53 protein-coding genes and 4 tRNA genes (2 of these 57 running past the window's edge) are annotated in these 57,527 nt (G+C 71.2%); 15 read left to right on the forward strand and 42 right to left on the reverse strand.

Annotated features, from left to right (window positions below; all coding sequences use genetic code 11):
- On the reverse strand, positions 1-377 hold the start of the coding sequence (locus EDF64_RS03725) for a multidrug effflux MFS transporter (protein WP_133518743.1). The gene continues 880 nt to the left of window position 1, outside the view; only the first 377 of its 1,257 coding nucleotides appear in the window; the start codon lies at positions 375-377; its stop codon lies beyond the left edge, outside the window.
- Between the two features lie 230 nt (positions 378-607).
- On the opposite strand from EDF64_RS03725, the gene EDF64_RS03730 reads away from it, so the two are divergent.
- Entirely contained in the window at positions 608-1,189 is a 582-nt protein-coding gene (locus EDF64_RS03730; protein WP_166645587.1) for a TetR/AcrR family transcriptional regulator, read from the forward strand.
- Positions 1,190-1,294: 105 nt separating this feature from the next.
- On the opposite strand, the gene EDF64_RS03735 is transcribed toward EDF64_RS03730, so the two are convergent.
- The 8 genes from EDF64_RS03735 to EDF64_RS03770 form a co-directional block, all read right to left on the reverse strand.
- Positions 1,295-3,307, reverse strand: coding sequence for a S53 family peptidase (locus tag EDF64_RS03735; RefSeq protein ID WP_243736234.1), 2,013 nt, complete (start codon positions 3,305-3,307; stop codon positions 1,295-1,297).
- 295 nt (positions 3,308-3,602) lie between these two features.
- Positions 3,603-4,172 carry a hypothetical protein gene (locus EDF64_RS03740; protein WP_133518746.1) on the reverse strand — a complete coding sequence of 190 codons (570 nt, stop codon included), beginning with the start codon at positions 4,170-4,172 and terminating at the stop codon, positions 3,603-3,605.
- Positions 4,173-4,206: 34 nt separating this feature from the next.
- Positions 4,207-5,604, reverse strand: a complete 1,398-nt coding sequence (locus EDF64_RS03745; protein WP_133518747.1) for an MFS transporter — start codon at positions 5,602-5,604, stop codon at positions 4,207-4,209.
- Positions 5,605-5,640: 36 nt separating this feature from the next.
- Positions 5,641-6,786: a cystathionine gamma-synthase gene (locus tag EDF64_RS03750; RefSeq protein WP_133518748.1), complete on the reverse strand. Its 1,146-nt coding sequence runs from the start codon at positions 6,784-6,786 to the stop codon at positions 5,641-5,643.
- 40 nt (positions 6,787-6,826) lie between these two features.
- Positions 6,827-8,191, reverse strand: coding sequence for a cystathionine beta-synthase (locus EDF64_RS03755; protein ID WP_133518749.1), 1,365 nt, complete (start codon positions 8,189-8,191; stop codon positions 6,827-6,829).
- 9 nt (positions 8,192-8,200) lie between these two features.
- On the reverse strand, positions 8,201-9,634 hold the full coding sequence (locus EDF64_RS03760; protein ID WP_133518750.1) for a mechanosensitive ion channel domain-containing protein: 1,434 nt from the start codon (positions 9,632-9,634) through the stop codon (positions 8,201-8,203).
- Positions 9,631-11,856 (reverse strand): adenylate/guanylate cyclase domain-containing protein, encoded by a 2,226-nt coding sequence (locus EDF64_RS03765; protein ID WP_133518751.1) that lies wholly within the window; start codon positions 11,854-11,856, stop codon positions 9,631-9,633. The genes EDF64_RS03760 and EDF64_RS03765 overlap by 4 nt, the downstream gene beginning before the upstream one ends.
- A 250-nt stretch (positions 11,857-12,106) precedes the next feature.
- Positions 12,107-13,999 carry an ABC transporter ATP-binding protein gene (locus EDF64_RS03770; protein WP_432207012.1) on the reverse strand — a complete coding sequence of 631 codons (1,893 nt, stop codon included), beginning with the start codon at positions 13,997-13,999 and terminating at the stop codon, positions 12,107-12,109.
- Between the two features lie 109 nt (positions 14,000-14,108).
- Here EDF64_RS03770 and EDF64_RS03775 point away from each other — a divergent pair, with 109 nt between their 5' ends.
- On the forward strand, positions 14,109-15,533 hold the full coding sequence (locus tag EDF64_RS03775; RefSeq protein WP_133518752.1) for an amino acid permease: 1,425 nt from the start codon (positions 14,109-14,111) through the stop codon (positions 15,531-15,533).
- 200 nt (positions 15,534-15,733) lie between these two features.
- Here the strand turns inward: EDF64_RS03775 and EDF64_RS03780 are convergent, their stop codons facing one another.
- From EDF64_RS03780 to EDF64_RS03800, 5 genes are all read right to left on the reverse strand, one after another.
- Positions 15,734-16,651 carry a hypothetical protein gene (locus tag EDF64_RS03780; protein WP_133518753.1) on the reverse strand — a complete coding sequence of 306 codons (918 nt, stop codon included), beginning with the start codon at positions 16,649-16,651 and terminating at the stop codon, positions 15,734-15,736.
- 272 nt (positions 16,652-16,923) lie between these two features.
- The gene (rplL, locus tag EDF64_RS03785) at positions 16,924-17,307 is read right to left on the reverse strand and encodes a 50S ribosomal protein L7/L12 (protein WP_133518754.1); all 384 of its coding nucleotides are present in this window, start codon (positions 17,305-17,307) and stop codon (positions 16,924-16,926) included.
- Between the two features lie 51 nt (positions 17,308-17,358).
- Positions 17,359-17,874 (reverse strand): 50S ribosomal protein L10, encoded by a 516-nt coding sequence (gene rplJ / locus EDF64_RS03790; RefSeq protein WP_070418388.1) that lies wholly within the window; start codon positions 17,872-17,874, stop codon positions 17,359-17,361.
- A 323-nt stretch (positions 17,875-18,197) separates the two neighbouring features.
- Entirely contained in the window at positions 18,198-19,625 is a 1,428-nt protein-coding gene (locus EDF64_RS03795) for a sensor histidine kinase (RefSeq protein WP_133518755.1), read from the reverse strand.
- Positions 19,622-20,362, reverse strand: a complete 741-nt coding sequence (locus EDF64_RS03800; protein ID WP_133518756.1) for a response regulator transcription factor — start codon at positions 20,360-20,362, stop codon at positions 19,622-19,624. Before EDF64_RS03800 ends, EDF64_RS03795 begins: the two co-directional genes overlap by 4 nt.
- 104 nt (positions 20,363-20,466) lie before the next feature.
- On the opposite strand from EDF64_RS03800, the gene EDF64_RS03805 reads away from it, so the two are divergent.
- The 5 genes from EDF64_RS03805 to EDF64_RS03825 all read left to right on the forward strand — a co-directional run bounded on the left by EDF64_RS03805 (position 20,467) and on the right by EDF64_RS03825 (position 26,160).
- On the forward strand, positions 20,467-21,513 hold the full coding sequence (locus tag EDF64_RS03805) for an acyl-CoA dehydrogenase (protein WP_133518757.1): 1,047 nt from the start codon (positions 20,467-20,469) through the stop codon (positions 21,511-21,513).
- Positions 21,507-22,883 (forward strand): bifunctional PIG-L family deacetylase/class I SAM-dependent methyltransferase, encoded by a 1,377-nt coding sequence (locus tag EDF64_RS03810; RefSeq protein WP_133518758.1) that lies wholly within the window; start codon positions 21,507-21,509, stop codon positions 22,881-22,883. The genes EDF64_RS03805 and EDF64_RS03810 overlap by 7 nt, the downstream gene beginning before the upstream one ends.
- Complete coding sequence (locus EDF64_RS03815; RefSeq protein WP_243736235.1) at positions 22,880-23,635, forward strand: glycosyltransferase; 756 nt, start codon at positions 22,880-22,882, stop codon at positions 23,633-23,635. Before EDF64_RS03810 ends, EDF64_RS03815 begins: the two co-directional genes overlap by 4 nt.
- A gap of 129 nt (positions 23,636-23,764) precedes the next feature.
- The gene (locus EDF64_RS03820) at positions 23,765-25,300 is read left to right on the forward strand and encodes an ABC transporter permease (protein WP_133518760.1); all 1,536 of its coding nucleotides are present in this window, start codon (positions 23,765-23,767) and stop codon (positions 25,298-25,300) included.
- Between the two features lie 185 nt (positions 25,301-25,485).
- The gene (locus EDF64_RS03825) at positions 25,486-26,160 is read left to right on the forward strand and encodes an ABC transporter ATP-binding protein (protein WP_133518935.1); all 675 of its coding nucleotides are present in this window, start codon (positions 25,486-25,488) and stop codon (positions 26,158-26,160) included.
- 90 nt (positions 26,161-26,250) lie between these two features.
- Here the strand turns inward: EDF64_RS03825 and EDF64_RS03830 are convergent, their stop codons facing one another.
- The 6 genes from EDF64_RS03830 to EDF64_RS03855 form a co-directional block, all read right to left on the reverse strand.
- Positions 26,251-27,192: a TolB family protein gene (locus EDF64_RS03830; RefSeq protein ID WP_133518761.1), complete on the reverse strand. Its 942-nt coding sequence runs from the start codon at positions 27,190-27,192 to the stop codon at positions 26,251-26,253.
- Between the two features lie 201 nt (positions 27,193-27,393).
- Positions 27,394-28,233: a carbohydrate ABC transporter permease gene (locus EDF64_RS03835; protein WP_133518762.1), complete on the reverse strand. Its 840-nt coding sequence runs from the start codon at positions 28,231-28,233 to the stop codon at positions 27,394-27,396.
- Positions 28,226-29,221 (reverse strand): carbohydrate ABC transporter permease, encoded by a 996-nt coding sequence (locus EDF64_RS03840; protein WP_133518763.1) that lies wholly within the window; start codon positions 29,219-29,221, stop codon positions 28,226-28,228. Before EDF64_RS03840 ends, EDF64_RS03835 begins: the two co-directional genes overlap by 8 nt.
- Positions 29,222-29,406: 185 nt before the next feature.
- A complete protein-coding gene (locus tag EDF64_RS03845; RefSeq protein ID WP_133518764.1) occupies positions 29,407-30,708 on the reverse strand; it encodes an extracellular solute-binding protein in 1,302 nt (433 codons plus the stop codon).
- 135 nt (positions 30,709-30,843) lie between these two features.
- A complete protein-coding gene (locus tag EDF64_RS03850; protein WP_133518765.1) occupies positions 30,844-31,995 on the reverse strand; it encodes a Gfo/Idh/MocA family protein in 1,152 nt (383 codons plus the stop codon).
- Positions 31,992-32,738 carry a sugar phosphate isomerase/epimerase family protein gene (locus tag EDF64_RS03855; RefSeq protein WP_133518766.1) on the reverse strand — a complete coding sequence of 249 codons (747 nt, stop codon included), beginning with the start codon at positions 32,736-32,738 and terminating at the stop codon, positions 31,992-31,994. Before EDF64_RS03855 ends, EDF64_RS03850 begins: the two co-directional genes overlap by 4 nt.
- A gap of 146 nt (positions 32,739-32,884) precedes the next feature.
- Here EDF64_RS03855 and EDF64_RS03860 point away from each other — a divergent pair, with 146 nt between their 5' ends.
- Both EDF64_RS03860 and EDF64_RS03865 read left to right on the forward strand, forming a co-directional pair.
- Positions 32,885-34,096 (forward strand): ROK family transcriptional regulator, encoded by a 1,212-nt coding sequence (locus EDF64_RS03860; RefSeq protein WP_208108821.1) that lies wholly within the window; start codon positions 32,885-32,887, stop codon positions 34,094-34,096.
- Between the two features lie 55 nt (positions 34,097-34,151).
- Positions 34,152-34,886 (forward strand): YqaJ viral recombinase family protein, encoded by a 735-nt coding sequence (locus EDF64_RS03865; RefSeq protein ID WP_133518767.1) that lies wholly within the window; start codon positions 34,152-34,154, stop codon positions 34,884-34,886.
- Positions 34,887-34,929: 43 nt separating this feature from the next.
- Here the strand turns inward: EDF64_RS03865 and EDF64_RS03870 are convergent, their stop codons facing one another.
- From EDF64_RS03870 to EDF64_RS03895, 6 genes are all read right to left on the reverse strand, one after another.
- Entirely contained in the window at positions 34,930-35,538 is a 609-nt protein-coding gene (locus tag EDF64_RS03870; RefSeq protein WP_133518768.1) for a Pr6Pr family membrane protein, read from the reverse strand.
- A gap of 86 nt (positions 35,539-35,624) precedes the next feature.
- Complete coding sequence (gene rplA / locus EDF64_RS03875) at positions 35,625-36,314, reverse strand: 50S ribosomal protein L1 (protein WP_133518769.1); 690 nt, start codon at positions 36,312-36,314, stop codon at positions 35,625-35,627.
- Between the two features lie 86 nt (positions 36,315-36,400).
- Positions 36,401-36,832: a 50S ribosomal protein L11 gene (gene rplK, locus EDF64_RS03880; protein ID WP_017888638.1), complete on the reverse strand. Its 432-nt coding sequence runs from the start codon at positions 36,830-36,832 to the stop codon at positions 36,401-36,403.
- 144 nt (positions 36,833-36,976) lie between these two features.
- Positions 36,977-38,038, reverse strand: coding sequence for a transcription termination/antitermination protein NusG (gene nusG / locus EDF64_RS03885; protein WP_133518770.1), 1,062 nt, complete (start codon positions 38,036-38,038; stop codon positions 36,977-36,979).
- 138 nt (positions 38,039-38,176) lie between these two features.
- Positions 38,177-38,440 (reverse strand): preprotein translocase subunit SecE, encoded by a 264-nt coding sequence (secE, locus tag EDF64_RS03890; RefSeq protein ID WP_402739123.1) that lies wholly within the window; start codon positions 38,438-38,440, stop codon positions 38,177-38,179.
- A 35-nt stretch (positions 38,441-38,475) separates the two neighbouring features.
- Positions 38,476-38,548 (reverse strand) — tRNA-Trp (locus tag EDF64_RS03895).
- A 196-nt stretch (positions 38,549-38,744) separates the two neighbouring features.
- Here EDF64_RS03895 and EDF64_RS03900 point away from each other — a divergent pair.
- Positions 38,745-39,926 carry a pyridoxal phosphate-dependent aminotransferase gene (locus EDF64_RS03900; RefSeq protein WP_133518937.1) on the forward strand — a complete coding sequence of 394 codons (1,182 nt, stop codon included), beginning with the start codon at positions 38,745-38,747 and terminating at the stop codon, positions 39,924-39,926.
- 78 nt (positions 39,927-40,004) lie between these two features.
- On the opposite strand, the gene EDF64_RS03905 is transcribed toward EDF64_RS03900, so the two are convergent.
- Genes EDF64_RS03905 through EDF64_RS03915 form a run of 3 tightly spaced genes read right to left on the reverse strand, consistent with a single transcriptional unit; the run spans position 40,005 to position 41,907 of the window.
- On the reverse strand, positions 40,005-41,021 hold the full coding sequence (locus tag EDF64_RS03905; RefSeq protein ID WP_243736236.1) for a UDP-N-acetylmuramate dehydrogenase: 1,017 nt from the start codon (positions 41,019-41,021) through the stop codon (positions 40,005-40,007).
- 14 nt (positions 41,022-41,035) lie between these two features.
- On the reverse strand, positions 41,036-41,461 hold the full coding sequence (locus tag EDF64_RS03910; protein WP_133518771.1) for a MaoC/PaaZ C-terminal domain-containing protein: 426 nt from the start codon (positions 41,459-41,461) through the stop codon (positions 41,036-41,038).
- Complete coding sequence (locus EDF64_RS03915) at positions 41,458-41,907, reverse strand: MaoC family dehydratase N-terminal domain-containing protein (protein WP_133518772.1); 450 nt, start codon at positions 41,905-41,907, stop codon at positions 41,458-41,460. The genes EDF64_RS03910 and EDF64_RS03915 overlap by 4 nt, the downstream gene beginning before the upstream one ends.
- Before the next feature lie 187 nt (positions 41,908-42,094).
- On the opposite strand from EDF64_RS03915, the gene EDF64_RS03920 reads away from it, so the two are divergent.
- On the forward strand, positions 42,095-42,484 hold the full coding sequence (locus EDF64_RS03920; RefSeq protein ID WP_133518773.1) for a hypothetical protein: 390 nt from the start codon (positions 42,095-42,097) through the stop codon (positions 42,482-42,484).
- Positions 42,485-42,685: 201 nt separating this feature from the next.
- Here EDF64_RS03920 and EDF64_RS03925 read toward each other — a convergent pair.
- The 5 genes from EDF64_RS03925 to EDF64_RS03945 all read right to left on the reverse strand — a co-directional run bounded on the left by EDF64_RS03925 (position 42,686) and on the right by EDF64_RS03945 (position 45,296).
- A tRNA-Met gene (locus EDF64_RS03925) sits at positions 42,686-42,759 on the reverse strand.
- Between the two features lie 33 nt (positions 42,760-42,792).
- A tRNA-Thr gene (locus tag EDF64_RS03930) sits at positions 42,793-42,864 on the reverse strand.
- Between the two features lie 89 nt (positions 42,865-42,953).
- Entirely contained in the window at positions 42,954-44,186 is a 1,233-nt protein-coding gene (locus tag EDF64_RS03935; protein WP_133518774.1) for a M23 family metallopeptidase, read from the reverse strand.
- A gap of 145 nt (positions 44,187-44,331) precedes the next feature.
- A complete protein-coding gene (locus EDF64_RS03940; protein ID WP_133518775.1) occupies positions 44,332-45,153 on the reverse strand; it encodes an inositol monophosphatase family protein in 822 nt (273 codons plus the stop codon).
- A gap of 61 nt (positions 45,154-45,214) precedes the next feature.
- Positions 45,215-45,296 (reverse strand) — tRNA-Tyr (locus EDF64_RS03945).
- A gap of 139 nt (positions 45,297-45,435) precedes the next feature.
- Here EDF64_RS03945 and EDF64_RS03950 point away from each other — a divergent pair.
- Positions 45,436-45,924, forward strand: a complete 489-nt coding sequence (locus EDF64_RS03950) for a YajQ family cyclic di-GMP-binding protein (protein WP_133518776.1) — start codon at positions 45,436-45,438, stop codon at positions 45,922-45,924.
- A 16-nt stretch (positions 45,925-45,940) separates the two neighbouring features.
- Positions 45,941-47,401, forward strand: a complete 1,461-nt coding sequence (cls, locus tag EDF64_RS03955; protein WP_133518777.1) for a cardiolipin synthase — start codon at positions 45,941-45,943, stop codon at positions 47,399-47,401.
- A gap of 104 nt (positions 47,402-47,505) precedes the next feature.
- On the opposite strand, the gene EDF64_RS03960 is transcribed toward cls, so the two are convergent.
- The 4 genes from EDF64_RS03960 to EDF64_RS03975 all read right to left on the reverse strand — a co-directional run bounded on the left by EDF64_RS03960 (position 47,506) and on the right by EDF64_RS03975 (position 52,158).
- Positions 47,506-48,645, reverse strand: coding sequence for a heparan-alpha-glucosaminide N-acetyltransferase domain-containing protein (locus tag EDF64_RS03960; protein WP_133518778.1), 1,140 nt, complete (start codon positions 48,643-48,645; stop codon positions 47,506-47,508).
- An 11-nt stretch (positions 48,646-48,656) separates the two neighbouring features.
- A complete protein-coding gene (locus EDF64_RS03965; RefSeq protein WP_243736237.1) occupies positions 48,657-50,093 on the reverse strand; it encodes an FAD-dependent oxidoreductase in 1,437 nt (478 codons plus the stop codon).
- An 88-nt stretch (positions 50,094-50,181) separates the two neighbouring features.
- Complete coding sequence (locus EDF64_RS03970) at positions 50,182-51,261, reverse strand: polyprenyl synthetase family protein (RefSeq protein WP_133518779.1); 1,080 nt, start codon at positions 51,259-51,261, stop codon at positions 50,182-50,184.
- A gap of 30 nt (positions 51,262-51,291) precedes the next feature.
- Positions 51,292-52,158, reverse strand: coding sequence for a demethylmenaquinone methyltransferase (locus EDF64_RS03975; protein WP_243736238.1), 867 nt, complete (start codon positions 52,156-52,158; stop codon positions 51,292-51,294).
- 74 nt (positions 52,159-52,232) lie between these two features.
- Here EDF64_RS03975 and EDF64_RS03980 point away from each other — a divergent pair, with 74 nt between their 5' ends.
- Complete coding sequence (locus EDF64_RS03980; protein ID WP_133518780.1) at positions 52,233-53,492, forward strand: isochorismate synthase; 1,260 nt, start codon at positions 52,233-52,235, stop codon at positions 53,490-53,492.
- Positions 53,493-53,612: 120 nt separating this feature from the next.
- On the opposite strand, the gene menD is transcribed toward EDF64_RS03980, so the two are convergent.
- Positions 53,613-55,361, reverse strand: coding sequence for a 2-succinyl-5-enolpyruvyl-6-hydroxy-3-cyclohexene-1-carboxylic-acid synthase (menD, locus tag EDF64_RS03985; protein WP_133518939.1), 1,749 nt, complete (start codon positions 55,359-55,361; stop codon positions 53,613-53,615).
- Complete coding sequence (locus EDF64_RS18585) at positions 55,354-55,755, reverse strand: PLD nuclease N-terminal domain-containing protein (protein WP_133518781.1); 402 nt, start codon at positions 55,753-55,755, stop codon at positions 55,354-55,356. Before EDF64_RS18585 ends, menD begins: the two co-directional genes overlap by 8 nt.
- 79 nt (positions 55,756-55,834) lie before the next feature.
- On the opposite strand from EDF64_RS18585, the gene EDF64_RS03995 reads away from it, so the two are divergent.
- Positions 55,835-56,158: a DUF4229 domain-containing protein gene (locus EDF64_RS03995; protein ID WP_133518782.1), complete on the forward strand. Its 324-nt coding sequence runs from the start codon at positions 55,835-55,837 to the stop codon at positions 56,156-56,158.
- A 7-nt stretch (positions 56,159-56,165) separates the two neighbouring features.
- On the opposite strand, the gene EDF64_RS04000 is transcribed toward EDF64_RS03995, so the two are convergent.
- Entirely contained in the window at positions 56,166-57,161 is a 996-nt protein-coding gene (locus tag EDF64_RS04000) for a 1,4-dihydroxy-2-naphthoate polyprenyltransferase (protein ID WP_133518783.1), read from the reverse strand.
- A 46-nt stretch (positions 57,162-57,207) separates the two neighbouring features.
- A protein-coding gene (locus EDF64_RS04005) for an AMP-binding protein (protein ID WP_133518784.1) crosses the window boundary here: on the reverse strand, positions 57,208-57,527 show its final stretch. Its footprint extends 814 nt past the window's final position; the window shows 320 of its 1,134 coding nt (coding positions 815-1,134); its start codon lies off the right edge, out of view; the stop codon is at positions 57,208-57,210.

Genomic DNA, 57,527 nt, shown 5'->3' on the forward strand with positions numbered 1-57,527 from the left:
CCCTGCAGGACGCGGAAGAGCGCGAGGACCTCGACGTTCGGCGCCAGGGCGGCACCGACCGAGGCGCCGACGTGCACGGACGTCGCGATGATGAGCGGCAGGCGACGGCCCACCTTGTCGCTCCACGGGCCGACGAGCAGCTGTCCGATCGCGAAGCCGAGCGTCGTCGCCGTCAGCGTGAGCTGGACCGCACCGTCGGTGATGCCGAACTGGTCCTTGATGGACGGGAACGCCGGCAGGTAGAGGTCGATGGTGAACGGCCCGAGCGCGGTGAGGGCGCCCAGGACGAAGACGTAGACGAGTCGCTGCCTGCGGGAGAGGGAGTCTCCGGGGTGCAGGACGACCCGGAGCGAACCGGTGGTGGCGGGCGCGGTCACGAGCAGGAGTCCTTCGGCGGTGAGGGGAACGGGAAGTGATCGCGGGGTCGATCGAATCGAATCGATTCGTCCGCGGAACCATCCTACGGGTCAGGTGAGCGCTCTCGATGACCGCGCTGTGCGATTCCAGCGTGTCCCCGCACTCGGGGGAGGGTCTCGGCGCGGGCCATGCGATAGCGTCGGGTTGCCCGGGAAGCCGGGCGGAACCGGATCAGAAGGGGGTGGGCGTCATGGTGGATGCCCGGATCCTGCACACGACCGCGGCGCTCCGCGAAGCGATCATGCGGCTCGCGGCGGACCGACCCGTGTCCCGGATCACCGTGGCCGACGTCACCCGCGCCGCCGGCATCAACCGCGCGACCTTCTACTCGCACGCGGTCTCCCCCGGATCGCTGCTCGCCGACGTCCTGACGCCCGAGCTCGACCGCATCCGCGAGGACGACGCCGAGGCCCGCCGCGCCGCAGCCGACCGCGGTGCCGGGGTCGATGAACTCGCCGCCATCACCCGGCGCGGGATCAACGCCGTCGTCGAGCACGTGGTGACCCACCGCGACATCTACGCGAAGGCCCTGCCCGACCCCGAGGACGCCTCGCTGCACCGGCTGCTCGTCGACCACTTCACGGTCTCGAGCGCGCAGCACATCCGCTCGCTCGACACCGTCGACCGTCCGGAGCTCCTCGACGACGTCGCCGCCGGGTTCGTGGCGCAGGGCTTCGTCGGCGCGATCGAGGCCTGGCTGGCCGGTCCGCGCCGGGCCCGCAAGGCGCTCGTCGACACGATCGTGCTGTCGTTCCCGTCCTGGTGGCGCTGAGCCGGTCGGACCGACCGGGCTGCGGCTCCGGACGCACCACGTGACGGACGGGAGGCACGGTGCCAGCTGGCACCGTGCCTCCCGTCCGTCCTGGGTCGCGTCCGCTTACCGGCGCGCGACCTGGGTCATGCCGGTGAAGGAGACCGCGCCGAGCCCCGTGACGTCGTCGTACCCCTTGGCGGTGGTGAGCGACGTGTCGTGGTCGAGCGTGACCAGGAAGTCCTTGCCGGACGTCGCGCTCGTGTAGGCCAGGGCGATCGGCGCCTTCGGCGGCCGCACGTCGGTGAACGCCGTCGGCGCGACGCGGTCCGTCGCGTACAGCGTCGGGTTCGCGAAGCCGAGCCGCGTGTGCGTCGACTGCTGGACGAGCGCGGACAGGGCCGCGGTCAGCGGCGACGCGAGCGAGGTGCCACCGTAGGTCTCGTTCACGAAGTCCCCGACGGCGAGCGTGGAGTCGTCCGTGATCGGACGGATCCCGATCGAGAACCCGGTGTACGGGTCCGCGAGGGCCGCGAGGTCCGGCGAGACGCGCTTGCCACCGGCGAGCGACGCCGGGACGATGCCCTTCTGGTAGGCCGGCTGGTCGAAGAGCGTGCTCCGGCCACCGCCGGCACCACCACCGGCCAGGCCACCGGGGAGCGGCGTCGAGTACACGTTGCCGCGGTCGCTGCTGACGATCTGGTCGAGCACGTCGCCCCACCCGGTCTCGAACGTCTTGCGGCCGTCCTTGCCGATGCCGAGGCTCGTGCCGCCGACCGAGGTCACCCACGGGCTGGACGCCGGGAAGTCCGGCTGGGCACTGCCGAGCGCTGCCGACTCGTCGCCGTTGTCACCGCTCGAGAAGTACAGGCCGATGCCCTCGCCGGCGGCCTGGATGTGCAGGTTCTCCTGACCACGGATGCTGGCCAGCGGGACGTTCTCCCCGACGTCGCCGTAGCTGTTGCTGACGAGGTTCGCGAGGCCCTGGTCGAGGACCTTCGACATCGCGACGTCGAGACCGCCACCGCAGTTCGTGCCGCCGACGTAGAGGATCTTCGCGGCCGGGGCGACGGCGTGCACGGACTGCACGTCGAGGGTCTCCTCGCCCTGCCACCCGCTCGGCTGCTGGCAGAGCACCTGGTCGGTGAACTGCGCCGGCGACGGGATGCGCTGGGCGAAGGTCGCGCTGGTCAGCGCCGGCTCGCCGTTCTGCGCCGAGTAGCTGTTCGTGTCGTGGATGATCGACGGCGAGGCGTACGCGTCGATGATCGCCACGGTCTGGCCCTGGCCCTGGATCCCCTTCGCGGCCAGTCCGTCGACGCCGTAGGCCGAGCGGATCTGCTTCGGGACGTAGCCGCACGCGAAGGTGTGCACGCTCGTCTTCCCGTAGGCCGCCGGGACCGTCGCGGTGTGCTCGCCGTCGTACTGGGAGCACTTCGCCTGGATGCCGGTCGGGGCCGTCGCCTGCTGGCGGAGCGAGCGGGTGGGGGTCGACGACGCGGGGGTCTCCCCCTGCTGGACGAGCTCGGGGTGGGTCAGGAGCCGGCCCTGGTCGACGCTGACGCCGCTGACGAGGCCGGCGACGGCAGCCGGGAGCGTCGGGGCGGTCGACGGTGCGACGAGGGTGCGACCGGCGTGCCGGTAGGAGTGCAGCGAGGTGCCGAGCACCGAGTTCACGACCGATGCCGGGCCGCGGAACACGACGAACTCGTGGCTCGCCGGCACCGCCGTGATGCTGAGCCCCTGCGCCCGGAGGAACCCGGTCACCTGGTCGGCGTCGGCCTTCGTCGGGGCGTACTGCTTGATCCACGCAGCCGGGCTGAGCGGCTTGCGGTACCGGGCGTTCCCCGGGGTCGACACGGCGGTCGCGAGGGCCTCGGCGCCGCGCTGGTTCTGCAGCGGCAGGTAGACCTCGCCCTCGACGTCGGTGGTGGCCGCGACGGTGCCGGCGTCGTTCGCGCTCGTGGCCCAGGCCGGGGTCGAGTCCGGCAGGACCTGGCGGGTCGCGGCGTCGGCCGGACCGGCGGCGAAGAGCACCGCACCGATCGTGCACGCGGCGGTGGTGAGGGCGATCGCGGTGGTGCGCGACCGGCTCGTGGAGGGGGTGGTCCGACCGGGGGTCGGTGGGCGTCGTTGCACTTCGGGTCCTCTCGACGGGAGCCCATCGTGGTCGCGGGTCGCTGACGCGGTCCGTTCCCAGCGCTTTCGTGGGCTGCGGTGAGGTGACTGTAATGAGTGGCGGGATCGCTCGGACAGTCGGTGGTTCCACCGACGAACCATGTCACCCGTCCGGGGGGCGAAGCTGTCGCTCCCCTCAGCCGTTCCGCCCCGTCGTTGCGGGGATCGGCCCCGGCGTGCTGGGTCCCTGCCCTGAACCGGCGGGTCGGTGTTGCGCGCGGCGGGTCGGTGTTGCGTATGGCGCTGCGGCCCGCGGTCAGTCCGTCGCGGGTTTCTGGCCCCGCTGCAGCGACTCGACGACGGCGACGGACTTGCCGACCAGCGCCGCGTCCGAGTCGGTGCCCTGCACCCGGTAGTCCGAGGCGACGCCGTCACCACCGGTCCCCGACGCGGGCAACGGGTCACCGAGCGCGACCACGACGGCGCCGGCGTCGTGCGCGACCTGGATCTCACCGCTCAGCGCGGACGGATCGGCGGCCTCGACCAGGACCACCTTCGCACCGGCTCGGACGAGTGCCCGGAGCGCGGCACGCTGGTCGCCGGCCGGGTCCGTCGCGCCGGCCACCCGGACGTCGGGCTGGAACCCGGCCGAGGTCAGGTCCCGCTCGAACCGGTCCGGCAGCGCGACGCCGCCGGAGGTGGGGCCCGGCGTGGCCGCGGCGGGCAGCAGCACGACACCGACGACGGCGTGCTGGTCGAACCCGCCGTCCGAACTCGTCAGGTCCGAGCTCTCGACCGGGGTGGGCGCGTCCGACGTCGTGCCCTGGCACCCGGCCAGCACGAGCATCGAGCACACCGCCACGACGGCGGCCACGGAGCGGAGCACGACGGATCCTCCAACGGTCGATCGGTGTGCCACGCTACCCGGTCCCGCCGGTCGCCGATGCGGACACCGGCGTCGGCACCGGCCCGAGCCGGCGGACCGCGGCGATCGCCAGGACGGCGATGACGACCATCCCCGCGAAGACGAGCGGGAACGACACCGTGCCCGCGGCGCCGCCGGTGCCGATGAACAGCAGGCCGGTGACGGCCAGGCCGATGACGCTGCCCGAGGCGTCGGCGATGGTCAGGGCCGAGCTCGCGAAGCCGTCGTCGCCCTCGCGGGAGAACCGCAGCGTGAGCATCGAGGTCCGCGGGTAGATCGCGCCCATGCCGGCACCGCCCACGAACCACCCGACGACGAGCAGCCACCACGGCAGGGCCAGGGAGGCCACGGCGAGCGCGGTGAGCAGGCTGACGAGGACGAGCGCCAGGCCGACGCCGAACGTCCGGGCGGCGGTGAGCCGGGTCTCCCCCAGCCGGCCGTGCACCCAGGACGCGCCCGCCCAGCTCAGCGCCGCGACGGTGAGCGCCAGCCCGGCGGCCGATGCCGAGAGACCGTCCTTCGCCTGCAGCAGGAACGGCACGTACGCCTCGCTGCCGAAGAACGCGGCCGCGACGAGCCCCCGGAGCAGGACCACCGACGGCAGGCCCGGAGCGGCGCGGAAGGTCCCGGTGGGCAGCAGCGGACGCAGGGCGAACCAGGTGCCCACGAGCCCGACCACGACGGCCGCCACCCGGGCCCAGGCGCCGAGGTCCGGTGCGATGTTGAGCAGCAGGATCGCGACCGCGGCGGCCACCGACCACCCGATGCGGGCGCGCTGCCACGGCGGTCGGAGCGACGCCGCCGGCGGGTGCAGGCGACCGAGGGTCGGGACGAGCAGGGTGAAGGCCCCGACCGCGATCACGAGCGCCCCGGCGAAGACCCAGTGCCAGTTCCAGACGTCGGTGACGATGCCCGCCAGGGCCGGACCGACGAGTGCCGGGACCACCCAGGCGGCGGCGAACCCGGCGAACACCGGGCCGTGCAGCTCGGCGGGGAAGATGCGGGCGACGAGCACGTAGAGGACGACGTCGATCGCGCCGGCGCCGAAGCCCTCCACCAGGCGTCCGGCGAGGAAGACCTCCATCGTCGGCGCGAGCATCACCACCGCGGTCCCGACGGCGAACAGGGCGGCGGACACCCAGGCCACGACCCGGCCACCGGCCCGGTCCGTCCAGTTGCCGGCGAGCACCATCCCGGGCACGCCGGCCGCCAGGGGCGCCGCGAACGCGAGCGCGTAGAGGGTCTCACCGTCGAGGTCGCGGCTGATCTCCGGCATGACGGTCGTCATCGCCAGGTTCTGGAACGCGGCGACGGCGACGATCGCGACCATGCCGACGGTGGCGAGGGCGTACGGTCCGCTGAACAGACTCGTCCTCGTCGCCGCGATGCTCACCCGATCATCGTAGGGCGAGCCCACGACGTCGGTGGGTCAGCGGGCGAGCGCCTGCTGCAGGTCTGCGACCAGGTCGCCGGCGTCCTCGATGCCGACCGACAGCCGGACGACGTTCTCCGGCACGGCCAGCTCGGTGCCCTTCACCGACGCGTGCGTCATCTCGGACGGGTACCCGATGAGCGACTCGACGCCGCCGAGCGACTCCGCGAGCGCGAACAGCTCGGTCGACTCGGCGAACCGCCGCGCCGCCGACGGCCCGCCGGACAGCGCAACCGAGAGCATCCCGCCGAAGCCCCGCATCTGCCGGGCCGCGATCTCGTGCCCCGGGTGGTCGGAGAGCCCCGGGTAGTAGACGCGCTCGACGCCCGGCGCGGCGACGAGTGCCTCGGCGACGGCCTGGGCGTTCTGCGAGTGCCGCTCCATCCGGACCGCGAGCGTCTTGATGCCGCGGGTGGTGAGGAACGCGTCGAACGGCGACGAGATCGCCCCGGCGCCGAACTGCAGGAACTGCACCTTCGCCGCGAGCTCCTCGTCGGCGAGCACCACGGCACCGCCCACGACGTCCGAGTGGCCACCGAGGTACTTCGTCGTCGAGTACACGACCACGTCGGCCCCGAGCGACAGCGGTTGCTGCAGGGCCGGCGAGGCGAAGGTGTTGTCGACGACGACGAGCGCGCCGGCCTCGTGCCCGAGGGTCGCGAGGGCGGCGATGTCGGCGATCTTCATGAGCGGGTTCGTCGGGGTCTCCACCCAGAGCACCGTCTGCGCCGGAGCACCCTCGAGCGCGGCGCGCACCTGGTCGAGCTCGCTCATGTCCACGACGAGGAGCTCGACGCCCCACGGCACGTGCAGCCGGCTGACCAGGCGGTGCGTGCCGCCGTAGACGTCGTTGCCCATCACGACGCGGGCTCCCGGGGCGAGCACGGCACGGAGCAGGGCGTCCTCCGCCGCGAGGCCGGACGCGAACGAGTACGCGGCGACGCCGCCGTCGAGGTCGGCCAGGAGCGTCTGCAGCGAGTCGCGCGTCGGGTTGCCCGCCCGCGAGTACTCGTAGCCGTTCCGCATGCCGCCGATGCCGTCCTGCACGTACGTCGACGTGAGGTGGATCGGCGGGATGACGGCTCCGGTGGGGCCGTCCGGCTCTTGGCCGGCGTGGATGGCGCGGGTGCTGAACTCGGTCATGCGGGGCGGGTTCCTTACTCGGGAGCGGTCGGGCGACCGGTCACTCGGACAGGTAGGTGAGGAGGTCGTGGCGGGTGAGGACCGTGACGGGCTTGCCGTCCGCGACGACGAGCAGCGCGTCGACGGACTCGAGCGCCCGGCGCGCGGCCGACACGGATTCGCCGACGCCGATGAGCGGCAGCGGTTCGCCGACGAAGCCGGACAGGGCGTCCGCCATCTTCGCGGCACCGGTGAAGACCTGCTCGAGCAGGGCCTTCTCCTCGACCGCGCCGGCGACCTCGCCGATGACGACCGGCGGCTCGGCGCTCAGCACGGGCATCTGCGAGACGCCGTACTTCGTCATGATGTCGACGACCTCGCGCACGGTGTCGGACGGGTGCGCGTGCACGAGGTCCGGCAGTCGGCCGTCCTTGCCCGCGATGAGCGAGCCGACGGTCCGTTCGTCGTCCGTCTCGGCGAAGCCGTACGAGCGCATCCACCGGTCGTTGAAGATCTTGCCGAGGTAGCCGCGTCCGCCGTCCGGCAGGAGCACCACGACCACGTCGTCCTCGGTGAGGTCGCGGGCGGCGCGGAGCGCGGCGACGACGGCCATGCCGCTCGAGCCGCCGACGAGCAGCCCTTCCTCACGCGCGAGCCGCCGGGTCATCGCGAACGAGTCGGCGTCCGACACGGCGATGATCTCGTCCGGCACGCCCGCGTCGTACGCGGCGGGCCAGAAGTCCTCACCGACGCCCTCGACCAGGTACGGGCGACCGGTCCCGCCGGAGTAGACGGACCCCTCGGGGTCGGCGCCGACGATCCGGACGCGGCCGTCGGACGCCTCCTTCAGGAAGCGACCCGTGCCGGAGATGGTCCCGCCCGTGCCGACGCCCGCCACGAAGTGCGTGATGCGCTCCTCGGTGTCGCGCCAGATCTCCGGACCGGTGGTCTCGTAGTGGCTGCGCGGGCCGTTCGGGTTCGCGTACTGGTTCGGCTTGTACGCCCCGGGGATCTCGCGGACGAGCCGGTCGGACACCGAGTAGTAGGACTCGGGGTGCTCCGGGGGCACCGCGGTGGGCGTCACGACGATCTCGGCACCGTACGCCGTGAGCACGTTCCGCTTGTCCTCGCCGACCTTGTCCGGCAGCACGAACACGCACCGATAGCCGCGCTGCTGGGCGACGAGCGCGAGCCCGACGCCGGTGTTGCCGGAGGTCGGCTCGACGATGGTGCCGCCGGGGCCGAGTTCACCGGAGGCCTCGGCCGCGTCGATGATCCGGGTGGCGATGCGGTCCTTCGAGGACCCACCGGGGTTGAGGTACTCGACCTTGACGAGCACGGTCGCGCGCACCCCCTCGGTCACCCGGTTGAGCTTGACGAGCGGAGTGTCGCCGACGAGGTCGATGACGGAGTTCGCGTAACGCACCCGTCGATCCTAGGCGGCGGACACCGTCCGCGGCTGGGATGCGACGTGTGCGGACACTGCGGCCGACACCTCCTGCCGCCGCCGGTCGATGACGTCGCCCATGTCCCGCGCCAGCGCCGGGGTCCCCCGGACGATCTGGTCGAGCGCCGTGGCGGGCACGACCAGCACCGCGACCTCGGTGAGGGCGTGCGCGGTCGTGAGCAGCGCCTCCCGGGTCAACGCCGTCTGCCCGACGTAGTCGCCGGCCTCGACGCGGGTCGTGGGCAGCTCGGCGTCCTCGAACGGAACCCGCAGGTCGACGCTCCCCGACAGCACGAAGCGGACCGCGTCCGGCACCGTGCCGGCGGTGAGGATCGTCTCCCCCGCCGCGTAGCGCTCCAGCCGGGTGACCGGCGCGAGGGCCGCCACGTCGTCGCCGGTCAGGTACAGGGTCGCGGCGATCGTCTCGATCGCGGCGTCGCGCCGTTCGTCGGTGACGAAGTCGTCGGTGGTGTCGCCGTCCAGCCCCAGGCCGGCGCGCCGCGCCGCGTACCAGAGCCACATCCGGAACTGGGCGAGCGCGTCGCCCTCCTGCGACGGACCCCGGACCTCGAACGCCAGCGAGTACCCGGCGCCGCCCGTCGGGACCGCCACCGGCTGCGTGCCCGGGTACCGCTGCGGCAGGCCGGACGCGACCCGCTGGAGCAGCGCGACCACGGCCGCCGGTGGGTCGTCCGTCGTGAACGTGACATCCGTCGTGACCGGGAACGTGCCTCCCGTCCGGCTGAGGTTCGTGAACGACGCCCCGGCCAGCGACGAGTTCGGCATGATCAGGATCCCGGCGCCCGTGTCGATGTGCACCGACCGCCAGTTCACCTCGACGACCCGGCCCCGCACCCCGCCGGTGTCCAGCCAGTCACCCAACCGGAACGGCTGCTCGAAGAGCAGGAACAGGCCGGCGATGACCGGGCCGACCGCGGACTGCAGCGCGAGGCCGATGACGAGCGACCCGACGCCGAGGGCGGTGAAGATCCCCCCGACGTCGGCACCCCACACGATCTTGAACACGAGCGCCAGCCCGAGCGCGATGAGCACGATGCGGGCGATGTCCACGAAGATCGACGGGATCTTCTCGCGCCAGCTGCCCTTCCGGGCGTTCGTGAACAGCACGATGTTGAGGCCGTTCAGCACGAACACGATGATGAGGAAGCCGAGCACCGTGCCGATGACCTGGTTCACCACCGGCTTGCCCGGGTCCACCGCGTCGGTCACCTGGACGGACAGGACGAGGATCGCGATGATCGGCACGACGGCGTTCCGGAGCAGCCCCACGACCTTGTGCATCGGGTTGCCGCGACGCTCCAGGTTCGACTGCAGCTCGGTCAGGACCAGCAGCACGAGCGGCAGCCCGACGATCACGCTGATCGCCGGCCAGAACCACGCCTGCTCCCAGAACGCGGTCACGACGCCGCCCCCGAGGTGCGCTCGAGCTTCCAGATCCGCTGCGGACCGGCCTGGGTCTGCACCTCGCCGGCGTCCTGCACGCCGGCCCGGTCACCGAGCTTGTCGACCACCCGCTGCGTCGCGTAGACGCCCGGCGCCGGCGCGATGCCCTGCACCCGGTACGCCAGGCTGACGGCGTCGCCCCACATGTCGTAGACGATGCTCGACCGGCCGACGAGCCCGCTCGTGACCTGCCCGGTGTCGATCCCGGCACGCAGACCGATCTTCGCGCCGTGCTGCGCGTTGAAGCGTTCGAGCACGCCCTGCGCCTCCTCCGCCCAGTCGACGACCCGGCGCACGTTGTCCACCCGCGGCACGCTCAGCCCGCAGCTGGCGAGGTAGCCGCTGCGGGTCGTGCGGACCCGTTCGATGCCGTGCCGGCCGGCGGCCTCGTCGAGGGAGCGCCAGACGTCGTTGACGAGCGACAGCGACTCCTCCGCCGTCAGGTCCGCCGCGAACTCGTCGAAGCCGGTGATGTCGGCGTACACGACCGCGACGTCCTGGTGGTCCGCGGCGATCGTCTCGTCGCCCTGCTTGTAGCGACGGGCGACCTCCTCCGGCATCAGGGTCAGCAGCAGCGTGTCGTTCTGCCGGCGCTGCTCGTCGAGGAGGTCCTGCTTCACCTGCAGACTCCGGCTCATGTCGTTGAACGCCAGGCCGAGGTCGCCGATCTCGTCGCCGGCCTTCGTCTGCACCTCGACCCCGAGGTCACCCGAGCTCACCCGGTTCACCGCGGTCTGCAGCCGCCGGATCGGTCGGACGAACACCTGCGCGAGCAGCAGGGACAGCAGGCTGACGAGGACGATGATGCCGACCAGCGCGAGACCGATGTTCCGGGCGAAGTCGTTCACCGGCGCGAACGCCTCCGACGAGTCCATCTGCGCGACCACCACCCAGCGCAGCCCGTCGACCTCGAGCGGGGCGTAGGCGGACAGCACCTCCTTGCCCCGGTAGTCGGTCGAGATCATCGTGCCGGTCTTGCCCTGCAGCGCCCGGCTGACCGGTGTGGTGTTCACCTCCTGCAGCAGGACCGAGCCCTTGACGGCCACCTCGCGCTTCGCCGTCGCGGGGGCCGTGCCGGCCGAGACGACGTCGCGCCGGTACTGCTCCGGGTGCTGGAGCAGCTGGCGCGGGTACGACCGCATCAGGCCGTCGTCGCCGACCAGGTAGGACTCCCCGGAGTCGCCGAGGCCGTCGTCCTTCCACTGCTCGTTGCCCGTCATCACCTGGTTGATGAGGTCGATCGGCACCTGGACCGCCATCACGCCGATGATCTTGCCGTCCTCGCCCACCGGGGACATCACCCAGAGCGTCGGCACGTTGAGGCTCGGCACGTACCGGGCGAAGTCCGTCACCACGAAGTCGTCGGCGCTCGTCAGCTGCAGCGCCTGCTCGTAGCCGGTCGCCAGGTTCGAGTCGCGGTACGGGCCGTCGTCGAGGTTCGTGCCGAGGTCGGCGCCCGAGTACGCCGAGTACACGACGTCGCCGTCGGTGTTCATCAGGAGCAGGTCCTCGTACCCGGCGGACTCGACGGCCTGCTGGAAGTACGACTGGTACTCGGCGTGCGCCTTCGACCACGCGCTGCCGTCCCCGGCGTCGTCCTGCTCGATCGCCTTGTCGTAGTCGGTGAACGGCGCCGTGTACCGCGCCTGCAGGTACGCCTGCGGGTCCTCGGTCGGGGCGAACTGGTCCGGGTTCGCCGACCCGCCGCTCCGCTCGTCGAGCTGCGGCACGAAGCTGTCCCGGTACCAGGCGTCCACCTTCGCGTGGTCGTCGTCCGACACCGGACGCGACTGCAGCTCGTCCCACCCGGACTCGAACGCCTTCGTCGCGCCGATCACGCTCGCGTTGCGGGTCTGCGCCACCACGGTCTGGGTGAACTGGCCGAACGAGCGCTTCAGCTCGGTCGTGCGGCTCTCGCGGAGGGACGTCACCTGGTTGAAGGCGGCGTTCTCGAGCGAGGCTCGGCCGTTGAGGTACCCGACCACGCCCACCACCAGGGCGGCGATGATGCTCACGGCCAGGAGCATCACGAGGAGCTTCGACTGGATGTCCAGGCTCCCGCTCGTGAGGAACGCACGGAACTTCCCCCTCCGCCGCGGCGCGTCGTCGACGACGCGAGGAGCGCCGGGGCTCGCCGGGCCCGTGGGAGGGATGGGGTCGGACGGTGGGACAGCTGTCACTTCGGACTCCGCTCAGGGCACGGGGTGCTCGCGATCGTGTTCGCGCTCTCTGGACAACTCGTACCACTCCGGCACCGCTCGCGTCATCGTCGGTGCCGTTTTCGTGCCGGTCTGGAGGCGCGTGGCGGCGCCGACCCGCGCCTCCAGGCCGGCACGTGGTGCGTCGGGACGTGAGCCGCTCGCGCGTCGTGCGCCGCTGGCGCTCGCGCGTCGGGACGCGCTCGTGCGTCGCGCCGCGCCGCGCGCTGCGTCAGCTGCCGAGTGCGTCCGCCGGGGCGTTCTGCTGGCGGTGCAGCATCGCGTAGATGCCGTCGCGGCCGAGCAGTTCCTCGTGACTGCCCTGCTCGACGATCTGGCCGTGGTCGAGGACGAAGATGACGTCCGCGTCGCGGATCGTCGACAGCCGGTGCGCGATCGAGATCGTCGTCCGCCCCGCCGCCGCGGTGTCGAGCGCCGTCTGCACCACGCGCTCCGAGATGGAGTCGAGCGCACTCGTGGCCTCGTCGAGGACGAGCACCGGCGGGTCCTTCAGCAGCACCCGCGCGATCGCGATGCGCTGCTTCTCGCCGCCGGACAGTCGGTACCCGCGCTCCCCCACGACGGTGTCGTAGCCGTCCGGGAACGACGCGATCGTCTCGTGGATGTTGGCCGCCCGTGCCGCCTGCTCGAGCTCCTCGTCGGTGGCGTCCGGCTTCGCGTAGCGCAGGTTGTCGCCGATCGTGGCGTGGAAGAGGTAGGTCTCCTGGGAGACGATGCCGACGTGGCGCATGAGGTCCTCGTGCACGATGTCCCGGACGTCCTGCCCCGCGAACCGGACCGACCCCGCCGTCGCCTCGTACAGCCGCGGCACCAGGTACGACACCGTGGTCTTGCCCGCGCCGGACGGGCCGACGAACGCCGCGAACTGGCCGGGCTGCAGCTCGAACGACACCCCGCGGAGGGTCGGCTTGTCCGCCTCGCCGTCGGGGTAGGTGAACGTGACGTCGTCGAACGCCACGTGTCCGACGCGGGACTCGTCCACCGGCTTCGCGGTCGGCGAGTCCGTGATCGCCGGCTGCAGGTCCATGTACTCGAAGATGCGGGCGAACAGCGCACCGGAGGTCTGCAGGTCGAGCACCACGCGGAGGAGCCCGACGGTCGGGAACAGCAGCCGCGACTGCACGGTCGTGAACGCCACGATCGTGCCCGCGGTGATCGGGACGTCGCCGATGATGAGGAACGCGGCGACGACGTAGATGATCGCCGGGATGATCGACAGGAAGATCTGCACGATCGCGAAGAACCACTGCCCGGACATCTGCTGGCGGACCTGCAGCCGGATCTGGTTCCGGTTCTCGGCGCCGTACCGCTGGGTCTCGCTGCGCTGCTGGTTGAAGCTCTTCGCGAGGAGGATGCCGGAGACGCTCAGCGCCTCTTGCGTGATCGCGGTCATGTCCGACAGCGACTCCTGCGTCTCGCCGGCGATGCGCGCGCGGACCTGTCCGACGCGGCGCTGCGCGATGACGAGGAGCGGCAGCAGGACGACCGCCACCAGGGTCATCTGCCAGCTCAGCAGCAGCATCGCGACCACGGCGGCGATCACCGTGACGGTGTTGCCGAGCACGGACGAGATGGTGTTGTTCAGGACGCTCGCGACCCCGCCGACGTCGTTCTGCAACCGCGACTGGATGACGCCGGTCTTCGTGCGGGTGAAGAACGCGAGCTCCATCCGCTGCAGGTGCCCGAACAGCCGCATGCGCATCGAGCCCATGACCTTGTTGCCGACCGTCGCGGTGAGGTATGTCTGCCACACGCCGACCCCGGCGCTCGCGATCCACAGCGCGACCATGGCGCCGACGAGCTCGTAGAGCACCGGCAGGTTCGGGCCGCCGGACTTCGGGAAGAGCCCGAGGTCGAAGGCCTTCTGCGTCAGGAGCGGCGGGATGACCGAGATCGCGGCGCCCACCAGGACGAGCACCACGGTCAGCATGATCGCCTTCCGGTGCGGCACGAACAGCCCGGAGATGCGCTTGACGAGGTTCGGGATCCGTGGCGCCTCGGCATTGGCGGCCTTCTGTGCCGCGAAGTCGCCGCTCGAGATGCGGCCGCCACCGCGGCCACCACCACCGCCGCCGCCGCGCATCCCGCCGCCGTGCATGCTCATGGAGCCAACCTAGCCCCGGGGTGGGACATCGGCGGTCCCGGCTCATTTGACCCTGTTCAGGGGGCATGCGACCATTTCCCGTCCCCATCCCCGCACCACTCGAGGTCCCATGACGTCCGCGTCCACCCGCCCCACGTCCCTCCGCACGCAGCTCGCCCGCCGCAAGCCGATCGAGCAGCTGCAGGCCGAGGCCTCGGCGGGGGTGGACGGCGAGCCGCTCCGGCGCTCGCTCGGGGTCTGGCACCTGACGATGATCAGCGTCGGGGCGACGCTCGGCACCGGGATCCTGGTCGTCCTCGGCACCGCCGTGCCGCTCGCCGGACCCGCCGTGTGGATCTCGTTCGTGGTCGCCGGGATCGCCGCCCTGCTGTCCGCACTCTCCTACGCCGAGATGGCCGGAGCGGTGCCGACGTCCGGGTCGAGCTACTCGTACACCTACGCCACGATGGGCGAGGGCATCGCCTGGGTGTGCGGCTGGTGCCTCGTGCTCGAGTACGCCGTGTCGGTCGCCGCCGTCGCGGTCGGCGCGAGCGAGTACGTCGACGAGACCCTCCGGGTGTTCGGGCTGCACCTGCCCGCCGCACTGTCGGCGCCTCCTGGTGACGGCGGCGTGGTGAACCTGCCGGCCGCGGTCCTGGTGCTCCTCGCGACCGCGATCCTGCTGCCCGGCGCGCGGGAGAGCGCCTGGGTGAACACCGTCATGGTGCTCGTGAAGATCGCCCTGCTCGTGTTCTTCGTCGTGGTCGCGTTCTCGGCGTTCCAGACGCAGAACTTCGAACCGCTCGCGCCGATGGGCGCCGCCGGGGTCACGGCCGCGGCGTCGCGCCTGTTCTTCTCGTACATCGGGTTCGACGCCGCGTCCACCGCGGGCGAAGAGGCGAAGAACCCCCGCCGCGACCTCCCCCGCGCCATCATCGGGTCGATCGCGCTGATCACCACGCTCTACATCCTGGTCGCGATCGCCGCGATCGGAGCTCGGCCGTGGACGGAGTTCTCGTCGTCCGAGGCCTCGCTCGTGCGCATCGTCGTCGACGTCACCGGCCAGCCCGTCGTGGCGCTCGTGTTCTCGATCGGCGCCGTCGTCGCGATCGCCAGCGTCGTCCTCACCGTGCTCTACGGGCAGACCCGCATCCTGCTGACCATGGCGCGGGACGGCCTCGTGCCGAGGGTCTTCGGCAAGGTGTCGCGCCGCACCGGCACGCCGATCTGGAACACCCTCATCATCGGGCTCGTGGTCACCGTGGTCGCCGCACTCGTACCGCTCGGCGAGCTCGCCGACGCGACGAGCATCGGCACCCTCGTGGCGTTCGCCCTCGTCAACGTCTCCGTCATCGTGCTCCGGCGCACCCAGCCCGGACTCGAGCGCTCCTACCGCGTGCCGCTGTTCCCCGTCGTGCCGATCGTCGGCGCGCTCTGCTGCGTGCTCCTCGCGGTGTTCCTCGGCATCGGGACCTGGATCGCCTTCGGCATCTGGATGGTCGCTGGCGCCGCGCTCTACCTGGCCTACGGCCGCCGCCACAGCACGCTGCGCTGACGCGCCCGCGCCCGCACGCCCGCGCCCGCCCCCGCGCCCGGCCCGCCCCGTCCCTCGCCGTCCGTCCCGGTTTCGCGAAAGCGACAGTTGGCCCCGGAACTCCCGCGCACAACTGTCGCTTTGCCGGGAGGAACGGGGCCGGTTCCGCGAGATCTGTCGCTGCAGCGAGTCGGCCGGGGAACGCGCGGGGCGCCCCCTCCTCACCGACACGGGACACCGTGCTGCCGGAGATGCTCACGAAGGCGCTCCGGATCGGCACAGTGTGCCCAGTGCACACGCACGAAACCGTTGACCTCCCGACGGCTCCGGATCCGGTCTTCGCGCTGCTTCTCGACCCACACGGCTTCGGCGCCGCTGCGGCCGTGCAGCATCGCCGGGTCCTCGTACTTCTGCCGACCGTCGAACTCGATCACGATGCCCTGCCGCGGGAGCCAGAAGTCGACCCGGTCGACGGCGCCGTCAACGCCGACGAACTCGTGCTGCGGTTCCATGTCCGGGCACCCGAGTTCCGCCGCCCGGGCTGCGAAGTAGGACTCGCCCACCGACTCGCGGCGAGCATCGCAGATCTCCAACGCGTGCTCCAGGCGGACCGCGCCCCATGGACCGGCAGCGATCGCCAGGCACTCGAGGTCCTCGTGCCGGACACCGCTGCGGAGCGCGTGGTCCAGCCAGACGACCGCCGCGGACAGTGATCCCCGTCGGGCGAGCTCGATCGTCGTCTGTGCGAGCGAGGTGAACTCGACACCGTGGAATCGCCGCTCCGAGACGACCGGCGACCCGGCGTGCATCGTCAGCCCGGCGCGTCGGAGATCGTGCTCCAACCCGGGCAGGATCGCGTGGACGCGCTCCGGCCACGGGTCGAGACGAGGAGCCCCGAGGATCGCAGCCGCCGAGTCGAGCGACCACACAGCGCCTCGGCGGAGCAACGGGAGCGCGGCCCGCATGCGGACGAGGTGTCGGCTCCGGCCGTCGAGCGCGTCCCATCCCGACCGTTCGACGTAGACACCGTGGCGTACGCGGACGAGTTCGCCGGCCAGCTTGCGGCGCTGCAGCTGTCGTGCGGCCGCGCGGTCGAGACGGTTCGTCCGGAACAGCGCGATGGAGTTGGCGGGATGCATGGCAGCACTCTGTCGCCCAGCGCAAACCAATGTCGGCGACGTTCGGCGATCTGTGGACAACCCCCGTGCCTCCAGGCCGTCGTGCGGCGCTGCCAAAGCGACGTATCTCCGGAAGTAGGCGCCTTCAGGGGCACCGAAGCGACAGAAGGCTGCCGTCGTTCCGGGGTTATCTGTCGCTTTCGCGAAAGCGACAGAAGGGCCGGCCGGCGCCCCGCACACGACGAAGGCCGCCACCCCCGGAGGGGCAGCGGCCTTCGCGCGAAAGGAGCTACTTACGCGAGCTCGATCGTGGCGCCGGCGGCCTCGAGGGCCTCCTTCGCCTTGTCGGCCGTCTCCTTGTTGACACCCTCGAGGATCTTGGCGTCAGCGGTCTCGACGAGCGCCTTGGCCTCACCGAGGCCGAGCGACGTCAGGCCACGGACCTCCTTGATGACCTGGATCTTCTTGTCACCAGCGGACTTGAGGACGACGTCGAACTCGGTCTTCTCCTCAGCGGCCTCGGCCGGGGCACCGGCAGCGGCCGGGGCGGCAGCGGCGACCGGGGCGGCCGCGGTGACCTCGAAGACCTCTTCGAACTTCTTCACGAAGTCCGAGAGCTCGATGAGCGTGAGCTCCTTGAAGGCCTCGATGAGCTCGTCCTGCGAAAGCTTCGCCATGATTTTCTCCTACTACTAGCTAGTACGTGTGGTTGTGGAACGCGTGCCCGATCAGGCCGCGGACTCCTGCTTCTCGCGAAGGGCGTCCACGGTGCGGACGGCCTGCGAGAGGGGTGCCTGGAACAGGTACGCAGCACCGAACAGCGAGGCCTTGAAGGCGCCGGCGAGCTTGCCGAGCAGAACTTCACGGGACTCGAGGTCGGCGAGCTTGTCCACCTCGGTCGCGGAGAGCGGGTTACCGTCGAAGTAACCACCCTTCACCACGAGCTCGGGGTTCGCCTTGGCGAATGCACGCAGCGACTTCGCGACGGCGACGGTGTCACCGTGGACGAAGGCGAGAGCGGACGGACCGGCGAGCTCGTCGTCGAACGACGAGATGCCGGCGTTGTTCGCCGCGATCTTGGTCAGCGTGTTCTTCACCACGGCGTACGTGGCGTGCTCACGGATCGAGTTGCGGAGCTCCTTGAGCTGCGCGACCGTGAGACCGCGGTACTCGGTGAGCAGAACGGCGTTCGAGCTCCGGAAGGACTCCGTGAGCTCGGCGACCGCAGCTTCCTTGTTCGCCATGGTTCTCCTTGGGGTTTCTTGCCGGTAGCCCCAGGTCCCCTGGACTGTGGTGAACACAGCCCCCAGGACTGTGGTGAACACAGCCCACACACGAAAAAAGCTCCGGCGCAGAGGCTCGGAGCTGCTTCCACCAGAAGGCGGGAGTGGTTCGGAACACCTGCGCGGGATGCCCCTCGTGAGAGAGGACCTTCGGTCCACATGCGAGCATGCGAACATCCGGCGGTCTTTGGCTTCGAGAACTGTACCAGATGCTCTGGACGTCACCAAACAGCGGACGGGAGGCGCGGTGCGGGCCCGCCCCGCGCCTCCCGTCCGACGGTCCGTCAGCCCAGTGCCGCCGGCTGCGCGACCGGCAGGTGCACCGTGAACACGGTGTCGCCCGGCTCGCTCCGCACGTCCACGGACCCGCCGTGCGCCTGCACGACCGCGTCCACGATCGCGAGCCCGAGGCCCGTCGACCCGGCGGTCCGCGATCGCGAGCTGTCCGCACGGGCGAACCGCTCGAACAGCTTCGGCAGGAACTCGGGGTCGATGCCCTGCCCCGTGTCCCGCACGGTCAGGTCGACGCCGCCCGCGACGGGCGTGATGCCGACGGTGATCCGGGTGCCGTCCGGGGTGTGCGTGCGGGCGTTCGTGACCAGGTTCACGATGACCTGGTGCAGCCGCGCGGCATCGCCGACGACGACCACGGGCGAATCGGGGACGTCGACCTCGATCGGGTGGTCGGGCGACGCGGCGTGGGCGTCGTTCACGGCGTCGAACACGAGCCCGGTCAGGTCCACGTCGTCGAACTGGACCTCGCGGCCCTCGTCGAGGCGGGCGAGGAGCAGCAGGTCCTCGACCATCGACGTCATCCGGATCGACTCCGACTCGATCCGGCTCATCGCGTAGACGACGTCCTGCGGCAGGTCCCCGCCCATCCGTCGGGTGAGTTCGGCGTAGCCGCGGACCGACGCGAGCGGGGTGCGGAGCTCGTGCGACGCGTCGGCGACGAACTGGCGCACCTTCTGCTCCGAGCGTTCGCGGGCCTGCATGGCTCCGGCGATGTGCCCGAGCATCCGGTTGAAGGCGCTGCCGACCCGACCGACCTCGGTGCGGGGGTCGGTGTCGGGGACGCGGACGTCCTGCAGCGCGTCGCTCCGCTCGAGCGGCATCCGTGCGACCGTCGACGCGGTCTCGGCGACGCGTTCGAGCGGGCGGAGGGAACGGCGGACGACCAGGGCGGCGACGATCGACGCAGCCAGCAAAGCGATGCAGAGGACGACGACCACAACCCAGAAGAGCGACCAGACGTTCGCGTCGACGGGCCTCATCGGCAATCCGACGACGAGCACAGCCGGCCCGACGGTGACGGCTGCCAGGCGGTACCGACCGATGCCGGAACCGAGGTCGACGGTCTGCGGCTCAGCACCGACTCGTACCTGTCCGAGGGCGTCGGCGCTCGACTGGGGGATCCCGCTGGGCCGTCCGTAGTCGTCGAGCAAACTCGCTACGATCACCTGGCCGTCTACGAAATACGCCGTGAGCGTGCCAGCCGCCTGGCCCGACGGACGAGACAGGTCTATTCCGGGCTGCCCCGACTGGTTCTGCTGCAAGTAGCGCTGCGCACGGTGGGTCGCGCTCGTGATCTGCTGGTCGATCGCCCCGGTCTGGATCGACGCGAGCGCGATGATGCTGCCCGCGCCGATGACCGCGCTGACCGCGACGACGAGGGCGACGATGCTCAGGACGAGCCGGCGCCGGAGGGTCACGAGGTGGGCTTGATGACGTACCCGACGCCGCGCACCGTGTGGATCATCGGGGTCTCACCGGCGTCGATCTTCTTGCGCAGGTAGGAGATGTAGATCTCGACGACGGACGACTTGCCGCCGAAGTCGTACGACCAGACGCGGTCGAGGATCTGCGCCTTCGACAGCACACGACGCGGGTTGCGCATGAGGAAGCGGAGCAGTTCGAACTCGGTGGCGGTCAGCTCGATGGACCGGCCGGCACGGGACACCTCGTAGGACTCCTCGTCGAGCACCAGGTCGCCCACGACGATGCGGGAGTCCCCGGCTTCGGAGACGGAGATCTGCGAACGGCGGATGAGCCCACGGAGGCGCGCCACGACCTCCTCCAGCGAGAACGGCTTCGTGACGTAGTCGTCGCCGCCGGCGGTGAGTCCGGTGACGCGGTCCTCGACGGAGTCCTTCGCGGTGAGGAACAGCACCGGGGTGTCGTCGTTGTTCTGGCGGAGCCGGCTGAGCACCTGCAGGCCGTCGAGGTCCGGCATCATCACGTCGAGCACCATCGCGTCCGGCTTCCACTCGCGCGCCGTCGTGAGTGCGTCCTGGCCGCCGTTCGCGCTCTTCACGTCCCAGCCCTCGTACCGGAGCGCCATGGAGAGGAGGTCGGTGAGGCTGGCTTCGTCGTCGACGACGAGGATGCGCAACGGGGTTCCGTCGGCACGCGTGAGGCGCGGGGCTGCTGCAGGCTGGGAAATGGTCACGTCTTCGAGTATCGAGAGATTCCTATGAGGCGTCTGTGGAGCGCCCCTCTGCCGTCTGTGGGTTGCCGAGGACGCGCACGGACACTCGTCCGTAGGTTCGAGGAATGCTGCGTTCCTCGGCCTGGCCGCCCTCTGCCCGTCACGTCGACAGCGCCCGGATCGAGGAGCAGGCCGGGAGGCACGGCTCGTCCCCGGCGGACCGTCTCGCCGTCGCGCAGACGGTCGCCACCACGGCGTCGGTCCTGTCCGCGGGGACCGCCGGCTCGTGCTTCGCGACGCTCGCGGCGATCGCCGCGGCCGACGTCACGACGGCGCGGACGGTCGAGCCGCACCTGGACGCGCTCGGCATCCTCGCGCAGGCCGGGGTGGCCGTGCCGGCGGGGTCGACGTGGGGCGTGTTCGCCGCCGAGGGGCCCGGTGTCCGGCTGACGGCCTCCGGCGGCACGTCCGATGGTGCGGTCGTGCTGGACGGGACGAAGCCCTGGTGCTCGCTGGCCTCGACGCTCTCCCACGCGCTCGTCACCGCACACGTGTCCGCGGACGGAGGGGCCGAGCGGCAGCTGTTCGCGGTCGATCTCCGTCAGCCCGGCGTGACCGTGCACGACGAGGCCTGGGTCGCCCGGGGCATGCCGGACGTGCCGAGCGGCCCCGTGGACTTCGCCGGCGTCCGTGCCGAACCGGTCGGCGGTCCAGGCTGGTACCTCCGGCGCCCGGGGTTCGCGTGGGGCGGGATCGGCGTCGCGGCGTGCTGGTGGGGCGGCGCGGTCGGCCTCGCCCGGGTGCTCCGTGCGCTGGCTGCCGACCACCCCGACTCCGAGTTGCTGCAGGCGGCGCTCGGGGCCACCGTCGCCGACCTCGCCGACGCCGAGGACGCCCTGGCCGACGCGGCGGCACGGATCGATGCACCCGACCCCGACGGCACCGACTGGTCCCTCCTCGCGCAGCTCGTCCGGTCGCGGGTCCGCCGCGCGGTCGACGCCGTGCGCTCCCGGGTGGTCGCGACGATCGGCCCCGGTCCGCTGACCACCGACCCGGCGGTCGCCGCGCGGGTGGCCGACCTCGAGCTCTACGTGCTGCAGGACCACGGCGACCGCGACCTGGCGCGCATCGGCCGGAAGGTCCTGGCCGGCGAGGGCGGTGTCGCGTGGTGAGCTTCGACCACCGCGAGCCGGGCACGGACCCCGCGGCCTGGACCCGGTCGACCGCCGGGGTGACGGCAGCGCCGGTGACCCTCGACGGCATCGGCTCCGTGGTCGTGGTCGCACCGCACCCGGACGACGAGACGCTCGGTGCCGGCGCGCTCGTCGCCACGGCGGCGGACGCCGGTGTCCCCGTGCACGTGCTGCTCGTCACGCGCGGCGAGGGGTCACACCCGGACTCGCCGACGACCACCCGCGACGACCTCCGGAGGATCCGCGAGGACGAGTTCCGGACCGCGCTCCGGGTCCTGCACCCCGCGGCGAGCGCCACCGTCCTCGACGTGCCCGACGGCGGGCTGCGCGAGCACCCCGACGTGCTCCGCGACGCCCTGGCCGCACGGCTCGCCGGGGCGTCGCGCCCGACGCTCGTGGTGGCACCCTGGCGCGGCGACGGTCACCGCGACCACCGCATCGCGGGCGAGGTCGCCGAGGCGGTCGTGGAACGGTCCGCGGGCGCCGAGCTGCTGACCTACCCGATCTGGGCCTGGCACTGGGACGACCCGGACGCGTCGGCGATGCCCTGGGACCGCGCGCGGGTGCTCGCGGTGCCGGCCGACGTCCTCGACCGGAAGCGGCGGGCCCTCGACGCGTACCGGTCGCAGACGCACCCGCTCTCGCCGGCTGCCGGTGACGAGGCGATCGTCGACGAGCGGCACGCCGCGCACCACCTCCGCTCCGTCGAGTGGTTCTTCGCCCCGGGCGGGGACTCCGCGTCGGCGACGGCGGCGTCCCGCTCCCGGGAGTCCTTCGACGCCCACTACGAGCGGAAGCCCGAGGGATGGGACTTCGAGGGCTCGTGGTACGAGCGGCGGAAGCGTGCCGTGACCCTGGCGGCGCTCCCCCGCGAGCGGTACCGCTCGGCGCTGGAGCTCGGCTGCGCGACCGGGGTGCTGACGGCGGCGCTCACCGAGCGGGCCGATGACGTGCTCGGCACCGACATCTCCGCCGCACCACTCGAACGCGCGCGCCACCGTGCGCCGGCGGCCCGATTCGTGCAGGCCGCGCTGCCGTCGGAGTGGCCGGCCGGTCGGTGGGACCTCGTCGTGATGTCCGAGGTCGGCTACTACCTGTCTTCCGCGGACCTCGACGCGACGATCGACCGCGTGCTCGCCTCGCTCGACGACGACGGTGTGCTGGTGGCGTGCCACTGGCGGCACCCGGACGACGAGGCGGTGTCGAGCGGCGACGTCGTGGACGGACGGCTCGCCGAACGGTGGCCGCGACCGGCGCTCGTCCGGCACGTCGAGGAGGACTTCGTGCTGAGCGTGTTCCCCGGCCCCGCCGTGGTGTCGGTGGCGACGGCCGAGAGGCTGACCCCGTGAGCCTCCCCGCCCGCATCGACGTCGTGGTCCCGGCGCACGACGAGGAGGACGGGATCGCCGGGTGCGTGCAGGCGCTCGCCGTCGCCGTCCGGGTGCTCGCACGCACCCACCCGGACGTCGCGGTCGCCGTCACGGTCGTCCTCGACGGGTGCACGGACGACACCGGTGCCGTCCTCCGGGCAGCGGCGGCGGGCGATCCGCTGTGGTCCGACGGCGCCGACCTCCAGGGCCGCACGGGTGTTCCCCTCGACGTCGTGGCGACCGAGCGGCTCGGCGTCGGCCGGGCTCGTGCCGTGGGCACCACCCGGGCCCTGGCGTCCGGTCCGGAACCGTCGGCCCGGTGGCTCGCGCACACGGACGCCGACTCCCGGGTCGACCCCGGGTGGCTCGTCCAGCAGGTCGAGGCCCACGACGCCGGTGCGCACGTGCTCGTCGGGGCGGTCGTGCCGGACCCGGACGACCTCGACCCCGTGGTGCTCGCCCGCTGGCTGCACGCCCACCCGCCGGGGTCGACGCTCGGCCACGTGCACGGTGCGAACCTCGGGCTGCGCGGGGACGTCTCCCTCGCGCTCGGCGGCTTCGACCCCGTGCCCGAGCACGAGGACGTGCGCCTGGTGGAGCGCGCCCGCGCCCTCGGGTTGGACGTCCGCGCCACCACCGACCTGCCCGTGGTGACGAGCGGGCGATTCGACGGTCGGACCCCGGGCGGGTACGCCGAGCACCTGCGGATCACCTACGGCGACGCGAGTTGATCGGCGCATAGCAACCCCATAGCCACGCGCAGTGCCGGTGATAACCGCGCTGCCTAGGTTCTCCTCCGTCGGCCCCGCCGTGCGCTCTGCACGGCCGGTGACCCCAGCCGGCCACCACCGAGGAGAACCATGTTCCTGACCTACCTCAGGCGAGAACTCACGAACCGCAAGAAGCAGACCGTCATCATCGCGATCGGCATGGCGCTCGCCATCGCACTCGTGGTCATCGTGTCCTCGATCGCGGGCGGCGTGCAGGCCGCACAGGCGAGCGTGCTGCAGTCCGTGTACGGCGTCGGCACCGACATCACCGTGACGAAGACCGAGACCCCGAGCGCGTCGAGCACCGGTCGGCCGAGCTTCGACTTCGGCAGCCAGAGCGGCTCCGGCAGTGGCAGCGGCTCGACCGACCTGTCGCAGTCCCGCCTCGCCGTCACCCGCGGCACGAGCACCCTCAGCGCGTCCGACGTCACGACCGTCACGGGCACGAGCGGCGTGAAGGCCGCGACCGGCGTGCTCACCCTCGAGAACAGCACGTTCTCCGGGCAGGTGCAGCAGCAGTCCGACAGCGGATCGAGCAGCGGCTCGAGCAGCAGCACCACCGAGCGGGCACCGTCGACCGGCGGCACCGAGGGCGGCCGCGGCTTCGGTGGCGGGTCCTTCAGCGTCGACTCCTTCACGGTCACGGGCATCCCCGTCACGGGCGACACGGTCGGGCCGCTGACGAGCACCGAGCTCACGAAGGGCCGTACCTTCACGTCCGCCGACGCCGGCAAGGACGTCGTCGTGCTCGACGCCACCTACGCGAAGAGCGAGTCGAAGGCCGTCGGTGACACCCTGTCGATCGGCGGGAAGGACTTCGAGGTGATCGGACTCGTCTCCTCGACCGGTTCGTCGTCGACCACCGGCTCGAACACCTACGTCCCGCTCGACACCGCGCAGGCCCTGGCCGACCTCGACGGCAAGGTGACCTCGATCTACGTGTCCGCGGAGTCCTCCGCCGACGTCGACACGATCAAGTCCGCCCTGCAGAAGCAGCTGACCAGCGCGACCGTCTCCACCGAGTCCGACCTGGCGTCGAGCGTCTCCGGATCGCTGAGCACGGCCTCCACCCTGGTCTCGAACCTCGGCAGGTGGCTGTCGATCGTCGTCCTCGCCGCGGCGTTCCTCATCGCGATCCTCTTCACGATCTCCGGCGTCACCCGGCGCACGCGTGAGTTCGGCACCCTGAAGGCGATCGGCTGGTCGAACGGGCGCATCACCCGCCAGGTGGCCGGCGAATCCCTCGTGCAGGGGATCATCGGTGGGGTCATCGGTGCCGCCGTGGGGCTCCTCGGCATCCTCGTGGTGAACGTCATCGCCCCGACGATCTCGGCGAGCGCGTCGACCACCACGAACCGCGGGCCCGGTGCTGGCGGCGGGGTGCCCGGCGGTGCCGCGACCGCAGCGGCCGGCAGCGGCACCACGGGCGGTGCCCCGGCCGGTGGGTTCGGCGGCGGGGGGAGCACGGCGAGCACGACCGACGTCGTGCTGCACGCCCCGGTCACGGTCGAGGTGATCCTGCTCGCGATCGGGCTGGCGATCCTCGGTGGCCTCATCGCCGGCGCCCTCGGCGGCTGGCGCGCGAGCCGGCTCCGTCCGGCCGAGGCCCTGCGGAGCGTGGCCTGATGTCCGATCCCTCATCGACCCGCGCACCCGAACCGACGACAGGAGCCACCGTGACCCGAGCCGACCTGACCCGAACCGACCTGACCAGCGCCGACGCTGCCGAGACCAACGCGACCAAGGCGACCAACGCGACCAGTGCCGCGACCGCAGCGTCCACGGCGGAGGCGAGCCGCGCCTCCAGTCCGATCTACCGACTGCAGAACGTGAGCAAGACGTACAAGCAGAAGAACCGGACCGTCACCGCGCTGACCAACGTCGACGTGGTGATCCCGCAGGGGCAGCTCGTCGCGATCCAGGGTCCGACGGGCGGCGGCAAGTCGACCCTGCTGCAGATGCTCGGGGCGCTCGACCGGCCGAGTGCCGGCTCGATCCATCTCGGCGAGCAGGACGTCGCGAAACTCGGTGACCGCGCACTGACCGACCTGCGGGCGACCGAGATCGGCTTCGTGTTCCAGAGCTTCAACCTCATCCCGACGCTGACGGCGCTCGAGAACGTGGAGACCGCGTTCGCCGGGTCGCTGGCGAACCGCTCCCGGGCCGAGGTCCGGTCACGGTCGACGGCGGCGCTGCAGGAGGTCGGGCTCGGTGAACGACTCGACCACCTGCCCGCGGAGCTCTCCGGCGGGCAGCAGCAGCGCGTCGCGATCGCCCGGGCCCTCGTGAAGAACCCGAGCGTGCTGCTCGCCGACGAACCGACCGGCGCGCTCGACGAGGCCACCCGCGACGAGATCATGGGCCTCATCGAGAAGCAGTGGAAGGAGCGCGGGCTGACCGTGGTCATCGTCACGCACGACTCGTGGGTCGCGAAGCGCGCCGAGCGCCGGCTGCACATCAAGCAGGGGCAGGTCCGCGAGGTCTAGTCCGGCGGCCGGTCTCCCCCTCGCGCGCAGCGACGGTCCACGCCCTCCGGGGCCAGTGGACCGTCGCTGCGCGCGTGCGTTCGCGGGTGGCTACCGCGCGACCGGGTAGTCGCAGTAGGCGAACCACGTCGAGTCCGGCGCCCACGGCGGCACGTTGACCGTTCCCTGGCCGCCCTCGAGTGCGACGAGGATCTCCGGCAGCACCGCGATCCGAGCACCGCGGACCAGGCTGCCGGGTAGCAGCCGCAGTTCGACCGGGTGGTCCGCCGGGTGCCCCTGCACCCCGGGCTCGTAGGACAGGTACAGCAGGTGCGCGGCGTCCGGGGACAGGTGCGGGAACCAGTTCACCCGGTCGTCGTTCGTGAGCCGGACGGGGTCGTCGGCACCCGGCCGGAGGGTCGCGAGCTGCGCCGTCCCCGGGGTGAAGCGCTCGGTGTTCCAGAGCAGCGTGCCGTCCGCCGCGATCGTGCAGCCGTCGTCCGGGTGCTCGTCGCGCGTGACGAAGGCGGTCTCGCCCGTCGTCGCGTCGACCATCGCCACCTCGGTCGTCCAGACGCCGTCCTCGGACAGCTCCCCCACGATCGCCGCGAGGGACGATCCGTCCGGTGCGATGCCGTGCAGGTAGTACTTCCGCTTCACCGGCAGCGCCGCCGCCGCGTCGGTGACCTGCGACGTGGCACCACCCGCCGGCAGCGGCACGCGGTACAGCTCGCCGTTGCGGGCGCTCACCACGATCGACGCGCCCGACGGGTCGAGCACGTGGTCGTTGTTGATCTCGTCGACGCCGTCCATCGGCACCGGGACCAGCGCGGACTCGTCGAGCACGGTGTCGCCGTCCGCCGCCGGCAGCCGGAGCAGCCAGAGGTCGCCGTTCCCGTTGAGCACGAGGGTGTCGGCGTCGAGGACGTTCGGCGCCTCGACGAGCACCGTGCGGGACTCGAACACGAGGCGGCTCGAGCGGGCCTCGACGTCGTACACGTGCACGCGGCTGGTCTGGCCGGGCAGCAGTTGCCGCCCTCGGGTCTCGGTCATGCGTCCATCCTGTCGGTTCGGGCGGGGCGGTCGGGCGGCGGGCGGCCCGGGCGGCGGGCCGGGCGGGCGGGTGAGGAACACGAAAGCGACAGATCCCCGCCGAATCCTGGCGGGCATCTGTCGCTTTCGCGAGCGGAACGGGTCGAACGGATGGAACGGGTGGAACGAGCGGAACGGGTGGAGCCGGTGGAACGAGCCCGCCTACTTCACCGCGCCGGCCGTCAGCCCGGCCACGAACTGCCGCTGCACGATGAGGAACGCGGCCACGACCGGGATCGACACGACGAGCGACGCCGCCATCACCTGGTTCCAGTACACGTTCGTCTGCGTCGAGTACTGCTGCAGACCGACCGCCAGGGTGGAGCCGAGCCCGTTCGTCATGACCGAGGCGAAGAGGACCTCACCCCAGGCCGTCATGAACGAGTAGATCCCGACCGCCACCAGACCCGGACGGGCCGACGGCAGGATGACCCGGAAGAGGGCACCCATCGGACCGGAGCCGTCGACCATCGCGGCCTCGTCGAGCTCACGCGGGATGGTCTCGAAGTAGCCCGCGAGCATCCAGATCGAGAACGGCAGCGTGAACGTCAGGTACGTGATGATCAGGCCGAGCCACGATCCCACGAGCTGGATGCCGAGCGCGTTGCCGAGGTTCGTGAAGATGAGGAACAGCGGCAGCAGGAACAGCACGCCCGGGAACATCTGGGTGGAGAGCACCGCGGTGGTGAAGGTGCTCTTGCCCTTGAAGTTCCAGCGCGAGACACCGTAGGCGGCGAACGTGGCGATGATCAGCGAGAACACCGTCGCGACCGTGCAGACCACGAGCGAGTTGATGAAGTACCGGCCGAGCGGCACCGTCGACCACATGTCGATGAACGGCTGGAAGGTGATGTTCGTCGGGATCCACGTGAAGTTGTTCTGCACGTCGCCGAGCGGCTTGATCGCCGTGGTGATCATCACGTAGAGCGGCACGACCGTGAAGAGGGTCAGGACGATCAGGGTGATGACCTTGAAGGACTTGGCACCAGTTGTCTCACGCACGGACGGACCTCCGGTTGGTCACGGCGAGGTAGATGCCGGTGACGACGAGCAGGAAGAGGAGGAGCAGGACGCTCATCGCGGCACCGGAGCCGAAGTTCCAGGTGATGAAGGAGGCGTTGTAGATGTGGAAGCTCAGCAGGTCCGCGGCGGGTGGCTGCGCGGTCGAGCCGAACAACACGAACGGTGTGTTGAAGTCGTTGAACGTCCACAGGAACATCACGAGCACGAGCGTCACGTTGACCGGGCGGACCATCGGCAGCGTGATCGAGCGCCACTGGCGGAACGGCTTGGCACCGTCGACCGAGGCGGCCTCGTACACGTCGTTCGGGACGGACTGCAGACCGGCCATGAGCATCAGGAACGCGAAGGGCCAGGTCTTCCAGATCGCGACGACGACCACGGCGACGAACGCGTTGTTGCCGATCAGCCAGAACGGGGCGTTGCCACCGAAGAGGTGCAGCTGGTCGACGAGCAGGTGGTTCAGCGCGCCGGTGTCCCGCTGGAACATGAACTTCCAGGTGATCACGCCGGCGTACATCGGCAGCGCGTACGGCACGAGGAACAGGGTGCGGAAGAGTCCGCGACCCGCGAACGGCTTCTGCAGCGCGACGGCCGCGGCCATGCCGAAGGTCCACGAGAGCCCGACCACGAGCACCGTGAAGGCGCAGGTGATGAGGAACGAGTTGAGGACGCCCTTGCCGATCGCCTGGTCGAAGTCGATGACGACGGAGTAGTTGCCGAACCCGGCGAAGGGCGCGGCACCCCAGTTGGCGATGAAGTACTTGGTGAGCTGGATGAACGAGATCCAGATGCCGACGAGCATCGGCACGATGTGGATGAGCAGCTCGAAGAGGATGGCCGGCGCGACGAGCGCGTAGGGCAGCCAGTGGACCTTGCGCTTGCGACCTGGCGGACGGCCCGACATCGTCGGGGCCTTCGTGTGCGTCAGGTCGATGCGCTCCGAGTCGGGCAGGACCGTCGTGGACATGGGCGGGGCCTTTCGGCAGGAGGAGTGTTCGGGTGCGGCGCGCAGGTGGCCGTGGCAGCGGCCTGGAGGCGCGTGGTGCGTGGGGCGTGAGCCTCACTGCCGACGCGTGGTCGGCTCTGGAGCGAGGGGGTGGAGACCCGGGGCGGCCTTGCGGACGCGCCCCGGGCCTCCTGGCTGGGTGTGGATCAGCCGTTCGCCTGGGACACCTGGTCCTGGGCGGTCTGGAGCGCGGTCTTGATGTCGCTGTCGGACACCGTCGAACCGGTGGCGATCTTGGCGAACATGTCGTTCATCGCCTTGCCGACCGTGGACTCGAACTGGTCCTCGGCGGGCACCAGCGGGAGCGGCTTCGCCTTGTTGTTGTAGATGTCGAGGAACGTCTTCGTCTGCTCGTCGGTGACCGAGTCAGCAGCCGCGGCGAGCACCGGGAGAGCCGAGTACGGCTTGTCCAGCGTCGTCTGCGTGTCCATGCTCGTCATGTACTTGACGAACTTGAGCGCGCCGTCCTTGTTCTTCGTGTTCTTGAAGATCGACAGGTTGATGCCGGCCGGGAAGCTGGCGATGTCCTTGCCGCCGCTCGGGGCGGGAAGGGCCACGACGCCGTACTCGTCCGACTTCATCCCGAGGGACTCGATCGTCGCGTTGGCGTTGTTCTGGTTGAGGATGAACGCGGCCTTCTTGTTCGCGAAGTCCGTCACCGACTGCGTCGCGTTGTCGTACTGCGCGTTCGACGGGTTCGCGACCTTGGCGTCCTGCATGAGGTCGAGGTAGCGCTTGATGCCGTCGACGTTCGCCTTCGACGTGAAGGTCGGCTTGCCGTCCTTGTCGAACCACTCGCCGCCGTTCTGGGCCGAGTTGATGAACGCGAAGTGCGAGTTCTCGGTGTAGGAACCACCGGCGAGGCTGAACCCGTACGTCGAACCGGTCGTCAGCTTCTTGGCGTCGGCGACCAGGTCCTCCCACGTCGTCGGCGGGGTGATGCCGGCGTCGGAGAGCATCTTCTTGTTGTAGTACAGGCCGTAGGCGAGGCCGTAGAGCGGGACGCTCGTGACGGTCTTGCCGGGCGCGCCACCCGTGGAGAGCGCGACCTTGCCGAACTTGTCGGACCCGCCGATCGCCTTCATCTCCGAGTCACCGAACTCCTGGAAGGCGCCGGTGGCCTGGAGCGAGGTCGCCCAGGTGTTGCCGATGTTGACGACGTCCGGGCCCTGGCCCGAGGTGACGGCGGTCTGGATCTTGTTCTGCAGGTCGTTCCAGCCGATGACCTGGAGGTCGACCTTGATCCCGGTCTCCTTCGTGAACTTCTTGAGGACGGGGGTCAGCACCTCCTTGTCGTTCTGGAGCGACGTGCCCTGGTTGGACGCCCAGTACGTGAGCGTCTTGGAGTCGCCGGACGAACCGGAGCCTCCGGAGGAGCAGGCTGCGAGGCCGGTCACGGTGAGTGCCGCGGCCGCGGTGATGGCCAGTGCGCGGATGGCAGTGCGCATGACTCTCTACTTTCTCGTCGTTGAGATGGTGCAAGGGGATGGAACGGTGGTGCTGTCGGGTGCTGCTGTGTGGTGCGGTGTCGTCCGGCCCGTGGTGGCCGGGGCCCCGTCCGTCGCCGGGCGGGACCCCGTCCGTCAGGACAGGGTGGACGCCGCGGGGTCCCAGCCCTCGGGGAGGGTCGGGGAGGGCGCGACGGTGCTCTCCACGAGCACCGTCTCACCACGTTCGGCTGCCTCGGCGATGGAGACCATCACGTCGAGGACGTGGAAGGCGAGGGCACCGGGGACCCGGTTCTCCTCACCGGCACGGAGGGCACGGGCGAGGTCGACCACGCCGGTTCCGCGCGAGTAGGTGGACCCCACGGCGGGGATCGTCTCGGGCTCCTCGGCGCCGAGCGCGTACAGCTCGGTGTCGCCGTCGAAGTTGTTCGGGTCGGGGAACACGACCGTGCCGGTCTCGCCCGCGATCTCGACGAAGCCGGTGCGGCCGCGGTCGGACTCGAACGAGAAGACGCTCTGCGCGCTGCCGCCGTTCTCGAACTCGATGAGTGCCGAGTGGTTCGTGGGCACCTCGACCGGGAACTCGGTGCCCGCCTTGGGGCCGGAGCCGATGGTGCGCGTGGCACGGGACTTCGACGCCGTGGCGGTGACCTTCTTGACCGGGCCGAACGCCTGCACGAGGGTCGTGATGTAGTACGGGCCGATGTCGAAGAGCGGGCCGGCGCCGTAGGCGAAGAGGAACTCGGGGCTCGGGTGCCACGACTCCGGTCCGGGGCTCTGGAAGAGCGTCAGGCCGTTGAGGGGCGTGCCGATCCGGCCGTCGCGGATGGTGCGGAGGGCCGTCTGCAGCCCGGCACCGAGGAAGGTGTCCGGGGCGACGCTGACGGTCTTGCCCGCGGCGCGTGCCGCCTCGCGCAGTTCCGCGGCGCTCGAGCGGTCGAGGGCGTAGGGCTTCTCGCCCCAGACGTGCTTGCCGGCGGCGAGGGCCTGCAGGGCGACCTCGACGTGGGCGGCCGGGATGGTCAGGTTGACGACGATCTCGATGTCGTCGTTCGCCAGGAGCTCCTCGACGGTGCCGGAACCGGCGACGCCCCACTTCTCGGCCTGGGCGGCGGCGCGCGGCAGGTCGATGTCCGCGATGAAGTGGACCTTCACGTCCGGGAAGACCGTGAGGTTCGAGAGGTACTGGTCCGAGATGACCCCGGCGCCGATGACGCCGACGCCGACGGGGCCGGTGCGGGGGACGTCGCTGGTCGACGTGCCGGTGGTGGTCGTGGTGTCGGTCATGCGCGGGCCCCCTGGAGGAACGTGTAGGAGTCGGCGACGGCCTGGAACACGTCGCCCTCGTGGTCGTCGAGCTCGATCACGTGCAGTGCGTCGGGCGCGGCGGCGATGATCTCGCGGATCGGCATGATGCCGTCGCCCACGGCGACCTGCTTCTTGTCGTCGTGCGAGCCGTCGCCGTCCTTGACGTGCAGGAACTGCACCTTGTCGCCGTACTTGCCGATGATCGCGACCGGGTCGTCGCCGCCGACCTTCACCCAGTAGGTGTCGAGCTCGAGGACGACGTCGTCGGACAGTGCGTCCGCGAAGACCTCGTAGGCGCTGACGCCGTCGATGCGGTTCGAGAACTCGAACGCGTGGTTGTGGTAGCCGAGCGTCAGACCGTGGTCGGCCGCACGCGGGGCGAGGGCGCTGAGCTCGCGGGCGATCGCCTCGACGTCCTCGCGGGTGGTCCAGCGGGCCTCGTCGATGTGCGGGTCGATCAGCGTCTGGGTGCCGATCGTCGCGGTCGCGTGGAAGATGCGCTCGAGGTCCTGCTCCCCGGCGTCCAGCAGCCGGGCGTGTCCGCTCGGCGCGGCGAGGCCGGCGTCCTTCAGGGCAGTCGCGTACTCGTCGGCGCGGTCCACGTAGCCGAAGAGTTCGACGTTCGTGAAGCCGATGCCGGCGATGCGCTGCAGGGTGCCGGGAAGATCAGCACCGAGGGCGTCGCGGACCGTGTAGAGCTGGACCGAAAGCGGTTGGGTCACCAGGGGTTCTCCTCGTCGAGATGGTGGAGGTCGACTTCGACCGAGCGTCACACTACGAGGACTTTTGTCGGCGGTCAAGCAGAAGTTCGAGGAATGTCGACGTACTTCGTTGCGTGGCGCGTTCGATGTGTGCTTCACTCCCCCACATGGTCGACTTGACTCGGACGGCAGCGTCGCCTCCGGTCGGGACGAGCGAGCTCTTCCAGATCCTCCGCGACGGCGTGCCGCGCACCAGGGCAGAGCTCGCCGCACTGACAGGACTCGCACGCTCGACGATCGGCGTGCGCCTCGATGCCCTCATCGAGGTCGGACTCGTCGGACCGGTGGACACCGCAGCCTCCACCGGTGGGCGTCCGCCTGCCCAGGTGGCACTGAAGCCCCGCGCCCGGCTCGTGATCGCCGCCGACCTCGGCGCCTCGCACGGCCGGGTCGCCGTCACCGACCTCGTCGCTGCGCCCCTCGCCTCCCGCGAGGCCCGGATCGACATCGCCGCCGGCCCCGTCCCCACGCTCACCTGGCTCGTCGAGACCGTCGACGCGCTGCTCGACGAGGTCGGGCGCTCCCGCGACGACGTCATCGCGATCGGCATCGGCGTGCCCGGCCCGGTCGAGTTCTCCACCGGCCGCCCGGCGAACCCGCCGATCATGCCCGGCTGGGACGGCTTCGACGTGCCCGGCTGGCTCCGTGGACACATCGCCGCGCACGTCCTGCTCGACAACGACGTGAACATCGCCGCACTCGGCGAACGGGAACACGGCTGGCCCGACGTCGACCACCTGCTCTTCGTCAAGGTCGCCACCGGCATCGGCTCCGGCATCGTGTCCGACGGCGAACTCCAGCGCGGCGCGCAGGGCACCGCGGGTGACATCGGCCACGTGCGGGTCTCCCGCGCCGGCGACGTCCCGTGCCACTGCGGCAACACCGGCTGCCTCGAGGCCGTCGCGTCCGGCCCGGCCATCGCCCGCGGGCTCCGGGCCAAGGGGCACGACGTGCAGACCAGCGCGGACGTCATCGACCTGGTGAACCGATCCGACCTCGACGCGATCTACGCGGTCCGGCAGGCCGGGCGGGACATCGGCGAGGTCCTGGCGACCTGCGTCTCCCTGATGAACCCGTCCGTGATCGTACTCGGCGGCTCGATCACCCAGGCCGGGGAGCACCTGCTCGCCGGCGTCCGCGAGGTCGTCTACTCCCGCTCCATGCCGCTCGCCACGGAACACCTCGTCATCGCGCAGTCCCGCGCCGGATCCGTCGCGGCGCTGCAGGGAGCAGCGGCCCTCGCGATCGGGTACGCGCTCTCCCCCGCCGGCGTCGACGAGCTCGTCGCGTACGCCGAGGGTCGCCAGCTCGTCTCCTGAGCACGCGCCGGAGCGTCGGTTTCGCGACGTCGGTGCGCGGGGGGACAATCGTCGGGTGACGATCGTGCAGCCCACCCTCTGGGGTGACCTGGATCCGGGCCCGGAGCTCGACCCGGGTTCCGGCCTGGAGGCACGGCCCGCGTCCGGTGCGCCGGCCGCGGTTGCGCACGCCTCTGCTCCAGAGCACCGTGGTCACGACGCGTTCACCGCGTTGCGCGGGCACACCGAGCGGATCGTCGCGCACTCGTCCGACCGGGTCGCCTGGCTCCGCGCTCGCGCGATGGGGATCACCGCGACCGACGTCGCCCGACTCGCCTCGCTGCGCGCCGTGGACGCCGTCGTCACCGACAAGCGGTACGGCTCCCGGTTCTCCGGCAACTCGTACACCGAGCACGGCAAGGAACGCGAGCCGGTCATCGCCGCGTGGGTCGCCGCGACGCACGGCATCCAGCCCTCGGCGCACCTGTTCCACGCCGCCGCGAACCGGGCGCACCTCGCGACACCGGACGGCGTCGGGATCGACGGCTCCTCGCGGGTCGTGCTCGCCGAGATCAAGACCACCGGCAAGGCCTGGCGGAGCATCCCGCGGCACTACCTCCGGCAGATCTGGTGGCAGCAGTACGTCCTCGGTGCCGACCGCACGCTGTTCGTCTGGGAACGCCACGACGAGTTCGTGCCGGTCGCTGACGAGCCCGAGTGCCGGTGGGTCGATCGCGACGACGACCAGATCCGCGGGCTCATCCAGCTCGCCGACCTCGTGCTCGACCGGCTGCGGGGCTTCCGGAGCTGAGCGGCTCCACCGGGGGTGACAGGCCGGACCGGGCTGACCCCGGCTACACCTTCACGAGTCGGAGGCGACTCATCCCCACCACGAGCACACCGAGCAACACGATCGACGCCGCCACCCCGAGGCAGTACCAGGCCACGACGCCGTAGCCGAGGTCCGGGTTGAGGAACGGGTACGGCACCCACCCGTCGGTCGCTCCGCGGATCAGGATGACGATCGTCCACACCGCGGGGTAGAGCAGGAACCACCAGATGTGCCGGAACACCAGCCGGGCACGGTCCGAGAACAGCAGCCAGTCGAGCACCGCGTAGAGCGGCATGATCTTGTGCAGGATGTCGTTCGACCACTGCACCGAGGTCTGCACGTCCACGCTCGTCAGCAGGGTGTTGTAGACGATCCCCGTCGTGGCGATGTACACCGTCGCCGCGCCGCGGAACACCGACAGGCCGACCCCCTGGCGCTTCCGCTGGGCCGCGAGCACCAGCGTCGCCGCGAACGCCACCGCGATGATGATGTTCGACTGGATCGTGAAGTAGCCGAAGAAGTTCCAGAAGACGTACTCGTCGAGCTTGGAGCTGACGAGCCACTGGCCGAGGATCGCGGCGACGACCGCGATCACCGCGATCAGGCGGAGCGAGTTCACGAGGATGCGCACGGGGCCACGCTATCGGGACATCACGCCCGGGATGCGAAAGGACCCGCACCGAAACCGGTGCGGGTCCTTCCGAGGTGATCTGGCGATCAGATGCTGTTGACGTCCAGCGGGATGCCCGGTCCGAAGGTCGTCGAGACGGCGCCCTTCATGATGTAGCGGCCCTTCGAGGCGCTCGGCTTGAGGCGGTTGACCTCTTCGAGCGCCGTCGAGATGTTCTCGTCGAGCTGCTCCGGCGTGAACGAGGCCTTGCCGACGACGAAGTGCACGTTGGCGTGCTTGTCGACGCGGAACTCGATCTTTCCGCCCTTGATGTCGTTGACGGCCTGCGCCACGTTCGGGGTCACGGTGCCGGTCTTCGGGTTCGGCATGAGGCCACGCGGGCCGAGCACCTTGCCGAGACGACCGACCTTGCCCATGAGCTCCGGCGTCGCGACGGCGGAGTCGAAGGCGGTGTAGCCCTCGGCGACCTTCGCGATGAGCTCGTCGCCACCGACCTCGTCCGCACCGGCGGCGATGGCGGCCTCAGCCGCAGCGCCCACGGCGAAGACGATGACGCGGGCGGTCTTGCCCGTGCCGTGCGGCAGGATGACCGTGCCACGGACCATCTGGTCCGCCTTGCGCGGGTCGACGCCGAGCTTGAGGGCGACCTCGACGGTGGAGTCGGTCTTGGTCGAACCGGTCTCCTTCGCCAGGGCGACGGCCTCGCTGGGGGTGTAGAACTTGTCGGCCTCGATCTTCGCGGCCGCGGCCTGGTAGGCCTTGGACTTCTTCGCCATGGTGTTCTCCTTGGGAGCTACGTGGTTGACGAGCCGGCGAAGGCTCTCCCACGGAAGGGTGTTGGGGGGTGTGCCTGAGGCGAGGCTTACGCCTCGACCGTGATGCCCATCGAACGAGCGGTGCCGGCGATGATCTTCGCGGCCTGCTCGATGTCGTTGGCGTTCAGGTCGGCCTGCTTGGTCTCGGCGATCTGACGGACCTGGTCCATCGAGATCTTCGCGACCTTGACCGTGTGCGGGGTCGAGGACCCCTTCTGCACACCCGCAGCCTTCTTGATGAGCTCGGCGGCCGGCGGGGTCTTGAGGACGAACGTGAACGAACGGTCCTCGTAGACGGTGATCTCGACCGGCACGACGTTGCCACGCTGCGACTCGGTCGCCGCGTTGTACGCCTTGCAGAACTCCATGATGTTCACGCCGTGCTGACCGAGAGCCGGACCGATCGGCGGGGCCGGGTTGGCGGCGCCCGCGTTGATCTGCAGCTTGATCAGGCCCGTGACCTTCTTCTTCGGTGCCATGTTGTGCTTCCTCCTGGGAATCGAACGCACGGTGTTCCGTGCACTCTCCCGCTGGCCCGGCCGTTCCGGACCGCGGTGAAGCCCCGCACGCACGAAGCGTGCGGGGCCAAACTCGTTGAGTCTACCCGACCTGCGTGGTCGGTACTAGAGCTTCGTGACCTGGTCGAAGCTGAGCTCGACCGGGGTCTCGCGCTCGAAGAGCGAGACGAGGACGGTGAGCTTGCCGCTCTCCGGCTTGATCTCGGAGATCGAACCCGGCAGGCCCGCGAACGAGCCTTCCTTGATGGTGATCGTCTCGCCGACCTCGAAGTCGACCTCGGCTGCCGGCTGCGACTGTGCGCCGCCGGTGCCCTTGCCGCCGCCCTTGGTCGGCGCGGCCTCGGCCACCTGCACGAGGGACTTCAGCATGCCGAACGCCTCGTCGAAGCGGAGCGGCGTGGGGTTGTGCGCGTTGCCGACGAAGCCGGTGACACCGGGGGTGTGCCGGACGACGGACCACGAGTCCTCGTTGAGGTCCATGCGGACGAGCACGTACGAGGGGATCCGGACACGGGTGACCAGCTTGCGCTGCCCGTTCTTGATCTCGACGACGTCCTCCATCGGGACCTCGACCTGGTAGATGTAGTCCTCCATCGACATCGAGACCATGCGGTTCTCGATGTTCGACTTCACGCGGCGCTCGAAGCCCGCGTAGGAGTGGATGACGTACCACTTGCCCGGCTTCATCCGCAGCTCGGCCTTGAACGCCTCGTACGGGTCGAGCTCGGCCTCTTCGGCGTCGTCGTCGTCGTCACCTTCGGCGTCGAGCGCCTCGTCGGCGGCGAGCGTGGCGTTCGCCTCGGCGGCGGTCTCTTCCTCGAGCTCGACCTCTTCCTCGTCCTCGACTGCCTCGACGGCGGCCTCGGCCTCGTCGGCGGTGTCGATCTCGAGTGCGTCGTCGACGACGGCGTCCGCCTCGGGGTCACGGGACTCGGCGAGGGCGTTCAGCGCCTCGTCGATGGAGGCGTCGACGGTGCCGTCGTCGGGCTCGTCGCTCAGGCCGAGGGACTCGTCGTCCTCGTCCTCGATCGAGATGGCACGCTCTTCAGCAGACTCGACCGCACGGCCCTCGCTGGTCTCGACGTCGCCTTCCTGGTTCTCCTCGACTTCGGAGGACTGCTCGGCAGCCGTGGCGAGGTCGATGTCGTCGCGGGAGTTGTCAGACACTGTCGATTCTTTCCGTTCGGTGGTGCGGATCGGGTTGGCGTGCGGATCGGTTCACGATCAGCCGTGTCACCGGCGACCGTACTCCTGTCCGCACGCGGTCAGGTGTCCAGCCGCGGGACACGGCAGCCGGTGTCCGGGTCAGGCCGTCGGCCCGTTGCCGAACACGTACCCGACACCGAGTCCGAACGCGAAGTCCAGGATCGACACCAGGATCATCATCACGACGACGAAGACCAGGACGACGCCCGTGTAGCTGAAGAGTTCCTTGCGGGTCGGGGTGACGACCTTGCGGAGCTCGGCGATGACCTGGCGGATGAAGAGCACGATGGCAGCGAAGGGCCCGCGGCGCTCGGCCCGGTCCTGCTTCGCCTTGGCGACGACGTCGTCCGCCGTCGTCTCCATGTCTTTGCTCGCCAACTTCTACCCTTCCAGATGTGCAGGGCGGACAGGACTCGAACCTGCAACCTGCGGTTTTGGAGACCGCTGCTCTACCAATTGAGCCACCGCCCTTCGGACACGGTTCGTCACCGATCCGCGTTCCGGTGGACGAGTCTACGGGAGTCCGTCACACGGTGTCCACTTGACGGATGCTCCGGCGTGCCGCGCCGATAGGCTGACACCCGTGAGCACCGAAGCCCCCGGCCCCGAGTCCACCGCAAACCCCACCGCCACGACCCCCTCCACCGGGTCCGGCGACCGGCCGCGCATCGCGTCCCGCATCGCCGCGATCGCCGAGTCGGCGACGCTCAAGGTCGATGCGAAGGCCAAGGCGCTCAAGGCCGCCGGTCGTCCGGTGATCTCGTTCGCCGCCGGCGAGCCCGACTTCGCCACCCCGCAGCACGTCGTCGACGCCGCCGTCCAGGCCGCGCAGGACCCGAAGAACCACCGCTACACCCCCGCGACCGGGCTGCCCGAGCTGAAGCAGGCGATCGCCGAGAAGACGGCACGGTCGTCCGGCATCACCGTCGACCCCGGGCAGGTCATCGTCACGAACGGCGGCAAGCAGGCCGTCTACCAGGCGTTCCAGACCATCGTCGACGCCGGCGACGAGGTCCTGCTCCCCGCGCCGTACTGGACCACCTACCCCGAGGCAATCCGGCTCGCCGGCGGCGTGCCCGTCGACGTCTTCGCTGGCAGCGACCAGGACTACCTCGTCACGGTGGAGCAGCTCGAGGCCGCCCGCACACCGAAGACGAAGGCGCTGCTGTTCTGCTCCCCGTCGAACCCGACCGGCGCCGTGTACACGGCCGAGCAGACCCGTGCCATCGGCGAGTGGGCGCTCGAGCACGGCATCTGGGTCATCAGCGACGAGATCTACCAGGACCTCGTGTACGACGGCGTCCGCTTCACCGGCATCCTCGAGGCCGTCCCCGCCCTCGCCGACACCACGATCCTCGTCAACGGCGTCGCGAAGACCTACGCGATGACCGGCTGGCGCGTCGGGTGGTTCATCGGCCCGGCCGACGCCGTCAAGGCCGCGTCGAACCTGCAGTCGCACCTGTCGTCGAACGTGTCGAACGTCTCGCAACGTGCCGCGATCGCCGCACTGACCGGCCCGCAGGAGCCGGTGACGGCCATGCGCGAGGCCTTCGACCGCCGCCGGAAGGCCATCGTCGAGGGGCTCAACGCGATCCCGGGCTTCGTGACGCCGACCCCGCAGGGCGCCTTCTACGTCTACCCCGACGTCACGGCGCTGCTCGGTCGCGAGTGGGCCGGTTCCACCCCCACCACGACGCTCGGGCTCGCCGACCTCATCCTCGAGCACGCCGAGGTCGCCGTCGTCCCCGGTGAGGCCTTCGGCCCGTCCGGCTACCTCCGCCTGTCGTACGCGCTCGGCGACGACGACATCGCCGAGGGCGTCGCCCGCCTGGCGGCGTTCTTCGCGTAGACCGCAGACCGCAGGACCACGGAACGGGCCGCCTCGTCGAGGTGGCCCGTTCCGTCGTTCCGGGAGGCGCGGGTCGGCTCAGTCGACCAGGTCGCCCACCACGACGGGTTCCGGCACGAGCGCGACCCCGAACCGGTTGAGGACGGTCACCTGGACGTACCGGGCGAGCTCGGCCACCTGCGCGGCGGTCGCTCCCCCGCGGTTCGTCAGCGCCAGCGTGTGCTTCGACGAGATGCCGGCGCGGGACCCGGGGACCGCGTAGCCACGGTGCACGCCGGCGTGCTCGATGAGCCACGCGGCGCTGAGCTTCACGTCCTCGCCAGCCGGCCACCGCGGTGCCTCGGCCGGCAGCGTCTCGGCGAACTCGGGCGACACGATCGGGTTCGTGAAGAAGGACCCGGCACTCCAGGTGTCCGGGTCGTCGGCGTCGAGGACCATGCCCTTCGACCCGCGCAGCCGCAGGACCTCGGAGCGGACGGTCGACGGTTCCACGAGGGACCCGAGCTCCACGCCGAGCGACCCGGCGAGCTGGGCGTAGCGGACCGGCACCCCGTCGGACGAGGCGGTCCCGAGCCGGAACTCCACCGTCAGCACCACACCCCGGCGTCCGTGCTTGAGCGTCGACGTGCGGTAGCCGAGCGCCAGCTCGGCCGCAGGCACCCACGCGCGCTCCCCCGTGACCGCATCGAGGAACTCGATCGCGGTGAGCACGTCGGAGAGCTCGACCCCGTAGGCGCCGATGTTCTGCACGGGGGCGGCACCGACCGTTCCCGGGATGCCGCTCAGCGCCTCCAGGCCGGTCCAACCGTTCTCGACGGTCGTGGCGACGAACGCGTCCCACGGTTCACCGGCCGCGACGCGGACGGTGACGCCGTCGGCGTCGGCCGCAGACTCGACGCCGGTCGTCCGTACGAGCACGACGGTGCCGTCGAAGCCGTCGTCGGCGACCAGGACGTTGCTGCCGCCGCCGAGGACGAGCCACTCGCTGTCCTCCCACGCGGTGAAGGCGGCGGCGACCAGCTCGCCCGTCGTCGTCGCCGTGAGCAGCCGAGCGGCCGGCCCACCGACCCGCAGGGTCGTGAGGTCGGCGAGCACCGGAGCCGACACGGTCAGCGGAACGCCACCGTGACCTGCGCCTTGCCGAGCACGGTCTGCCCGCCGGCGGTCACGGTGAGGTCGATGCGCTGCGGTCGGCCGTCCTCGTCGACGGTGCCGACCTTCGCGACGACGCCGACGGTCGCGCCCTGCTCGGGGTCGACGACCACGGGACGCGTGAAGCGCACGCCGTAGCGGACGACCCAGCCACGGTCGCCGAGCCATTCGGAGACCGGCTGCACGGCGAGGCCCATCGTGAGCATGCCGTGTGCCAGGACGCCGGGGAGTCCGACCGAGGCGGCGACGTCGTCGCGGTAGTGGATCGGGTTGAAGTCACCCGAGGCGCCGGCGTAGCGGACGAGCGAGTCACGGGTGAGGTGGACCTCGCGCTCGGCGACGACGGTGCCGACCTCGAGCGCGGTCACGGGTGCGGCGGTCATGCGTCGTCCCCCCGGACCACGAGGGTGGAGGTCGCGGTGACGACGTGCTCCCCCGCGGCGTCCTGCATCGTGCTCTCGGCGGTCACCATGGCGTTGCCGCCGAGCGTCTTCACGCTCGTGACGGTCAGCGTCGCGGTCAGTTCGTCGCCGGCGACGATCGGCCGGTCGTACGTGAAGGCCTGCTCGCCGTGGACGACCCGCGAGAAGTCGATGCCGGCGTCCGGCTCGGCGAGGAGCTGGGCGAGCGTGGCCTCCTGCACGACGACCGCGAAGGTCGGCGGTGCGACGACGTCGTCGTAGCCGGCGGCACGGGCCGCCTCGGGCTCGTGGTGGATCGGGTTCGTCGCGAACACGGCACGCGAGAACTCGCGCACCTTCTCACGACCGACCAGGTAGGGCTGGGCCGGCGGGAACGTCCTGCCGACGAGCTCGGGGTTCACAGACACGTGCGGCAGTCTACCGACGCTGCTCGGGGGCCCGTCCTCGGGTGCTGTCCTCCGGGGTCTGCCTTCTGGGGTCTGTCCTCTTGGGTCTGTCTTTGCTGAGCATGCATCGGCTATGCTCGGCGGGCGCGGTTCGGGGGGACCACTGCGACGCACGAACCGATGACGACTCCGGGGATGGGGAGGAACGATGGACGCGACGACCGAGTTCGCCGTGCACACGGGAGACCGGTGCACCGCCATGGAGGTCGCCGGCGCAGCACTCCGCCGCACCGGGCACCAGGTCGAGTCGACCGGCGGGACGCTGACCGCCACGACGGGCAGCCGGGTGCTGACGATCCTGCTCGGGGCGCTCGTGCACCCCTCGCGGGAGTTCCGGCGCTACGAGCTCTCGACGACCGTCTCGGGGACGTCGACCACGATCACGCTGCGGCACGCGGGGCACGGCACCGCGGTGTCCGGCGGAGGCATCGGCGCCGGTCGGCGGCAGTCCGCGTGGCAGCACGTGAACGCGACCCTGGAGCGGGCGCTCCGCTCCGCCGGGGTCCTCGTGGCGCGCACGGAGCACCGCCCGTTCTGAGCGCCGCGGGGCACGGCGCGAGTTTCGCGGTCAGCGACACCTCACGCGCCGACGAGCCCGTGAGGTGTCGCTGACCGCGAAACCCGGAGTCGGCGCAGGGGGTCCGGTGCTCGAGCCGCGCGCGCATGCCGCAGCGCGCATGAGCCGCGCGCGGCGCCCGGGAACGACGAAAGCCCGGCGAGCCGATCGCCGGGCTTGCAGTAGCGAGGGCGGGACTTGAACCCGCGACCCCACGATTATGAGTCGTGTGCTCTAACCAACTGAGCTACCCCGCCAAGGATCCGGAGCGGCGTACCGCTCCGAGTCGGAGCCCCGAGTCAGGATTGAACTGACGACCCCTTCCTTACCATGGAAGTGCTCTACCACTGAGCTATCGGGGCATGTGCCGCGAACGGCACCACACGAGGATAGCAGACCGGCGACGGTGCTCAGGAACCGGGACGACGCCCGGGCGTGCCGCGCCGGACCGCTAGTTCGCGTTGGCCTTGAGCCACGCCAGCGGGTCCACCGGGACCCCGTCGACGTGCACCTCGAGGTGCAGGTGCGGGCCGGTCGAGTTGCCGGTGCTGCCGACGAGACCGAGCTCGTCGCCGACCTCGACCTGCTGGCCCTTGACGACCTTGAAGGAGTTGTCCTCCATGTGGCCGTAGACGCTGGTGAACTGCTTGCCGTCGACCTCGTGCTCGACCCAGACGTCGTTGCCGAAGCCGCCGTCGTCCGCCTGCACCTTGGTCACGGTGCCGGCCGCGATGACCCGGATCGGGGTGCCCTCGCCGGGGGCGAAGTCGACGCCCATGTGGTTCGTCGAGCAGAACGAGCAGCCCTCGACCTGGCGGCCGCCGAACCCGGAGGTGATCGGCACGCCCGTCAGGAACGGCCACTGGATCGTGCCGTTCGGGTCGTTCGTGAAGCTCGACGAGTCGACGTTCTTGTACTGCGTCGCGCTCGACACCGAGTACTGGTCGCGGTTCGTCTCGGCGTCCGTCGCGCCCGAGCCGACTCGCAAGGACTGGGTCGCGCCGGCCGCGGTGCTGCGACCCGAGGTGGCGTCGGTCTCCGGCATCCAGAACGCCTGCGCCGGCAGCGAGGTGGAGACGACGAGTCCGGCGGCGAACAGCAGCGCGCCCACGGCCGTCACCCGCGACGCGGCACGACGGAAGGACGCACCCTGCTTCTTCGGGGCGACCACCGGTGCGGTGGCGGCGGACGGCCCGGCACCGAGGTGGCGGGTGGCACGGTCGACGTGCAGGGTCGCGGTCCCGCCGGTGCGGACGGCGCGTGCCGGGCGACGCGACGCCGGCACCTGGCCGAGCACCCGACGGGTCGAGGACGCGACCGGAGCGGTCGGCGTCGCAGCGGTAGCCGGGGCGACGACGGGTGAGGCCGGCGCCGGCGGCGTCACGGGCGCAGCGGTCGCGGCCGGCATCGCCGGCGACGACGGCGCGAAGTCGATCGGGGACGCCGGGGCCGGCGGCGTCACGGGGGTCACCGGCGTGGGCGTCACCAGGTCGTCGAAGGACGGACTGGAGGCAGTGCCCGCCCCCGCCACGACCGTCGCCTGCTCGACACGGTCACCCCCGGCGACTGCTGCTGCAGCTGCTCGCTCCGCCTCGATGCGTGCCCGTCGGGTGCGGTGGACGACCGGTGTCGGTGCGTTCACGGGGCCGTCGGTCTGCACGGGCGAGAGGGAGGAGGGGGGCATGCGTCGGTGAGGATCCTGATCGGGGCGAAGTGCGCTCGTTGGTAACGAGCAGATAACGGGACTGGAGAACGGTAGCAAATGCCCTACCGGGTTTCCAGTCCTGGTCATGACCACAGGACTCCCCCAGATCGTGGGACCTCCCGCGTCAGCCGGCGAGGACGGACCCCTCGAGCCGCTGCAGCAGGTCGGCCAGCTCGTCGACGACCGTGGGGCTCGCGAACAGGAAGGACCGCGTCCCGCCGGCGTCCCAGATGCGGGTCTCGGCGCCGGCCTCCCGCGCCACGATCGACCCGGCGGCCATGTCCCACGGGTTGATCCCCCGCTCGTAGTAGGCGTCCACCGTGCCCGCGCCGACCGCGCAGCAGTCGAGCGACGCAGCACCCCCGCGGCGGATGTCCCGGACCTCGCCGATCAGCCCGGCGAGCACCGCGACCTGCTCCCGGCGGCGGTCGGCGGTGTACCCGAACCCGGTGGCGACGAGGGTCTCCGCGAGGGAGGCCGGAGCACTCACCCGCAGGGGGATCCCGTCGCGCGTCGCACCACCGCCCGCCACCGCGCGGTGGACGACGCCGGTCGCCGGGGCCACGACGACGCCGGCAACGGGTTCCCAGGTCGTCGGGTCGGCCTCGCCGCGGACGACCCCGATGCTCACCCCGTACTCGGGGCTGCCGTAGAGGTAGTTCACCGTGCCGTCGATGGGGTCGACCACCCAGGTCGTGCCGGACGTGCCGGCCCCGGTGCCGGACTCCTCGCCGAAGAACGCGTCGTCCGGCCGGGCCTCGGCGATGCGGGCGCGGATGAGGGCCTCGACCTCGCGGTCGGCAGCGGTGACGACGTCGACGATGCTCGACTTCCGGTCGGCGACCTCGACCCCCTCGGCGCGTCGGCGGGCGGCGAGGGCGGCGGCCTCGCGGGCGATCGACGCGGCGAGGTCGGCGTACTGGGACGGGGTCGGCACGGAGGTCATCCACCGATCCTGCCAGGAACGACGAAAGCCCCGTCCGAGGACGGGGCTTTCGACGATTGCGTGGCAAGTGAGGGATTCGAACCCCCGAAGGCTACGCCGGCTGATTTACAGTCAGATCCCTTTGGCCGCTTGGGTAACTTGCCATGTGCGCACCCGGCCCGTGTAGTCACCAACCGAAGGCGCGCATGAAAGCATAGCGGATCGGAGACGGTGTTCGTGACCACCGTGAGCCGACCCGTGGGTGCCGAACCGCGCCTCCCGTCCGCCGTTAGGCTGTCCGGCATGGCAGACAGTTCCTTCGACGTGGTCAGCAAGGTCGACAAGATGGAGGCGGAGAACGCCCTCAACCAGGCCTCCAAGGAGATCGAGCAGCGGTACGACTTCAAGGGTGCCGACGCCTCGGTCGCGTTCAGCGGTGAGGACGTCCTCATCAAGGCGAACTCCGAGGAGCGCGCGAAGGCCGTCCTCGACGTCCTGCAGAGCAAGGCGATCAAGCGGAACATCAGCCTGAAGAGCCTCGACGCCGGCGACCCGTACCCCTCGGGCAAGGAGTACCGCATCGAGGTGAAGTTCAAGAACGGCATCGAGCAGGACGTGGCGAAGAAGATCGGCGCCTTCCTCCGTGCGAACGCCCCCAAGACGGTGAAGAGCCAGATCCAGGGCGACGAGCTCCGCGTCTCGTCGAAGAGCCGCGACGACCTGCAGAACACGATCCAGCTCCTCAAGGGTGAAGAGTTCGACGTGCCGCTGCAGTTCATCAACTTCCGCTGACGCGCCGCCCGCCGCCTTGGAGCACTGGCTCAGCGTCACCATCACCGTCCTGCTCGTCCTGCTGGACCTGGCGATCCGCGTCTTCTCGATCATCTACGTCCCGATCAACCGGAAGCCGCAGACCGCGACGGCGTGGTTGCTCGCGATCTTCCTCATCCCCTACGTCGGGTTCATCGTCTTCCTCGTCATCGGGTCGACGAAGCTCCCGCACGCCCGGCGTGAGAAGCAGACCGAGATCAACGCGTACATCCTCGAGCAGACCGAGGGCATCGAGCGGGTCCGCCGTGACCACCCGTGGCCGCTGTGGCTCGAGAGCATCACGACGCTGAACCGCGAGCTCGGCGCCATGCCCCTCGTCGGCGGCAACTCCGCCGAGCTCTACCCGGACTACGAGGAGTCCATCGCCGAGATGACCCGGGCGATCGACGACGCCCGGCGGTTCGTGCACGTCGAGTTCTACATCGCGACGATCGACGACACCACGCGGCCGTTCTTCGACGCCCTCGCCCGCGCCCAGGCCCGCGGGGTCTCGGTGCGGTTCCTGCTCGACCACTGGGCCAGCCGCGGGTACCCCGGCTACAAGGAGACGCTGGCGTTCATGGACGACGCCGGCATCGAGTGGCACCTCATGCTGCCGCTGTTGCCGCTGCAGGGGAAGTTCCAGCGCCCCGACCTCCGCAACCACCGGAAGATCATGGTCATCGACGGCTCGGTGGCCTTCACCGGGTCGCAGAACCTCATCGACAGCTCGTACGACCTGCAGTCCCACATCGACAAGGGCATGGTCTACAAGGACCTGTTCGCCCGCTTCGAGGGCCCGGTCGTCGCCGGCCTCAACGCCCTGTTCGTCACCGACTGGTACAGCGAGACCGACGAGCTGCTGCTGCGCGAGAGCGATCCCGTCCAGCGTGCCGACCGTGGCGACGCCCTGGACTGCCAGGTCGTCCCGTCCGGCCCGGGCTTCGACGGCGAGAACAACCTGCGCCTCTTCAACGCGCTGCTCTACTCGGCGCAGAAGAAGGTGTCGATCACGTCGCCGTACTTCGTGCCGGACGACTCGATGCTCTACGCCATCACGACGACGGCGCAGCGTGGGGTCGAGGTCGAGCTGTTCGTCGGCGAGATGGGCGACCACGCGATGACCTGGCACGCCCAGCGCTCCTACTACGAGGGGCTGCTGCGGGCCGGCGTCAAGATCTGGCTCTACCGGGCGCCGACGATCCTGCACGCGAAGCACTTCACGATCGACGACGAGGTGTCGGTGATCGGGTCGAGCAACATGGACATGCGGTCCTTCAGCCTGAACCTCGAGGTCTCGGTGATGGTGCGCGGCAAGCGGTTCGTCGACGCCCTGCGTGAGGTCCAGGACGCCTACAAGGAGCACAGCTTCGAGCTCCGGTTGGACTCGTGGCTCGGTCGCCCGCGTCGGTCCCAGGTGCTCGACAACGTCGCGCGGCTCACGGCGGCGCTGCAGTAGGGTCCCGCGCGGCCGGTGCGCGCCCTCGCACCGTTCGGGCGGACGGGAGGCGCGGCTCGGCCCCGCCTCGCACCGTGCGAGGGTGCTCCGCTCGGCAGCGCGGGTCAGCGCAGCGGGACGAGTCCGCTCAGCGTCGCGGTCAGCCGCTCGAGCGGTCCGCGCCCGAGGAACGTCCTCCACAGCATCGCGAAGAGCACCGACCCGACGGCGAACCACGCCCAGGCCGCGCCGGAGTCGGGGTACCCGGGCAGGAGTGCCAGCACGACGAGGTGCCCCGCGTAGACGGTGAGCGGCATCGACCCGACCGCGGCGAGCGGGAACGCGATCCGCTCCGCGAGACGCCCGTGCCCGTGCTCGTGCCCGTGTGGGCGCCCGTCGAAGAGCAGCGTGCACAGGGCGATCACCGCGACCGCGACACCCGCAGTGCCGACCACGTCGACGATCGACGACGAGTGGTCGCGCGGCGACAGGAAGAGCTGCGCGACGGCCGCTGACGAGGAGTTCCCCTGCCCGGCGTACGGCACGCCGGGGAACGCCTGCACGGCGTCGACGGGCACCGGGGCGAGCAGGTTCCCGACCACGTAGGCGGCGGTGGCGACCACTGCGCCGGACGCGAGGAGCGCGACCTGGCGGCCACGTTCCTCCAGGCCCGCCCGCGCGACCGCGAGACCGACCAGGACGTACGCCATGAAGGTGACCACGGGGTAGACCAGTCCGAGCTGGACCTCCCACATGCCCGCGTCCGCGTAGAGCGGCACGATGCCCAGCGCGACGACGGGCGAGGCCACCGCACACGCCGCGGCGAGCACGAGCAGCCACCGGGCACGGACCCGCAGGACCGGGACGGCCAGCAGGAAGAGGGCGCCGTACGTCGGCAGGATCACGTAGACCGGGGTCTGCAGCGCCATCAGGAGCAGGCCGATCGCGACGACGACCGCCGCGCGGATCGCGAGCCGGGCACGGATCCGGCCGATCGTCGGCGGACCCGGCGGCGTGGTCCGGCCGCTCGTCAGTCCGATCGAGACGCCCGCGAGGACGGCGAACAGCGACGAGGAACGACCGTGCGCCACGGCGGCCCAGGTCCCCGGGTCGGACCAGTCGACCTGGTCGGCGATACCGCCGACGTGTGTCGCCATCATGCCGAGGAGCGCCAGGGCCCGCGCGACGTCGACGCCCTGCAGACGGACGCCGGAGACGGGCACGCCCCGCAGCGCGGTGGGCGGTGCGGGGCGTGCGGTCGACATGGCGGTCGGCGTCAGCTGGTGCGTGCGTCGGCAGAGTGCTCGGCGTCGGCATCGGCGTCGGCGGTGCTGGCGCTGGCGCTGTGCGCAGCGTCGACGGTGCGTCCCAGCGACACCTCGACCATCTCGTCGCGCGGGACCACCTTGATGCGCTCGCGCCCCTCGGCCTCGCCGAGCGCGAGCTCGTGCGCGTCGAGGTTGTGCCAGCCGTCGAGGTCGGTGTAGGCGACGCCGCGCGCAGCGAGCAGTGCCGGGACGGCGCCGTCGGACGGGTCCTCCGGGGTCCACCAGCTCGCCTGTTCGTTGACGATGTGCTGCACGGTCTCCATCGCGTCGGACTTGGTGTGCCCGATGAGGCCGACCGGCCCGCGCTTGATCCACCCGGTGGCGTAGACGCCCGGGATCTGCTGGTTGTCGTCGTCGAGGACCTGGCCCTCGTGGTTCGGGATGACCCCGTGGCGAGCATCGAACGGCACGCCCGGCAGCGGCGAGCCGAAGTACCCGACCGCGCGGTACGCCGCCTGGATCGGGATCTCGCGGACCTCACCGGTGCCCTCGACGCCACCCTGCCCGTTCGGACGGGTGCGCTCGTAGCGGATGGCGGTGAGCTTGCCGTCCTCGCCGACGAACTCGAGGGGCTTCGCGTAGAAGTGCAGGTGCAGGCGGCGGCTCGCCTGCCCGGTCTCGCGGGTGCGCCACTGCTCGAGCACGCGGTTCATCACCATGACCTGCTTGTTCGTCGCGATGGCGTTCTTCGAGGCCTCGTCGTGGTCGAAGTCCTCGTCGTAGACGATCATGTCGACGTCGCGCAGCTCGCCGAGCTCACGGAGCTCGAGCGGCGTGAACTTCACCTGGGCGGGACCGCGCCGGCCGAAGACGTGCACGTCGGTCACCGGCGAGGCCTTGAGGCCCTCGTAGACGTTCGCCGGGATCTCGGTCGGCAGGAGGTCGTCGGCGTGCTTCGCCAGGATGCGCGAGACGTCGAGGGCGACGTTGCCGTTGCCGATCACCGCGACGCTCGAAGCCTCGAGCGGCCAGGTGCGCGGGACGTCGGGGTGCCCGTCGAACCAGCTGACGAACTCGGCCGCGCCGTAGGAGCCCTCGAGCTCGACACCCGGCACGTCGAGGTCGGCGTCCTTGATCGCCCCGGTGGAGAACACGACGGCGTGGTAGTGCTTGCGGAGGTCGTCGAGGGTGATGTCCTCGCCGAAGCGGACGTTGCCGAACAGCCGGACGACCCCGCGGTCGAGCACGTCCCGCAGCGCGTTGACGATGCCCTTGATGCGCGGGTGGTCCGGTGCGACGCCGTAGCGGACCAGGCCGTAGGGGGCGGGGAGTTGCTCGAACAGGTCGATCGACACGTCGTGGCCGTGGGCCTCGCGCAGCAGGATGTCCGCGGCGTAGATGCCGGCGGGGCCGGCGCCGACGATGGCGACTCGGAGGGTGGGCACTGATCGTCTCCAGTTTCGTTCGGGCGGGTTGCTCCCGATGGGCTGTCTCGCTGGGGTGGTGTTCGGTCCGGCGCTCGGGGCGTCCGGGTCAGCGGCTGCGTTCCACGACGGACTCGGCGAACCGGATCAGGGCCCGCTTCACCGTCCCGTCGGGGAGCGGTGCGAGCGCGTCGACCGCTTCCGTCGCCCACCGGACCGCGACGGCCCGGGTGGCGGCGGTGGCCTCGTGCTCGCGGAGTGCGGCGACCGCGGACTGGTACGGCGCGGAGTCGACCACGTCGTCCGGTGCCGCGTTCACGTCGCGCTCGATCCGTTCGAGGAGCGCGACGGCGTCCGGCGCGCCGGTCGCGGCGAGGCGGCGGAGCTGGAGCAGCGGGAGCGTGTCGACGCCGGCGCGCAGGTCGTTGCCGGCGATCTTGCCGGTCTTCGCCTTGGCCGGCGCGAGGTCGATGACGTCGTCGACCAGCTGGAAGGCCACGCCGACCTTCTCGCCGAACGTGCCGACGGCGTCGAGGTAGGACCGGTCGGCACCCGAGAACATCACGCCGGCACGGGCGGCCGTGGCGATGAGCGAGCCCGTCTTGTCGCTGAGCACCTGGATGTAGTGCTCGACCGGGTCGTCGTCGGGCTGCGGGCCCGTCGTCTCGTGGAGCTGCCCCATGCAGAGGCGCTGGAAGGTCTCGGCCTGCATCCGGATGCCCTCGGTACCGAGGTCGGCCGTGATCAGGCTGGCGCGTGCGAAGAGCAGGTCGCCGGTGAGGATCGCGACGTTGTTGCCGTACGTCACGTGCGCTGCCGGGACACCGCGGCGGACCGGGGCCTCGTCCATGACGTCGTCGTGGTACAGCGACGCCAGGTGCGTGGTCTCGATGCTGACGGCGGCCTTCACGACCGCGTCGGTCACGCCGTCGCCGAGCTGTGCGATGAGGAGGGTCAGCGTCGGACGGATCCGCTTGCCGCCCGCGGAGAGCAGGTACCGGCTCGTCGTGTCGGCGAGGGTGTCCGTCGAGCGCATCGCTTCTTCGAGGCCCTGCTCGACGAGCTCGAGCCCGTCGTCGACGGCCGAGATGAACCGACGCTCCGCCGGGGTCGCGAACAGGCGCTCGCCGATGCCCAACGATGCGCGGAGACTCGGTGCGCGACGTGCGACCGGGACGCTCGGGTTCAAGTGCTGCTCCGTGGTTCGGGGGTGGACCGGTCAGCCGGCGGTGGGCTCGGCGTCGGGCTGTTCAGCGCTGGGCTGGTCGGCGCTGGGCTGGCCGGCGCTGGGCTGGCCGGCGACCGGCTTGCCCAGGCTGGGCTGCTCGCCGGTGTGCTGGTGGGCACGACGGGCCTTCGCGCGGCGGGCCACTGATTCGCGGACCGGCTCGGCCACGGGCTTCCGACCACGGTGCAGCGCGACGATGCCCGCCGTCAGGTTCCGGTAGGCGACCATCGTGAAGCCGACACCGCGGAGCCACTGGCTGAGCACCTGCTGCTCGGGCCAGGCCTCGATCGACTCGGCCAGGTAGCGGTAGGCGGCCGGGTTGCTCGACGACAGGCGTGCGACACCGGGCAGGACGCGCTTGAGGTAGGCGCCGTACCCGAAGCGCAGGAGTGCGAGCGGCGGCGTGGAGAACTCGCAGATGACGACGCGGCCGCCGGGCTTGAGGACGCGGAGCATCTCGCCGAGTGCCTGCATCGGGTCGTTGACGTTGCGCAGGCCGAACGAGATCGAGACGGCGTCGAAGGAGTCGTCGTCGAAGGGCAGGTGCTCGGCGTCGCCCTCGACGAAGGTGATCTCGGGGTGCCGCTCGCGACCGACGGCGATCATGCCCGCCGACAGGTCGAGCGCGGTGACCTCGGCACCCTTCTTGGCGAAGGCCGCGGCGCTCGTGCCGGTGCCCGCGGCGATGTCGAGCACGCGCTCGCCGGGCTGGGGGTCGACCGCACGGACCGTCGCGACACGCCACAGCGGGGCGTTGCCCGCGGAGAGGATGTCGTTCGTGAGGTCGTACTTCGCGGCGACGTCGTCGAACATGGCCGCCACCTCGTCCGGCCGCTTGTTCAGGTCCGCTCTGCTCACCCACAACATCCTAGAGGTCCCGGCCGAGCGTTCCCCGGTCCGTCGTCCGATCGCGTGACGCGTACGATCGGAGCGTGACCCGAACCACCACGGCGGCCCCACCGCTGACGGTCTCGACCCGGATCCTCGACGACCCGGGCGCCGTCCTCCGCCACACCCTCCGGGACAGCCCGCTCGCGTTCGTCCGGAACGGTGACGGCATCGTCGGGATCGGCGAGGCGCTCCGCTTCACCTTCAGCGGCCCGGAGCGGATGCGCGAGGCATCGGCCGTCTGGCGCACGCTCGTGCAGGACGCCGTGGTCGACGACCCGGTGCAGCTCCGTGGGACGGGCCTGGTCGCGTTCGGCGCGTTCACGTTCGCGGACGACTCCGCCGAGACCAGCGTCCTCATCGTGCCACGCGTCGTGATCGGCCGGCGTCGCGGCAAGGCGTGGCTGACCGCGATCGACACCACCCCGGACCCGACACCCCTGACGTTCACCCGCACCTCGGCCCCGGTCCCCCGCGTCGGCGAGCACGTCTCCGTGCAGCTGACCCCCGGTCGGATCGACCCCGACGCCTACGCCGCGCGTGTCGCCGACGCCGTCCGACGGATCGCCGCGGGCGACGCCGAGAAGGTCGTCCTCGCCCGCGACCTCGTCGGGCAGCTCCCACCGGGCGCGGACCACCGGGCGCTCCTGCTCGACCTCGCCGCCGCCTACCCGCAGTGCGTGACCTTCGCGGTCGACGGGCTGGTCGGCGCCACCCCGGAGACCCTCGCCCGCACCGACGGCACGCGGCTGTCCGCCCGGGTGCTCGCCGGCAGCGCGGCCCGCGGCGCGGACGCCGTGTCCGACCGTGCCGCCGCCGAGGCCCTGGCCGCCAGCGCGAAGGACGTCGGCGAGCACGCGTTCGCGATCGACAGCCTGCTGGCCGCGCTCCGTCCGATCGCCACGGACCTCCGCGCCGACCCGGAGCCGTTCCGGTTGCAGCTGCCGAACCTGTGGCACCTCGCGACCGACGTGCAGGCGACGCTGCCGGTCGGCACGACCTCGCTCGACGTCGCGGACGTGCTGCACCCGACGGCCGCGGTGGCCGGCACCCCGACCGACGTCGCCGTCCGGCTCGTCGCCGAGCTCGAGGGCGCCGACCGTGGTCGCTACGCGGGCCCCGTCGGCTGGCTCGGGGCGAACGGGGACGGCGAGTGGATGCTCGCGCTCCGCAGCGCGCAGATCAGCGCGGACGGTGCGGTCCGGGCCTGGGCGGGTGCGGGGATCGTGGCGGGGTCCGACCCCGAGCGCGAGGTCGCGGAGACCGCGCTGAAGTTCCGCCCGATCGCCGACGCGCTGGCCTGACGCCGACGCAGCGCGGGGCGCAGACGCAGCGCCTGGCGCAGACGCAGCGCGGGTCGCCGACGCAGCGTTGGTCGGCGACGCAGCGCTGGTCGCCGACGCAGCGCTGCTCGCGCGGCCGGCTCACTCGGCCAGCGGCACCTCGATGACGACACGCTCGGCGGGGTCGGTGAGCACCTGCTCGAGGTCGCCCCACGTCGCGGCCCGCCGGTACTCCCACCCGAGGCCGGTCACCACGCGCTCGACGTCGACGTGCTGCGGCGTGGTCATCATCCGGCGCATGTCGGACTCGGGCGTGGTCGCGGCCACTTCGAGCCCCCGGAAGATCGCGCCGCCGGCGTCGTTCCCGACGATGACCTGCACGCGGTGGTGCGGTTCTTCGGTGCCGGTGACGAACGCCCCGACGTCGTGGAGCAGGGTGAGGTCGCCGAGCAGCACCCGGGTCGTCCCCACCGAGGCCGACGACCGTTCGAGCGCCGCCGCGATGCCGAGTGCGGTCGACACGGTGCCGTCGATGCCGGCGAGCCCGCGGTTGGCGTGCACCCGGATCGCCTTGCCGGCGACGTGCCCGTCGGCCGCGCGGATGATCTGCGACGCCCCGAGCACGAGCCGGTCGTGCGGCCAGGTCGCACCCCACACGGCGTCGGCGAGCATGGTCCGGTCGACGGGACGGCGGCGGAGGGCGACCTCGTCGCGGAGGAACTTGTTGCGCTCTGCCCGGTCCTCGGACCGCTTCGCGTCGAGGTCCGGTCCGGCGTCGCCGTCACCGAGGAGCGCGCGACTCGTCGCCACCCAGCGCCCCACCCACGCACGGTGCTCCGGCCGGGTGCGGCCCGTCACGCGGACGTCGGACACGAAGGTGGTCGGGGCGTCGGGCCGGGAGGCGCGGGCCGGGTCGAACGGATCGGCCGCCGGTGAGCGGACCACGATCGTCTCGACGTCGTCGCGCTGCAGGAGCGCGGGGACCTCACGGCTGAGGGTCGGGTGGCCGAGCACGACGGCGCGGCGGACCGCGCCGCCGAACGCCGGGTCGCGGAGGAGCTCGCGGTACGTCACGACGAGGTTCCGCCCGAAGCGCGCACCGCTCGACACCTCGGCGATGAGCGGCGCACCGAGCTCCCACGCGATGCGCTCGGCGTCGGCTCCGGCGTCGTGCCCGGCGATGACCACGGTCGCGGGCTCGTCGTCCGGCGCGAGCTCGATGACCGGCAGTCCGGAGTGCACGCGACTTGTGGCGAACGCGAGGTCGACCTCGTCGTCGGGGACCGCGTGGACGTCCTCGTCGCGGAGTCCGGCGGAGAGCGGCTCGCGGAGGGCCACGTTGAGCTGTACCGGACCGGGCTGTCCCTCGTGACCGGCGGCCGCGGCGACGGCCTGCCGGACGAGGGTCCGCACCGTGTCGACCGTGCTCGCGTCGACGCCGTGCGCTGCGGGCGCCTCGACGTCGCGCACGAAGTGGACGGCCGCGCCGAAGATGCCGGGCTGGACGGTGGTCTGGTTGCTGCCGATGCCCCGGAGCTCGTCGGGCCGGTCGGCGCTGACGACGATCATCGGGACGCCGGAGTGGTGCGCTTCGAGCACGGCGGGGTGCAGGTTCGCCACGGCGGTGCCGGACGTCGTCACGACCGCGGCGGGCCGACCGGACTCGACCGCCAGGCCGAGCGCGTAGAAGCCCGCGGTCCGTTCGTCGAGGCGGACGTGCACGCTGATGCCGCCGGCGCGCTCGAGGGCGGCGGCAGCGAGGGCGAGGGCCTGCGACCGTGACCCGGGGCTCACCACCACGTCGGTGACGCCGGCGCGGGCCAGTTCGGTCAGGAGCGCGAGGGCGAAGTCGGTCGCGGGGCTGCCGGAACCGGCGGGCCCGTCAGCGATCGGTGCGGCCTTCGTCGGGCCGCTGGTCCCGTTCGCCTCGTTCGCGGCGGCGGTCCCGCTCGCGGTCGCGGAACTGCTGTTCGAGGTCTCGGAGGGTCTCGTCGTCCTGGTCCTTGTCCGTGCGGTGCTGCTCGGGGCCGGACGGGCCACCGAGGAAGTCCGGGTCGTCTTCGGGTCCACGGTACCCGGACCCACCGCCGGGTTCGGTCGCCGGAGCACGGCCGAGCAGGAACCAGAGGACACCGCCGAGCACGGGCAGGACGATCACGAGGAGGATCCAGACGCCGCGTCGGAGCGAGCGGACCCGCTGGCGGGGCATCGTGGCGCAGTCGATCACCGCGTACACCGTGAACGCCACGGCGGCCACGACGACGATCAACCACAGTCGGACCATGCCGTGAACACTACGTCCCGAGCCTGTGGGGTCCCTCCGCCTGCGCTCCCGACGGCCTGCGCTTCCGTAGACTTGCCGGGTGAAAGCGTGGCTCGTCTACACCCTGGCCCGTCTCGGCATCTTCGCCGCGGCCGTGGCGCTGCTCCTGTTGACCCCGATGCCCTGGTACTGGGCCGTGATCGTCGGCGCCCTGGTCGGCCTGCTGGTGTCGTACATCGCACTCGGGAAGCTGCGCGAGCAGGTCACGACGAGCCTGGCGAACCGCCGTGGCAAGCCCGAGCACGATGTGGACTCGGACTTCGAGGACGACTTCGTCGACACCGCCGACTCGGACGCGCCCGTCGCCCGTCCGGTCTCCGACGCCGACCGGCACGCGGCCCGTCGCGAGCACGACGAGGGCTGACCCGCCGCTACGGCAGGAGCGCCAGCGTGATGCCGAGCACCACGCCGAACACGAGCGACGCGAACGACGACAGCTGGAGCGCCGTGATGAGCTCGCGCGGCTTCCGTGACGACACCCCGATCGCGAGCGCCGGCAGGGCCAGCAGCAGCGAGAAGTACGTGAAGCCGGTGCGGAAGTAGAGCAGCACGAACCAGAGCAGCACCACGTACGGCAGCATCAGGAACAGCCCGTACAGCACCCGGGCGACCGGCCGTCCGACCACGACGGCGAGGGTGCGCTTGCCGGCGAGGCGGTCCTCGTCGATGTCGCGGATGTTGTTCACCATCAGGACGGCGCAGGCGAAGAAGCCGGCGGCGATCGCGGCCGCCCAACCGCTCGCCGTGACGTCGCCGATGAGCACGTACTCGGTGCCGAGCACCGCGACGAGCCCGAAGAAGACGAAGACGAAGACCTCGCCGAGGGCGTTGTACCCGTAGGGCTTCTTGCCACCGGTGTAGAACCACGCGGCGACGATCGCGGCGGCGCCGACGAGGAGCAGCCACCACAGCTGGGTGAGCACGACGATGACGATGCCGGCGACGGCGGCCAGGCCGAAGAACGTCAGTGCGACCGTCAGCACCGTGCGGGGTTTCGCGAGTCCGGCCCCGGTGAGGCGGGCCGGGCCGACGCGGAACTCGTCCGTGCCGCGCACGCCGTCCGAGTAGTCGTTGCTGTAGTTCACGCCGATCTGCAGGAACAGCGCCACGAGCAGGGCGAGGACCGCGATGAGGGCGCGCCCGTCCTTCGCCAGGTAGCTGCCGAAGTCGCCAGGCTCACCGCTGCCGACGAAGCCGACGGTGGTGCCCATCACGACGGGCACGACGCCGAGCGTCAGGGTGCGGAGCCGCGCGCCGCCGATCCAGTCGCGGGCCGTCGCCTTCCGCTTCGTGCGCGCGGGCGCCGCGGCCTTCGCCGGGTTGCCGGAGCGGCGCTTGGACTGCGTCGAGTTCTTCGTTCGTGCCACGGCCGTCCATCCTATTCGTCGGTGCCGGGCGCCACGGCCCGGACGGCTACGAAGACGCCGCGAGCTCCTGCGCCGCACGGCGGTCGGGTTTGCCGGACGCGAGCATCGGCACGGTGTCCACGAGGACGACGGCGGCCGGGCGGGCAGCTCGGCCGAGGGCCGCTCCGACGTGCTCACGGACGCGTTCGAGGTCGATCGGTCGCGCCGTCACGACGACCGGCACCTCGCCCCACTCCCCCGACACGCGTCGGGTGACCACCGCGGCGTCCTGCCCGGGGAGTTCCCGGACGAGCCGCTCGACGAGCCCGAGCGGGACCTTCTCTCCCCCGGAGATGACGACGTCGTCGAGGCGTCCGAGCACGCGGA

Origin of the sequence: Curtobacterium flaccumfaciens (assembly GCF_004361695.1) — a bacterium.
GTDB lineage: Bacteria > Actinomycetota > Actinomycetes > Actinomycetales > Microbacteriaceae > Curtobacterium > Curtobacterium flaccumfaciens_B.

What these genes read in the sequence shown, in the direction of transcription:
- EDF64_RS03805 (WP_133518757.1), top strand. Translation starts at nt 20,467, where the DNA reads ATGCTGCGTTCCTCGGCCTGGCCGCCCTCTGCCCGTCACGTCGACAGC.
- EDF64_RS03820 (WP_133518760.1), top strand. Translation starts at nt 23,765, where the DNA reads ATGTTCCTGACCTACCTCAGGCGAGAACTCACGAACCGCAAGAAGCAG.
- EDF64_RS03860 (WP_208108821.1), top strand. Translation starts at nt 32,885, where the DNA reads ATGGTCGACTTGACTCGGACGGCAGCGTCGCCTCCGGTCGGGACGAGC.
- EDF64_RS03775 (WP_133518752.1), top strand. Translation starts at nt 14,109, where the DNA reads ATGACGTCCGCGTCCACCCGCCCCACGTCCCTCCGCACGCAGCTCGCC.
- rplJ (WP_070418388.1), bottom strand. Translation starts at nt 17,874, where the DNA reads ATGGCGAACAAGGAAGCTGCGGTCGCCGAGCTCACGGAGTCCTTCCGG.
- rplK (WP_017888638.1), bottom strand. Translation starts at nt 36,832, where the DNA reads ATGGCACCGAAGAAGAAGGTCACGGGCCTGATCAAGCTGCAGATCAAC.
- EDF64_RS03780 (WP_133518753.1), bottom strand. Translation starts at nt 16,651, where the DNA reads ATGCATCCCGCCAACTCCATCGCGCTGTTCCGGACGAACCGTCTCGAC.
- EDF64_RS03950 (WP_133518776.1), top strand. Translation starts at nt 45,436, where the DNA reads ATGGCAGACAGTTCCTTCGACGTGGTCAGCAAGGTCGACAAGATGGAG.
- EDF64_RS03960 (WP_133518778.1), bottom strand. Translation starts at nt 48,645, where the DNA reads ATGTCGACCGCACGCCCCGCACCGCCCACCGCGCTGCGGGGCGTGCCC.
- EDF64_RS03935 (WP_133518774.1), bottom strand. Translation starts at nt 44,186, where the DNA reads ATGCCCCCCTCCTCCCTCTCGCCCGTGCAGACCGACGGCCCCGTGAAC.
- EDF64_RS03910 (WP_133518771.1), bottom strand. Translation starts at nt 41,461, where the DNA reads ATGACCGCCGCACCCGTGACCGCGCTCGAGGTCGGCACCGTCGTCGCC.
- secE (WP_402739123.1), bottom strand. Translation starts at nt 38,440, where the DNA reads ATGGAGACGACGGCGGACGACGTCGTCGCCAAGGCGAAGCAGGACCGG.
- EDF64_RS18585 (WP_133518781.1), bottom strand. Translation starts at nt 55,755, where the DNA reads ATGGTCCGACTGTGGTTGATCGTCGTCGTGGCCGCCGTGGCGTTCACG.
- rplL (WP_133518754.1), bottom strand. Translation starts at nt 17,307, where the DNA reads ATGGCGAAGCTTTCGCAGGACGAGCTCATCGAGGCCTTCAAGGAGCTC.
- EDF64_RS03850 (WP_133518765.1), bottom strand. Translation starts at nt 31,995, where the DNA reads ATGACCGACACCACGACCACCACCGGCACGTCGACCAGCGACGTCCCC.
- EDF64_RS03830 (WP_133518761.1), bottom strand. Translation starts at nt 27,192, where the DNA reads ATGACCGAGACCCGAGGGCGGCAACTGCTGCCCGGCCAGACCAGCCGC.
- EDF64_RS03770 (WP_432207012.1), bottom strand. Translation starts at nt 13,999, where the DNA reads ATGAGCATGCACGGCGGCGGGATGCGCGGCGGCGGCGGTGGTGGTGGC.
- EDF64_RS03750 (WP_133518748.1), bottom strand. Translation starts at nt 6,786, where the DNA reads ATGACCGAGTTCAGCACCCGCGCCATCCACGCCGGCCAAGAGCCGGAC.
- EDF64_RS03840 (WP_133518763.1), bottom strand. Translation starts at nt 29,221, where the DNA reads ATGTCCACGACGGTCCTGCCCGACTCGGAGCGCATCGACCTGACGCAC.
- EDF64_RS03940 (WP_133518775.1), bottom strand. Translation starts at nt 45,153, where the DNA reads ATGACCTCCGTGCCGACCCCGTCCCAGTACGCCGACCTCGCCGCGTCG.
- EDF64_RS03730 (WP_166645587.1), top strand. Translation starts at nt 608, where the DNA reads ATGGTGGATGCCCGGATCCTGCACACGACCGCGGCGCTCCGCGAAGCG.
- EDF64_RS03920 (WP_133518773.1), top strand. Translation starts at nt 42,095, where the DNA reads ATGGACGCGACGACCGAGTTCGCCGTGCACACGGGAGACCGGTGCACC.
- EDF64_RS03845 (WP_133518764.1), bottom strand. Translation starts at nt 30,708, where the DNA reads ATGCGCACTGCCATCCGCGCACTGGCCATCACCGCGGCCGCGGCACTC.
- rplA (WP_133518769.1), bottom strand. Translation starts at nt 36,314, where the DNA reads ATGGCGAAGAAGTCCAAGGCCTACCAGGCCGCGGCCGCGAAGATCGAG.